This is a genomic window from Microbulbifer elongatus, from assembly GCF_020524885.1.
In the GTDB taxonomy this organism is placed as follows: domain Bacteria; phylum Pseudomonadota; class Gammaproteobacteria; order Pseudomonadales; family Cellvibrionaceae; genus Microbulbifer; species Microbulbifer elongatus_A.
Genome location: NZ_JAIVKJ010000002.1, coordinates 863,060 through 920,730, shown reverse-complemented (window position 1 = coordinate 920,730; position 57,671 = coordinate 863,060). Strand labels below are relative to the sequence as shown.

The window sequence follows — 57,671 nt, the reverse complement described above, 5'->3', positions numbered from 1 at the left end:
CCGCCGCCATGGTTGCACCCACACCAGTCAGTGCACTGCTGCATGCGGTGGCCGTGGTGAAAGCCGGCGTGTTTGTGGTACTGAAGGTGTGTCTGCTGATTTTCGGCATTGAAACCCTGCAGAGTATTCCCGCAACCGGTTGGCTGCTCTACCTGGCCGGCGCCTCCATTTTGCTCGCATCGATCATTGCCCTGCGCCAGCAAAACCTGAAAAAACGCCTGGCTTATTCCACCGTGAGCCAGCTGGGCTATATCACCCTGGGCGCGCTGCTCGCCACCAGCGCCGGCATGACCGGCAGCGCGCTGCATATCGTGATGCACGCTTTCGGCAAGATCACCCTGTTCTTCTGCGCAGGAGCCATTCTGGTGGCCGCGCACAAAACTGAAGTCAATGAACTGCGTGGCCTGGGTCGGCAGATGCCGGTGACCATGACCGCTTTCCTGGTGGCCAGCCTGTGTATTATCGGCATTCCCCCCACCGGCGGTACCTGGAGCAAGTGGTACCTGATGCTCGGTACTTTTGAGGCGGAGCAGTGGACTCTGATGGCACTGCTGATGGTCAGTTCGCTGCTGAGCATCGCCTATTTGCTACCTATTCCACTGCGCGCTTTCTTTTCCAGTAATGAGCCAGGGGGGTCGACTGCAGGCGACTCTGCATTAACCGAGACTGCCGTCATCAAGGAGGCGCCCCTGCCTTCCCTGATCGCGCTCGGTGTTACCGCCGCGGCCTGCGTGTATTTATTGCTGTTCCCCGATGCGTTTTATCAGCTTATAAAAGCCGGAATCTGATATGAGTGGTGAAAAACAGGATTTCTTCGACAAGCCCGACAATATCCGCAAAATGCTGCGCGTGTTCTACGGCATCTGCATTTTACTGTTCGCACTGGATTTTGTGATTCACCGTCACACCGAATTCCGCTGGGAGGGCCTGCCGGGCTTTTATCCCGTCTACGGCTTTGTGGGCTGCGTGATTCTGGTGTTTGCGGCCAAGTGGATGCGCACCTTCCTGATGCGCCCGGAAGACTATTATGACAAGCGGGAACTGACGGACTTCAATGCCGACAGCGGCGATTCCCTATCCGCGCAAGCGCCCTCTTCTGCCCAGGTAAAACCCCAGCTGAGTGGAGGGCACGATCATGTTTGAGGTTGCCCCATTTATTCCGTTCTTCGTCGCCGCCGTGCTGGGACTCCTGCTACGCGGTTGGCTACGGGCCGCAGTATTTATTGCGGTGCCGGTACTCGGCCTCGCCAACTTGTGGCTGCTGGGCACTAGCAGCGCGAGTATCGAATTCGGCCACTACTCGATTCTCGATTTCAACCTGCTGCTATTCAAGGCGGACAAGCTGAGCCTGCTGTTTGGCTATCTGTTCCATATCGCCGCGCTGATCTCGGTGATCTACGCGCTGCATGTGCGCGACACCCTGCAGCAGGTGGCGAGCATGCTGTATGCGGGCAGCGCCCTGGGTGCGGTGTTTGCCGGTGACCTGCTGACCCTGTTTATCTTCTGGGAACTGCTGGCACTCACCTCGGTGTTTCTGGTGTGGGCGCGCCGCAGCGGCCGCGCCTATGTGGCGGGGCTGCGCTATTTCACCCTGCACATTCTGTCCGGACTGCTGTTGCTCGGCGGCATTATCTTCTACGCACAGACCCACGGCTCGCTGGAGTTCGGCCCTATCGGGCTGGATGGTACCGCCTACGGCTGGATGATCTTCCTCGCCTTCGGTATCAAGTGTGCGTTTCCGTTTTTCCACAACTGGCTCACCGATGCCTACCCCGAATCCACCCCGACCGGTACCGTATTCCTCAGCGCTTTCACCACCAAGGTGGCGGTCTACGCGCTGGCGCGGTCTTATCCCGGCACCGAACTGCTGGTGTACATCGGCGCAACCATGGCCTGCTTCCCGATCTTTTACGCGGTGATCGAGAATGACCTGCGCCGCGTGCTGGCCTACAGCCTGATCAACCAGCTGGGCTTTATGGTGGTGGGGATCGGCATCGGCACCTCGCTGGCCATCAACGGCGCCGTGGCTCACGCCTTTAACGACGTGATCTTCAAGGGGCTGCTGTTTATGTCCATGGGCGCGGTGTTGCACGTGACCGGCAAGATCAACGGCTCGGAGCTGGGCGGACTGTACAAGAAAATGCCCAAAACCACGGTGCTCTGCATCATCGGCGCCGCGTCGATCTCCGCCTTCCCTCTGTTCAGCGGCTTCGTCAGCAAGTCCATGGTGATGAGCGCAGCAATCAAGAACGGCCACGACTGGGTATGGCTGATCCTGCTGTTCGCTTCCGCCGGTGTCTTCCACCACGCGGGCATCAAGATCCCGTACTTCGCTTTCTTTGCCCACGATGCCAAGCTCCCCGCCCGCGAGCCGCCGGTAAATATGCTGCTGGCGATGAGTATTGCCGCGGCCCTGTGCCTGACCATCGGTATTTATCCACAGGCGCTGTACAGCCTGCTGCCCTATGAGACGCCCTATACGCCCTACGACGTAACCCACGTGCTGACCCAGCTGCAACTGCTGTTCTTCTCTGCACTGGCCTTCGTATGGCTGAACCTGCGCCACCTGTATCCGCCGGAGCTGCCTTCGGTAAACCTGGATGTGGAGTGGATCTACCGCCGGCTGGTACCGGACGCCATGCGCGCACTGTTCAACCGCCTCTTCGCCCTCGACGATCGCCTGCGCAGTGCCGCCGTTGGCGGGGTTGAGCGCTTGGTAGAGGGGGTGGCCAGCCATCACCGCGCCGACGGTGTCATGGCCCGCAACTGGCTCACCGGCAGCATGGTGGCTGGCGTCGTCATGCTATTGGGGGTCTACTTGGTACTCGGATGGGTGTGACCGGGGCGCCAGCGCACCGATCAGGATGCAATCTCCCCTCTGTGGGCATACAATTCGCTTCTTATATCAGTTGCAATTGATACGTTTGGCCGCCGCCGGGAGTGCGGGGCCCAACTGCCCGAATCAGGACCCTTGATGTTCGACGAGATACCCCGCCAGCGCCCGTCAACGCCGCTACTCGACCAGATCGACGACCCGGCCCAACTGCGCGCCCTGCCGGAAAAACAGTTGCCCCAGCTGGCAACCGAGCTGCGTGAATACATGCTCTACTGCGTGGGCCAGACCGGAGGCCACTTCGGTGCCGGCCTGGGCGTGGTGGAGCTCACCATCGCCCTGCACTACATCTACAACACCCCGGAAGACCGCCTGGTGTGGGATGTGGGCCACCAGACCTACCCGCACAAGATTCTGACCGGTCGTCGCGAGCAGATGCTGAGCATGCGCCTGCAGGGCGGCCTGTCCGGTTTCCCCAAACGCTCCGAGAGCCCCTACGACACCTTCGGCGTCGGTCACTCCAGCACGTCCATCAGTGCGGCACTGGGCATGGCCCTGGGCTCCCCGGATGAGCGCAAAGTGGTCGCGGTGATCGGCGACGGCGCCATGACCGCGGGTATGGCCTTCGAGGCCCTCAACCACGCCGCGCACACCGGTAGGGACATGCTGGTTGTACTCAATGACAACCGTATGTCCATCTCCAAGAACGTGGGCGGCCTCGCTACCTACTTCGCACGGATTCTCGCCAGTAAGACCTACCTGAACATGCGCGAGGGCAGCCGCAAGATCCTGTCGGCGATCCCCAAGGCCTGGCAGCTGGCACGCCGCACCGAAGAACACGTAAAAGGCATGATCACCCCGGGCACCCTGTTCGAGGAACTGGGCTTCAATTACGTGGGCCCACTGGACGGCCACAATATGCAGGACTTGGTGCACACCCTGCGCAACCTGCGCAATCAGCGTGGCCCGCAGTTGCTGCACGTGGTCACCACCAAGGGCAAGGGCTTCGGCCCCGCGGAAGAGGACCCTGTGGGCTACCACGCGCTCAACAAGCTCGAGCCGGAACCCAAGGTCCAGGTGGCGGTGTCATCAGAAAAGACTGGCGAGCCGAAAAAGAAAGGTCCCAAGTACCAGGATATTTTCGGCCAGTGGCTGTGCGATACGGCAGAGCAGGACGAAAAGCTCATCGGCATCACCCCGGCCATGTGTGAAGGCTCCGGCATGGTGGAGTTCGCCGAGCGCTTCCCGGAGCGCTACCACGACGTCGCCATCGCTGAACAACACGCGGTTACCCTCGCCGCCGGCCTCGCCTGCGAAAACCAGAAGCCGGTGGTGGCGATCTACTCCACCTTCCTGCAGCGCGGTTACGACCAGATGGTGCACGACGTGGCCATCCAGAACCTGGACGTGACGTTTGCCATCGACCGCGCCGGCCTCGTCGGCGAAGACGGCCCCACCCATGCGGGCAGCTTCGACCTGACCTTTATGCGCTGCCTGCCGAACCTGGTGATCGCCGCACCGAGCGACGAAAACGAGTGCCGCCAGCTGCTCTACACCGCTTACCAGCACCAGGGCCCCTCCGCGGTACGTTACCCGCGCGGCACTGGTCCGGGTGTGGACATTGAAAAAGAGATGACCGAGTTACCGATCGGCAAGGGACGCATGATTCGCGAAGGCAAAGATATTGCCATCCTGAGTTTCGGCACCCTGCTGGCCCCGGCTCGCGAAGCGGCAGAAAAGCTGGACGCGACCCTGGTGGATATGCGCTGGGTGAAACCCCTGGACGAGGCATTGATCAATCAACTGGCCGACAGCCACGAGCTGCTGGTCACGCTGGAAGAAAACACCATTGCCGGCGGCGCGGGCAGTGCTGTATCCGAATACCTGAACCAGAGAATCGTTCCGGTACCGCTATTGCAACTTGGCCTGCCCGATAAAATCATCGAACACGGCAAGCACCCAAAATTGCTGTCAGAAATCGGGTTGGATGCCCAGGGTATCGAAGAACAAATCCGCGAACGCCAATCGCAAATGCACCAGTCCCAGTCAAAAGGACAGGCTGCAGCAATATAAAGCTAACCGCGCGCACAGTAACAATCTAAGGCCGGGTAGCGGGTGCCACTGCACCCTGAACAGAGCTCTGATTGAGGACTTCGAAAGCAAACGCAGTGGCGCCGGGCCCCTGGGTAGAGCTTTTCGGAACCGCTGCAAGTACATCCATGTACGCTGCGTCGGCGACGTCCCTGTCGCCGACGCTTCCGAAAAGCTCTACCCAGTGCCCCGTCTTAACTTCTGGCCATGTCACCTTGTAGACAGTTGGGCGAACACCATACATATAAAACAGAGACAGGAAGTACGATGTCCTTTACCAATTCCATCAAGCAAGTCCTGAGCGCCAGGCGCCTCGGATTATCCATTGCCATCATGGCAACCAGCCTGAACATTCAGGCCATGGACCACAAAGCCTTCGACAAGGCCATGGATGCACTGCCCAAAAAGGGCGCCAGTGAAAAACTTCAAGCGCTGCAGGATCTGCGCTACCGCTGGATCATGGAAAGCTATCCGGAAAATGCCACCTACCGTGGTTACCCCGGTGTAGAACAGGACTGGACCGATCAATCCATCAAGGGTATCGAGCGTCGCAAAGGCCAGACCCGCAAACTGCTCGCCGCCAGCCGCCACCTGGACGAAGACAAACTCAGCGAAAGCGAAAAACTCGACTACCAGCTGATGTACCAGGACCTGCTGCTACAAGTGCGCGGCTACCAGTTCCCCGAACACCTGCTGCCCGTGAATCACATGAGTGGTATCCAGCGCAGTGTGCCCGCAGTGCTGAACGCCATGCCCAAGCGCACCGCTGCCGACTACGAGGATATTCTCGCGCGCCTGGACAAACTTCCCGGCCTTATCGAGCAGACAATGATCCTGATGGAAAAGGGATTGGAACAGAAACTGACGCCACCCCAGATTACCCTGCGGGACCTGCCCGGCCAGGTTCGTGCACTGATTCCCGCAGATCCGAAACAGAGCCCGCTGCTCAAGGCGTTCTACGAAATGCCAGCGGGTATTTCCAGCGCTCACCAGAACCGCCTGCGCACTCGCGCACAAAATATTTATCAGAAGACCCTGGTTCCCAACTGGCAGCGCTTTGCCGAGTTTGTCGAGCGCGACTATATCCCCAACGCCACCACCGAAACCGCATTTACCAAAAATGAAGACGGTATCCGCTGGTACGCGTACAAGGTGCGCGAGGAAACCACTACCGACCTGAGTCCGGAAGAAATTCACCGTATCGGCCTCGAAGAGGTGCGCCGTATCCGCGGCGAAATGGATGCGATCATCAAGAAGACCGGCTTCGATGGCGACTTCAAGGCGTTTACCGACTTCCTGCGCAACGACCCGCAGTTCTATTACGAGACCCGCGAAGACCTGCTGAAAAATTACCGGGATATTTCCAAGCGGATTGACGGCGAACTGCCTGCGCTGTTCGGTACGCTGCCACGCCTGCCCTATGGCGTGAAACCGATTCCGAGCTATTCGGAAAAATCCCAGACTACGGCCTACTATCAGCCGGGTTCTATGGAAGCCGGCCGCGCGGGGGTGTTCTTTGCCAATACCTACGACCTGAAAAGCCGCCCCACCTGGGAGATGGAAGCACTGACCGTGCATGAGGCCATGCCCGGTCACCACCTGCAGATCGCGCTGGCTCAGGAACAGGGGGATATCCATCCGCTGCGTCGGAACAAGTTCTACACCGGTTTTGTGGAGGGCTGGGGGCTGTACTCCGAGAGCCTCGGTTACGATCTGGGCTTGTACAAAGACCCTTACAACGAGTTCGGTGCGCTGACTTACGATATGTGGCGCGCGGTGCGGCTGGTGGTGGATACCGGCATGCACCAGCTGGGCTGGAGCCGGGATGAGGCGATCCAGTATTTTATCGACAACAGCGCCAAGCCCGAACACGACGTGGTAGTGGAAATTGATCGCTATCTGGTGTGGCCGGGGCAGGCACTGGCTTACAAGGTCGGCCAGCTGAAAATCAAGGAAGTCCGCGCACGCGCCGAAGAGGCACTGGGCAGCAACTTTGATATCCGACAGTTCCACGATGCGCTGCTGGGTGCAGGCGCACTGCCGCTGAATATGCTGGAAAGCCGGATGAATTCCTGGATCGAATCCCAGGGTGGGGAAATCAGCCAGTCGGTGCCACCTGCTCCTGAATCTGCGGGTCAGGCGGCTCTGAACTAAAACGAGCTTAAGCTGTGAGGTGGCGGGTCACCGCCACCTCACTTCAGGCGCACAAATCTAGCGTCGAATTATTCCCCGCCACTTTTTCGCGAACGTGCATGACTCTGCACGGTGCGATACATCTGCCCCAGTGCCTTGTCGTCTGCTCGTGACTCCGCCAGAGTCCGGGTATTTCTGTGAATCTCCCTTTCCAGCTTGCGCCAGTTTCGCAGCCTGCGCTCATCCAGCGCACCGGACTCGATAGAAGCCTGCACCGCACAACCCGGCTCCGACTCGTGTGCGCAATCAGCGAAGCGGCACTTCGCAGCCAGCGCGCCAATATCGGCAAAGGTCGCCGCCAAGCCATCACCAACATCCGCCAGGCCCAGTTCACGCATTCCCGGGCTGTCCAGTAACAGACCACCATCGGGGATTTCGTAGAGCGCGCGATGGCGCGTGGTATGGCGACCCTTGCTGTCGTCTTCGCGGATGCCGCCAGTTGCAGCAAGCTCGCTACCGGCGAGGCTGTTCAACAGCGTGGACTTGCCCACGCCGGAGGAACCCAATAGCGCCAGGGTTTCACCGCTGCGACAGTACTCCCGCAGCGGCTCCACGTTCTTCGCATCCAGCGCATTCACCAGTACCAGGGGCAGGTCGCGATGGCCTTTGAGTGCTTCGCGATACTGCTCGTGATCGTCATTCAGGTCCGCCTTGGTCAACACCAGGCAGGCACGGCACCCGGCCTCTTTCACCAGAGCCAGGTAGCGCTCCACCCGCGACAGGTTGAAGTCGTGGTTGCAGGAGGAGACGATCAGCACGTTATCCACATTCGCCGCAATCAACTGCGCCTGCCTGGCGCCCGGCGCCATACGCTTAAACAGGCTACTGCGATCGAGCCTGCGCTGGGGCTTGCGGGTTTCTCGATCCAGCAACAGCCAGTCCCCCACCGTGGGCCGCTCAGCAGCGTCTTCAAATAGCGGGCCGTTCACCAGCACCGCTTCCTCGCCCGCATCGCCACGCACCTCGATCTGGCTGCGATGCACTGCCATGACCTTGACCGGTTCACAGTCGTTCAGCTCATCCAGGCTCAGCTGCTGCTGGAAAAACGGCTTCCAACCCAGTTTGCGCAAGGGAGATAGCTCGCTGGCGGGCTTCTCGTGACTATTAGCGTCCACAGCGGAAGAACCGCGCCGGATTACCGGGCGGCGTGAAATCAGGGATTTACTCAATGTCCTAAACCCTCAAACGTGTCCGCTATACATTCCGATGACTTGCGGGCACAGATCATTCAAACCACAGACCAGAGTCTGGGCACGATTGGGTGGGGTTTCCAATGCGGCACCGCTGAAAAACGTAGCGAGCGGTTGTCTGGTGGTGGCCGCCGGAGCACAGGAAGCGGAGTGTACTTTAGTACATGAGCATTCCGAGCACCGCCGGGAACCGCCAGGCGATCGCGCAGTAGTTTTTCAGGGGTTCCGAGGGAACCCGACAATAGGTTACTTGCCGGGCAGATGGCTGACTTGCTTAGGTCAGTCGCGGCTGGCCCGGCGGGGGTTGGATACACTCATCAACAATCCTCCGCTGGTGGAATTTCGGGCAATTTAACAGGGCCGCCGCCACTACGCAATAGAATGCACTCGTTACGAAGCCCCGCGGTCTCTGGCCGGCGCGAGCAATCGAAAACCCAGCAGAGCCACGGCTCTGCGCCAGCGTTTTCGATTGCGTCGGAGTGATAAATGACATGGATGTCATTTATCTCGACGGCACATAAACAGAAAAACAAAAGCCGGCATATAGCCGGCCTTTATATCTTGACGCTGAGGGTACATCACCTTTCTCGACCACCAACGATCAGATAACTATGAGTATAGACACCGTTGACGATCCCGCACTCCTTGAGTCACTAGATTGCCCTTCCTGGGCTTTTTGCGGGATCAGCATCTTGCTCACGTATAGATTGGCGATTCAGCGTTTAGGTTCCATGACGCTTTTATGAAAGGTTTGTGACATTGAAAACTGCTCGCAGTCACCTATTTCCTCTTCACTCTTTCTCTGACCCGTCCTCGTCGTCAAACAGGTGGCCGAGTTTTCCTTTCTTGGTAGAAAGATAATTCAAATTGTGAGGGTTGCGGCCGGACTGATGCGGCAGGCGCTCGGTGACTTCCACACCCAGATCCTGCAGCGCTTTTACCTTGCGCGGGTTGTTGGTCATCAGGCGGATCGACTTGATCCCCAGGTGGTCAATCATCGGCTTCAGGATCGAGTAATCCCGCATATCCGCGCCAAAGCCCAGTTGCTCATTCGCCTCGACCGTATCAGCGCCCGCATCCTGCAGGTGGTAAGCGCGGATCTTGTTCAACAGGCCAATGCCACGGCCCTCCTGGCGCAGGTAAAACACCGCACCGCGGCCCTCGGTGGCAATTCGGTGCAGCGCATGTTGCAGCTGCGCGCCACAGTCACAGCGCAGGGAAAACAGTGCATCGCCGGTCAGGCACTCAGAATGAATACGGGCCAGCACCGGCGTATCCGTATCCAGATCGCCCATGCTCAACACGACATGCTCTTTGCCGGTTTCTACCTCCTCGAAACCGTGCATCTCAAACATGCCCCAGGATGTGGGCAGCTTTGAGGATTCCACATAACGAATGGTCAAACTGTTACCTCGCGATCCATCAAAATCGTCATCAATTGCGCGCCCGCAGCAATAACAGGCCATCCTGTTGCTGCATGTCGACGCGACTCAAAAAACTGTTACCCAGCAGGGTCACCTGTGGAAAATCGCTACCCAGCACCGTTGCGTCCACGTTATGCACGGTAATGCCACCAATGGTGACGCTGGCCAACTGCAAACTGTAGGCGCGCTCGACCCCACTGGCGGTCGAAACCGTCATCGGGCGTGCGCGGGCGAGATCGAGGCCCAGGCTCTTTGCGGTCGGGTAATTGAACGCGATACTGGTTGCACCGGTATCCACCATCACATTGACCCGGCGCCCGTTGATCCAGGCGGTGGTGCTGTAGTGGCCGCGGCTGTCCGGATTCAGCCGCACCTCCGCCCGCTCGGCTTTTGCGTAATTGGCGGCGACCGGGGCTGCCAGGGAGAGCTTCTGCTCGCGTCCGTCAATGGCCACCAGCGCGTATTCACTGGTCACCGAAACCAGCTTTACCCCCTCTGGTGAAGTTTTACCGGACTTCAGCAGCCGCTGCTTGCCGTTGATCTCGAACATGGCGCTGGAGCCAAAAATGGCCTGCAGACGCACATCCGTTGCGCTCACTGGCAGAGCCAGCAGCAGTGAAAGCGAAGCGATCAGATAAAAATGTATGCGCCGCACCATGGGCATCCAGCCTCACAAGCTATGAATCAGATAGGCCGTGCCCTGCAACACCAGCGCGGCGTAAATACCCGCCAGTATATCGTCGAGCATGATCCCCAGACCACCGTGTACCCGTCGATCTGCCCAGCCAATGGGCTGCGGCTTGGCAATATCGAAAATCCGGAACAGCACAAAGCCATAAAGGGCCCACAGCCAGCCAGCAGGCGCCATAAACATGGTGAGCCAGTAGCCCACAAATTCGTCCCACACGATGCCGCCGTGGTCGTGCACCCCGAGCTTGTTCGAGGCGGCGCCGCACAGGTAGCAGCCCAGAATAAAGGTCACCACGATGACCGCCATATAGGTCAGTGGGGACAGGAACTGCAGGCCGTACCACAAAGGAATCGCGGCCACCGTGCCGAAGGTACCCGGTGCTTTCCGGGCCAGACCAGAGCCGAAGCCAAAAGCGAGAAACAGCACCGGGCTTCGCAGCAGTTCGGAAAATGTCGGTGTCGGTGTTGGTGTGTGCGCTGTGCTCATAATTATTCTTTTCTATCGCTCAGAAGTGCTGGTAACCGCGGCCGTGAGGCAGCCAGGATTTGCCATTCAGCTGGCAGCGAATACCCGGCTCCTTACACATACGGCCGATGGCGGTGATGGGCAGTTGTAATTTATCGATGGCGTCCAGATGTCTTTCCGGCACGGTGAAACACAGCTGGTAGTCGTCACCGCCGGTCAGAGCGGTCTCCAGTGCATTCTCTGCATTCATTGACCGCGCCAGTTCCGCCACCGGGAAGTTGTCCAGGCGCAGTTCAGCGCCGAGGCCACTCGCCTCACAGATATGCCCCAGGTCAGCGAGCAATCCGTCGGAGATATCCAGGGCAGCGCTGGCATAAGGCCCAATGGCACGGGCGAGCTGCAGTTGCGGCTCGGGAAAATAGTAAGCGGTATCCGCCTGTTGCCGCTGGGTCTCACTCGGGCTGTATTCGCCGAGTACGATCGGCAGGGCGGCAGCCGCCGCACCGAGTTGATTGGACACGAAAACAATGTCGCCCGCGCCGGCACCGTCGCGCCGTAGGGGTGTTTGGCAACTGCCGGTAACCTGCACGGTGATCGACAAGGGCCCCTTGGTCGTATCGCCGCCTACCAGGGTGATGCCGTACGACAGCGCAGTCTCAGCAAGCCCGCGGGCAAAAGGTTCCAGCCAATCGGCGTTGCTCTCGGGCAGGGTAAGCGCGAGGGTAAACCACAGGGGTTCGGCATTCATGCCGGCGAGATCGGAAAGATTGACCCGCAGTGCGCGGCCGGCGATGCGGTAAGGATCTGCGGTTGCGGGAAAGTGTACGTCCGCCACCAGGGTGTCTACGCTGGTGGCCAGCAGCTTGCCGGCGGGTGGACTGAGCAGTGCGCAGTCGTCGCCGATACCCAGCACGACACTACTGTCGACACCGCCTGGGCGGGCTCCGGTCTGAAAACGGGAGGAGAAGTACTCCCGTATCAGTTCAAATTCACCGGGCCCGGCCATGTCGGGCGATCAGCCTTTGTCGGCCTTTACTTCGACACTGCGCTCTTTGGCCGCAACTTTGTCGAGGATGCCGTTGATGAACTTGAAGGCGTCAGTCGGGCCGAATTTTTTCGCCAGGGCCACGGCTTCGTTGATGACGACTTTGTAAGGTACGTCGACGCGGTTTTTCATTTCAAAGGTGGCCATGCGCAGCAGGGCGCGGGATACCGGATCCAGTTCTTCCACGTCGCGATCGAGGTACTGGCTGTAAGTACCTTCAATTTCGTCGAGATTTTTGGTGACGCCGTGGAGCAGTTCGCGAAAGTAGGCGACATCAGTTTTGCTCATGTCGTTGTCGGCATGAAACTCGGCTTCGATGGCGTTCAGGTTGGCGCCAGTCATTTGCCACTGATACAAGGCCTGCATGGCGTAGTGGCGAGCCTTGCGGCGGGCGGATGCGGTTACGGTCATTTCAGTCGTTTCTCAATCAGATTTTGCTGATCAGGGAGACCATTTCGAGGGCGGTCTCTGCAGCTTCGCAGCCTTTGTTGCCGGCTTTGGTGCCGGAGCGTTCGATAGCCTGCTCAATGGAGTCTACGGTGAGGACACCGAAGGTCACAGGAATACCGGTGTTCATAGAGACCTGGGCGAGGCCTTTGGTGCATTCGCCGGCGACGTATTCGAAATGCGGGGTGCCGCCGCGGATGACGGCGCCGAGCGCGATGACGGCGTCAAAGTTTTTGGTTTCGGCAATTTTCTGCGCGGCGAGCGGGAATTCGAAGGCGCCCGGAGCGTAGTAGATGGTGATATCTTCTTCTTTGATGCCTTTGCGACGGAGGGTATCCAGCGCGCCGTCCTTGAGACTTTCCACTACGAAGCTGTTCCAGCGGCTTACCAGCAGCGCGTATTTGCCAGTGCTGCCTACGAAATCCCCTTCGATAACTTTGATATTGCTCATGGTCTTTTTTCCGTTTTCTGTTTTCCGCTTGGGGCTGTTGGTGCTTCGGCCCTGGTGCGGTGGCGGCGGAGTACCGGGGGGAAGTTTTCAGGACCGCTGTGAACCCATCCCTGGGCGCTGCGGCGCAAACTTCCTGTTTGCGACGCTCCTGAAAACTTCCCCCCGGCACTCCGCCTTCGATTTGAACTCTTGAGTTTTACCTTACCGATTAAATCTCTTCGGCGTTCAGGTATTCCTCCACCTCCAGGTCGAAACCGGAGATAGCACTGAACTTGAACGGTGCACTCATCAAACGCATTTTGCGCACCTTCAGGTCGCGCAAAATCTGCGAGCCGGTACCCACCTGTTTGTACACCAGATCCTGGCTCGGGCGCTGTTGTTTGCCGCTGATGAGCCAGTCGATGCTTTCTTCGATTTCATCGGTGGTTTCGTTGTGGCAGATCACTACCACTACACCCTTGCCCTCTTCCGCGACTTTTTTCAGTGCGTTTCGAAAGGTCCAGGGTTCATATTTTTCATCGCCACGGCGCAGTGAGAAAACGTCGCGCAGGGTGCTGGCGACGTGGACGCGCACGAGGGTGGGCTCTTCCGGCTCGAAGTCGCCGAGGCTGAAGGCGAAGTGGCGTTCGCGGCGCGCTTTGTCGAGGTAGGTGCGCAGCTTGAACTCACCGAATTCGGTGTGCACGCTGCGCTGGTTGACGCACTCGACGGTTTTTTCGTTTAGCGCACGGTAGTTGATCAGGTCGGCGATGGTGCCGATCTTGAGGTTGTGCTGCTGGGCGAATTTTTCCAGGTCCGGGCGGCGGGCCATGGTGCCGTCTTCATTCATGATTTCGACGATGGCGGCAGCCGGCTCGAAGCCAGCGAGGCGCGCCAGGTCGCAGCCCGCTTCGGTGTGGCCAGCGCGGCTCAATACGCCACCAGGCTGGGCCTTGATCGGGAAGATGTGGCCGGGCTGTACGATGTCGGACGGTTTGGCGTTGCGAGCAACGGCGGCGCGAATGGTGCGCGCGCGGTCGGCGGCAGAGATACCAGTAGTGACGCCTTCGGCGGCTTCGATGGAGACGGTGAAGTTGGTGCTGAACTGGGCGCCGTTGTCGCGGGACATGAGCGGCAGGTCGAGCTGCTCGCAGCGGTCGCCAGTCAGTGTCAGGCAGATCAAACCGCGGGCGTGGGTGGCCATGAAGTTGATGTCTTCCGGGCGCACCTGTTCGGCGGCGATAACGAGGTCGCCTTCGTTCTCGCGATCCTCGTCGTCCATCAGGATTACCATTTTGCCCTGACGGATATCGTCGATCAGTTCTTCAACGCTATTCAGTTCCATAACTCTCTCAATACTGTTGTAGGAGCCTTCAGGCCCTCTCATTTAGGCCTTGTAGAAGCCGTGCTGGGCCAGAAATTCCATGGTCAGCCCTTCGCTCTTGGGCTCGGCGGCGGCATCTCCCAAGAGTAGCCGCTCCAGGTAGCGCGCTATCAGGTCAACCTCAAGGTTCACTTTGGTGCCGGCCTGGTAGCCGCCGATCACGGTTTCGGCGATGGTGTGAGGCACGATGGTCAGCTCGAATTCGGCGCCGTCTACCGCATTCACCGTGAGGCTGGTGCCGTCGACGGTAATAGAGCCCTTGTGGGCGATGTATTTGGCCAGCTCGTCCGGGGCGCGCAGGCGGAACTGCTCGGCGCGGGCGGTCGGTTTGCGCCACACCACTTCGGCGACACCGTCCACATGGCCGCTCACCATATGCCCGCCGAGGCGGGTTTGTGGGGTCAGGGCCTTTTCCAGATTGACCTTGTCGCCGAGTTTCCAGTCTTTCAGGGTGGCGACCGTCAGGGTCTCCGCAGAGACATCTGCCCAGTAGCCGTCGCCCGGCAGGTCCACCACGGTGAGGCAGACGCCGTTGGTGGCAATGCTGTCGCCCAATTTTACGTCGGAAAGATCCAGCTTGCCGGTCTTCACACGCAGGCGCAGGTCGCCATCTTTTGGCTGCAGCGCGGTGATTTCACCGACGGCTTCAACAATTCCGGTAAACATGTGGATACCTTTAACGCTCGATATCGGTCGTGGCTGTAATGCGCCAGTCGTGGCCGACCGCACGCATATCGGTAATGGTGATGGGCAGCATGGACCCCATGCGCTCAATCGGCAGCTCGAACAGCGGTCTGGCGCTGGAGCCGAGAATCTTGGGCGCCACGTAGACGATGATCTCGTCCACATGGCCCTGGTACATAAAGGCGCCGGATAGGGTGGCGCCGCTCTCGACCAGCACCTCGTTGCACTCGCGACGGGCGAGCTCTTTCAACAGTTCGCCCAGATTCACACGCCCTTCTTTATCCGCTGGCAGCACCAGCACTTCGGCGCCGGTCTTTTCCAGCCGCGCGCGACGCTCGCTGTCCGCCGCATCGGTAGTGACCACCAATGTGGGGGCGTCACCCTGCAAAATAAAGGCCTTGGCCGGGGTGCGCAGCTTGCTGTCGACGATCACCCGCAGGGGCTGTTTCTCTGCCGCCGCCGCCGCTTCCTCAGCCGGCAGCGCCATTTCTTCCGGGCGCACGTTCATGTTCGGGTTGTCGTGGCGTACCGAGTCTACGCCGGTGACGATGGCGCAGCTGCGCGCACGCAGGTTCTGTACATCGGCACGGGCAGCGGGGCCGGTAACCCATTTGGACTCGCCACTGGCCATGGCGGTGCGGCCGTCGATACTCATGGCCGACTTGGTGCGCACCAGGGGCAGGCCCAAGGTCATGCGCTTGATAAAGCCCGGGTTCAGCGCCCGGCAGAATTCTTCCAGCAACGGGCCCTCTACTTCAATACCCGCATCGCGCAGTTTCTGTAACCCATTCCCGCCGACACTGGGGTTCGGGTCTTCCATACCGAATACGACCTTGGCCACGCCGGCGGCGATCAGGGCATCGGCACAGGGGCCGGTTTTGCCGCTGTGACTACAGGGTTCCAGGGTGACGTAGGCGATATTGCTTTTAACTTTCTCTCCTGCGTCTTTCAGGGCTTCCACTTCCGCGTGCCCTTCCCCGGCGCGCTTGTGCCAGCCCTCGCCGATGATATTGCCCTCGGCATCGGCGATCACGCAGCCAACCCGCGGGTTGGGCATGGTGGTATAGACGCCGCGCTCGGCCAGCTGGATGGCGCGTGCCATCAGTTCTCGCGGGGAAAAAGCCATTAGCTCTCCTCTCCCTGCTTGCTCCCCTTGGGCGTGTTCAGGCGCTCGATCTCGTCGCTGAAGTCGCTGACGTCCTCAAAGCGGCGGTAGACGGAGGCAAAGCGCACGAAGGCAACCTGGTCCAGCTCGCGCAGCTGCTCCATTACCAGCTCGCCGATATGCATGGCAGGCAGCTCACGCTCGCCAGTGGCCTGCAAGGCGTGCTTGATCTGGGCGACAGCGGCTTCCACCCGCTCGGTGCTGACCGGGCGTTTCTCCACCGCGCGCTGGATGCCCGCTCGCAGCTTGTCTTCATTGAAGGGTTCGCGCTGGCCGTTCTGTTTGACGACCCGCGGCAGCACCAGCTCGGCGGTCTCGAAGGTGGTAAAGCGCTCGTGGCACTGCAGGCACTCACGACGGCGCCGCACCTGGTCGCCATCGGCTACCAGGCGGGAATCTACGACTTTGGTTTCATCAGCGCTGCAGAAAGGACAGTGCATGGGGAGAGGGCCCTCGAAAAAGTGGGCGGCAGTTTACCACAAGGCGGAAATTTAGGCTGCCGGAGGGTTCGCTTGAGGGCCCTGATATTGCCTAATTAAATATCTTCCCGCTCAATAATCCGCTGCCACAGCCTGTGACGCAGGGCCAGTACGCGGGATTTGGTGGCGGCGGGGATCCAGGTGCGCTCGAGTTCCTGCGGACGCGGGTAGACCGCGGGGTTGCTCAGCAACTCGGGATCCACCAGCGCCTGGGCAGCCATATTGGCGTTGGCGTACTGGGTTTCGTTACTGATATTGGCGATGACGCTGGGCTGCATCAGGTAGTTAAGGAACTGATAAGCGGCGTCGATATTCTGGGCGTTGCTCGGCACGGAAACGACATCGATCCACAGCGGAAAGCCCTCTTTCGGCATCACGTAGCGGATATCAAAGTCCTTGCCAGCCTCTTTGGCCATTTGCTGGGCCACCAAAACATCACCGCTCCAGGCGTGGGCGATACAGCGCTTGCCGCTGGCCAGGTCTTCCACATATTCACCGGAGTCGAAGTCAGTAACATGCAGGCGCACCCTTGAGAGCAGGTTGGCCACCATGTACTGATGGGCGATGCTCATGGAGTTGGGGTCTTTGCCAAGGTACTTGAGCGCAACGTCGAAGATCTCTTCCGGCGAGCGCATCAGGGTGGCATTGCAGTGATCCAGCTTGCCCAGGAAGGCGGGATCAAACAGCAGGTCCCAGCTGTCTTCCGGCAGGTAGCCACCAAAGGCTTTTTCCACCGCCTGCACGTTGTAGCCAATGCCCACGGTGCCCCACAGATAGGGAATAGCGTAGTCATTGCCTGGGTCAAACAGGGCAAGGCGCTGCATGAATTTGGGGTCGTTCTCGGACCAGTTGTCGATACGGTCGCGGTCGAGCTTGTGCAGCTGGCCGGCCGCAATGTACTTGGGGATATTGTCCGAGCCGGGCACGATTACATCAAACTGTCGCCCCTGCTTCAGCCAGACCTCTTCCAGCTCTTCAATATCGTCAAATTCGAAGTAGTGCACCTTGATCCCGGTGGTTGCTTCAAAGTTGGCGATGGTGTCTTCGGCGATGGATTCAGACCAGTTGGCGAAGTGCAACTCTCTGGCCTGAGCATGGAGGCTTAGTCCTAAGACAACGGTCAGAATGACCAACACATTGGATATTGGGCGCATTTTCTACTCTCGATCTACAGCATGGCTGCACGGTGTTTCTGCGCTTTCCCGGGGCAATCCCGCCCGCGCTGAAAGCATCGATTCCTGAAACCGCTTGGACTCGAAAGTGCCGGCTCGCCTCTGCAAGCCATCGATGAGCAACGCATCCCTGTCGCTAAAAAACCGTTTGCAAGTTTCAGGCCCGATTAAAAATATTGCAGACCCGAAGCTACGTTCGGTTTTGGTGGGCGCGTATTAAAGCAGAATCCGGGCGCAGTTTCACAACCCGTGGTTGTTACGGTAAAGCCCGACGGAGAAATATCGGCAAACCGGCGAAGCCGGGTCCTTGAGGAACCGGCTCCGCCGAACAGGATTAGCCCTGGCGAATTTGTCTCGCCGCTTCCTCCGCGGTACTAATGGCACCGTCGATGTAACCAAACATTTCCAGTGCAGTGTGCTCACCACAGAAGTGGATATTGCCTTCCTGCAGGCCAGCCGCACCCCACCATTCGGTGTAATCGCCGAATGTCTGGGTGGAGTAAGAACCTTTAGACCAGGGGTTGGCGGCCCACTTGGACATCATTGCGGTACCAGTGAAGGCATCCCCGGTACCCGGGAATACGTTGTCCACAATGCCGAAGAATTGATTCAGATCTTGCTGCGAAGGCGCGGCAAACGGCTGGTCGTTACCGACCTGCTTGCCGTAATTACCACCGAAGAAGTTCACCAGGATACCGTCGGTACTGCCAGTGATTGAGGTGGAATCCCAGGTATCAAACAGCTCTGGGCGGCCGACATAGGTCACACCGTTCGGGGTAAACATTTCACCGTTCACTACCTGCGGCTGGGTCCATGGGCGCGAGGAACAGTGCACGGCCATTTTGCCGTTGGAACCGAACGCCATACGCTCAATGGCCATACGCTTCTCTGCGCGGAAACCGTTGTAAATGCGGGGGTCGATGTCCACATCTTTCAGGGTAGAGAAAGGAATCGCCAGCACGAGGCGATCACAGGCGTGCTCGTAACCGTCCTCAAACACCAGGTTGTACGGGCCGTTTAGACTGCCCTGGATGGCAACCAGTTTGCGCGCAGTCTCAATGGTGCCTTCCGGCAGCTCTTCCACCATGCGGGTTACCAGCTGGTCGTTACCGCCAGCGATGCGGAAGCGCTCGTCGGTACCCGCCAGTGGCAACGCGGTATTGATCGGGTTCCAGGCCAGCAGGTAAATCAGGTTCAGCGCCGTCGTATCCTCCGGCTGGATGCCGTATTCCGCTACGATGTCCGCCTGGAATACCTGACCCATGCTTGAATTTGCACCAATACCCACGTGATCCAGCCAGGTATTCACATCGATTTGATCCAGTGCGCGATGCATCTCGTTGTGGCTGTCGTAGGTTGGCACCCAGGGCGCATCCTGCTGTGCCCGCTTGAAGATCTCGTAAACATCGCGCCACTCGGCGTTCAGCTGGTGCTCGGTGTAGCTTTGGCCATTAACCCAGTAAAGCTCGTTACCACCGGGAACCGCATTGCCATTTACGTCTTCGACATCCAGGCCCAGGTTGTTCGCCAGGTTACGCGCATAGGAGTGCTCGGTAGAGATCAGCTCACCACCGCGCTCTACCGGGCGACCGAAGATACTGCGGTTGGTGTTTACACGGCCACCCAGCCGGGTATTACCTTCAAATACCTTGCTCGCAATGCCGTATTGCTGCAGACGGTGCGCACAACGTATACCGGCGATACCGCCACCGATGACCGCCACACGTCCGCTAGCCGAAGTAGGATCCGCCTTCACAGGGCCAGAAAAAGTACTGGTGGCGCCAGCGGTGCCCAGCGCAGCGGCGCCCAAACCCAACTGCTTCAGAAACTGGCGGCGTCCTTCTTCAGACGCACCTGCGCCCACGTGGCGGGTCCCTTCCTTGATGATGTCGAGACTCTCGTCGGAAGAAATTCCGGTCTTATCGGACAGCTCCTGAGCGGCGCCCAGGCGTCGCATCAGGCTCGCCAGTGGTGATTGGGATTTACGGCTACGCATATTGTTCTCCTACAGCCAGGTGGTGTTCCGACCCAAAAACCGCAGGGCCGTGGAATGGTTTTCTTGTTGTCCACGGTTCGCTCTTTGAAGTGCGGCTATGCAAGAACCTGCACACTCGCAACTCGAAATAAATGGCAACCGACTTATTCACATTTGCTATATGAGCGCGTAATTCTACATACCAGCCCACAAAAAATCGAATAAAAATTCAATTACCGGGGTAAAACGAGAACTTTGACCTAGTGACCCTGAAGGCAAGGGGAAAGTTACTTGAGGTGATAGAGCGCGATGAGATGCGAGATAAGAAGCACTGTGGAAAAAATCCACAGAAGAAGAGGTCACTGACGCGAATTACGGGCAAAAAAAAGCGGCTCTGAAGAGCCGCTTTCGGGTTGCGCACGCTTCTGGCTTACTCTCAGCCTTTGTAGACCGGGAATTTCGCGCAGATTTCCAGCACCTTGGCTTTTACCTCGGCGATGGTCGCGTCGGCATTGCCCTTCTCGAGCGCGTCCAGCACGTCGCAGATCCAGTTGGTGAGCTGCTTGGTCTCTTCCACACCGAAGCCGCGGGTGGTGATGGCCGGGGTGCCCACACGCAGGCCGCTGGTGATGAACGGGGAACGCGGGTCGTTGGGGACGGCGTTCTTGTTCACAGTGATATTGGCGTTGCCCAGGGCTTCGTCCGCATCTTTACCGGTGTACTCTTTGCCGATCAGGTCAACCAGCATCAGGTGATCGTCAGTGCCACCGGAGACAATATTGATACCGCGGTCGAGGAAGGTCTCGGCCATGGCGCGGGCATTCTCTACCACTTTCTTCTGGTAAGCCTTGTACTCGGGGCTCATGGCTTCCTTGAAGGAAACGGCTTTGGCCGCGATCACGTGCATCAGCGGGCCGCCCTGTCCGCCCGGGAATACCGCGCTGTTCAGCTTTTTCTCAATCTCTTCATTGGCTTTGGCAATGATGATACCGCCGCGAGGGCCACGCAGAGTCTTGTGGGTAGTGGAGGTCACCACGTCCGCGTGGGGAACCGGAGACGGGTATTCCCCAGCAGCAACCAGACCGGCAACGTGGGCCATATCGACCATCAGGTAAGCGCCAACCTTGTCGGCGATGGTGCGGAACTTGGCCCAGTCCATGATGCGACTATAGGCGGAGAAGCCGGCCACGATCATTTTCGGCTTGTGCTCCAGCGCCAGGCGCTCCACTTCTTCGTAGTCCACTTCGCCGGTTTCAGGGTTCAGGCCGTACTGCACGGCGTTGTAGATCTTGCCGGAGAAGTTGACCTTGGCACCGTGGGTAAGGTGACCGCCGTGAGCCAGGCTCATACCCAGAACGGTGTCGCCGGGGGCGCACAGCGCCTGGTAAACCGCGGCGTTGGCCTGAGAACCGGAGTGCGGCTGAACGTTGGCATAGTCGGCGCCGAACAGCTCCTTGGCGCGCTCGATGGCGAGGGCTTCTACCTTGTCGACGTACTCACAGCCGCCATAGTAGCGCTTGCCCGGGTAACCTTCGGCGTACTTGTTGGTGAGGCTGGTGCCCTGGGCTTCCATCACCTGCGGGCTGGTGTAGTTTTCCGAGGCGATCAGCTCGATGTGCTCTTCCTGGCGACGATCTTCGTCCTGAATGGCGGACCACACATCGGGATCGTAGGAAGCTAGGGTGACGGATTTATCAAACATGGTATTCCCTCGGATGATAAGGCGCGAATCGCGCAAGCATAATCTCGACAAGGGCAAATCCCGACCCAAATATGACCGGCCCGCCCCCAGAAAGCGGCGCATTGTACACCAAGGGAGGTGCTGGGGCGCAAAGGGTGCACTTGAAACAATTTCAATTCAGCGCCCCACTCTGTTCAAGTTGGGGGGATCGGCAGAATCGACTGGCACGATCGTACCGATTGTCGCAAAAATCAACAGATCGAGATGCGTTATCTGAAAGACAAAACGCGGTCCAAGGACCGCGTTTCGGGGGGCACCTCGGATCGGGAAGCCCCAACCCGATCATGCCGTAGCCGGCTAATCCGCCTTAAAAGCGGAACACCAATGTGCCAGACCAGAAGTCCACATCTTCTTCTACCAGGGTGTACTCCGCTTCGAAGTTAACCGCTTCGGAGAATGAGAAACCCATGCCCAGTCCTGCAGACAGGCCGGAGTCACTGCCATCGGCACCATCACCGAAGTCGACACTTTCGTTCAGGTAGCCGAGACGACCCTTGAAGTAGAGGTCTCCCTGGCTGCGATAGGTGGCATAGGCGCCCAGAGTGGAAATGCTGTAGTCGGCTTCAACGTCCACCCAGGAATTGCTGAAGCGAAATTCGCCATCCACGATCGAAGTGGTGTACTCGGCTTCCACGCCAAAGCCATTGGCCCAGCTGTAGCCGGCACGCGCGCCGGCATTGAACGGGTTGTCGCCTTCGATATCGGTAGCCATCACACCCGCAACGGCACCAAAGTAGCCGCCTTCCGCAGCCTGGGCGCCCATAGTGCAGCCCAGCAGCACAGCCGCCGCCAGTGTTTTCTGCATAACTCTCTTCATCAATTTTTCTCCAAATTTGTTCGCTGTTGTTTTTTGGAGGCGGCATTCTATTTCAACTATTTTGGCGCCACTAGGGGATTTCAATTACACGCCATTACAGCAGCGCGGAGTGACCGCTCACATTCACCAGCTGTCCGCGGTAGCCGTAGACCTGCTCTACCAGATCCGGCTGCAGCAACGCGGCGGGGGCCCCGTCCGCCTGCACCCGCCCCTGCCCGAGCATCACCATACGATCGGCATAGCGGGCAGCAAGGTTGAGATCGTGCAGCACTGCGATAACCGCCGTATTTTCACCGGCAACCTCACAAACCAGTGCGAGCACCTGGTGCTGGTGCTTGAGGTCGAGCGCGGAGGTAGGTTCATCCAGCAGCAGGATTTTTTCCTCACCGGGTTCCGCAAGGCTGAGCTGGGAAAGTACCCGCGCCAGCTGTACTCGCTGCTTTTCCCCGCCAGACAAACTGGGGAAAAGGCGGTCGCGCAGATGCCACACATCCGCGCGCTGCATAAAGTGCTCGACACGTTCGCCCTGCTCCACCCGCGAAAGGCTGCCGGGGCCGAGCCCCAGCTGTACTACTTCGCGGCTGGTAAAGGCAAAATTTAGGTTGGAGTGTTGAGCCAACAGTCCGTAGCGACGCGCCAGGGCGCGGTGATCCTGCTGGGTGCGATACCAGTCAGCCTGGGTGCGACCAAACAGATGGATATGACCGGCGTAATCCAGCTCGCCGCTGATAGCGCGCAGCAGCGACGTCTTGCCACAGCCATTGGGCCCCAGCAACGCGGTAACCTCACCGCAGGCAAAGCTCAGGGAAATATTCTCCAGCAGCGGCGAGATCGCGCGGGGATACTGAATCGAGAGATCGGAAATTTCCAACAACATTTATGACTCCCTCCCTTAAAAAATTTGCCGGCGCTGTTGCCACAGCAAAAATAAAAAGAAAGGCGCACCCAGCAGAGCAGTGAGAATGCCTACCGGCATTTCTGCCGGCGCAAACACGCTGCGCGCAATCGTGTCCGCCACCGTCAGCAGTAAACCGCCCAGCAGCCCGCTGTAGGGAATCAGGTAGCGGTGATCAGGACCGCGCAGCAGCCGCACGATATGCGGCACCACCAGCCCAATAAAACCGATTATCCCCGACACGGAAACGGCCGCACCCACAGCAACACCGTTCAGCACAATGATCTGCCGTTTCAGGCCGTTCACGTCCACACCCAGGTGACGCGCTTCCGACTCTCCCAATAACAGCGCATTGAGATCATTCGCGCGAGACCATAGAAAGCCGGCACTTGTGGCAAATATCAACCCGGCCACGAGCACGCTGGTCCAGGTGGCGCCAGACAGGGACCCCAGCTGCCACATGGTCATATCCCGCAGCGCGGTGTCGGTGGCCACGTAGGCAAACATTCCGAGCGCAGCGCCCGCCAGCGCAGAAATCGCAACCCCCGCCAGCAACATCATCACCACCGACCGGCCACGGTCGCCAAGAACATACACAAGCCAAGTGGCAAAAATCGCTCCGGTGCTGGCAAACGCGGGCAACAAAAGCCATTGCAACTTTTCAGAGTGCGTGCCCAGCCAGGCGCCCAGCACAGCGCCAAAAACGAGCACTATCCCGGCACCCACGGCGGCACCGGAGGAGACACCGATAATGCCCGGTTCGGCCAGAGGGTTGCGAAACATGCCCTGCATTACTGCACCACAAACACCAAGGATGCCCCCAACAATCAAGCCAAGTAACAGGCGCGGCAGACGGATTTCTCCGAGCACCAGCGCGTATTGTTCTGGCACGTCCTGATCCAGGATACTGGGCCAGCTCCAGTGCATCAGTCCGGCAAGAACATCCCCCCAGCCAATGGTCATGGCGCCAACCGCAAGAGAAAGGCAACTCCCCAACAGTAACAGCGCGATTAGCGCTGGCAGCAGGCTTTTATCACTCAGGCGAAATTCCACGGGAGGGGTACCTCGAAATGAAAGGAATTGGGGCAAAGTTGCACCCGGTAGCGTCACCGCCAATTTTCGGAGTCAGTTCCGAGCAAACTTCTCGTTCAGCTTCCTGGCTTCATTCAGGCTGGCTAGCCCCATGCCGCCAAGCAGCGCAAAACCGTCTACGGAAAAGAAAGCACCGTTTTTACCAGCCGGGGTCAGCTTCAGCAGCGGCTGCCATTCCAGCAGTGCTGTGCCGCCTTTCAGCTGTGCCTCCTGGTCACTGGAAAAGAGAATCCAGTCCGGGCGCAGCTCAATCAACGCTTCGTCCGACAATTGTTTGTAACCGGAAAACGCCACCGCATTCACACCGCCCGCCATACGAATCAGGCTGTCCGGGCTGGTGTCGGTGCCGGCGGCTTTGAGGCCGCGACCTTCCTGCGCGCGCACAAACAGAATGCGCGGAGCCACTAACAGAGAAGCGCGAGCGCTGTTCAGGGACTGCAGCTGATGCTCCACGTATTTCGTTACCGAATCCGCAGGCCTTTCCAGAACTTCAGAGAGGCGAGCGATATTCGCAATCAACTGCTTGCCATCTTGTGCTTCCGGTAGCCTCACAATTTTCACACCGGAATTTTGCAGCAGTGTCAGGGTATTCGGCGGGCCCATATGCTCGCCGCCGATCAGCACTTGTGGGTTCTGTGCCAGCAGTCCCTCAACCGGTAACTGGCGGTAATAACCCACTACCGGCACTTTTTTGAAGTCAGCCGGCAGCCGCGTGGAAGAGTCGACAGCAATCAGGCTGTCGCCGGCGCCCAGGGCCAGCACCAGCTCAGTGACGGAATGGCCGGTGGTAATCACCCGTTCTGGAGCGGCAACGGCAATATTGCCGATACACAACAGAGCGACGGCAGACAAAAAATCACTTAAAAAGCGCTTCCGCGCGCGAGCCTTTGAAAAAGTCATAGTTCGAGTCCAGTCGATAAAAACCAGTTTGTCCCAATCGGGAATTAATTTTTGTCAGGGAGCGCTGGCGGTATGGGGCTGCATCGCAATTTCCGCGACCGCCACCCCCTGCTTCTGCAACAGCGCAAATAGATCCAGCATTCTTTGCACCGGCACATTGCGGTCGCTGGCGAGAGCCACCGCGCGCTCCGGCTCTGCCAACAGGGCCACTAACAGCGCCTGTTCAAACTCCGCCTGGTTGCTGAAACCGCGATCCCCAATTCCCCAAAGGTGCGGACCGCGGTTGGACAGAGAAATCGTGATCGGCTCCGAAGGCATGATTGCCGCAATGTGCTCACTGGCCGGCAAGTCCATGGGCAAGGAGGCCAACCGCATATTCGCGGTCAGTAACAGGAACACGAGTACGATAAAAATGATATCCAGTAGCGGAGTCAGGTCCGGGGCCAGATTGGCAAGGGAAAACTCCCGCTTGTTTGGCGGATTGATATTGATCACTGAGCCGGCACCGCGATATTTGCCGCCCCGCGCGCACAGGCGTCCGGCGTCTTGCAGCAAGGGTCCAGCCCTTCAAGCCACAGGTTGCCGCGGTTGAACAGGTGCTCCAGGTCAGCCACTACGCGATCGCTCCAGATCGCCAGCAGGTGCGCACCGGCGATGGCTGGAAGCGCAACAACCAGACCTGCGGCTGTCGTGCTAAGCGCCATCCCCAGCCCGTCCGCCAGCAGTGCCGGGGTTACGGGATCACTGCTGGCGGAGAGGCCGGCGAACATACCAATCAGCCCCAGTACCGTACCGAGCAGCCCCATCAGCGGGCTGATGACGCCAATCACCATCAAAAGGCGGAGACCACTGTGCAACTGGCGGCGCTGGTCCTGCAGCCATACCGCGGCAATTTCTTCGCGCTGCGGCTTGTTCACATTGCGATGTTGCAGCAGCAGTGCAGTGGCGTGACTCGCAAGAGCTCGCTCCTGCTCGCAGACTTTTGCCAACTGATCCAGCTCGGCTTCACCGGTGCAGTGCAGACGCTTGAAGGACCCGCTGATACCGCGGTGGCCAGTAGTTAGCAGAAGCCACAGGCGCTCCCCCAACAATGCCATTGCGATGGCAGACACCACCAGTAGTGGCCAGCCCATGGGGCCGAGCTGGGCGAAAAATTCAGGCCAGGTTTGATGCTCGAACATAATGCTCTCGTTCTTTTACTTCCTGCTGGGCAACTCGTTACAAAGAAAATCGAATGGGCAATCGCACACGGGAAAGCCGCGCGCGACCATTTTCCCGATAGGGCAAAAATTTCCAGGCTTCCACGGCTTTCAGCGCCGCCTCATCCAGACTTTCTACACCGGAAGATTGCAACAGGCGACGCACAACTTGTGCGCCGGTGCGGTCCAACTGCACTTCCACCACCACCGTGCCCTGCTGGCGCCGCTGTCGCGCCAACGCCGGATAGACTGGCGCACCTGGCGGACTGGCAAAGGCCGGGCGCTCCACCAGCACCGGTTCCTCGCCAACACTTTGCTGCTTAGCGGAAGCAGGTGCGCTGGATTGCTGGGTTGACTCGGAATCCGCAACGGTGTCCTGGATCGGTTCAGACATCGGTGCGGATATTGGTGAGGCAGCCGTTTGTTGCGGTGCTGACTTTTGCTCTCCGTGTTTCTTTTCGGCCAGCAACTTCTTTGCGCGCTTTTTCTCGAGCGGTTCGAGCGAAACTGACTTCACCGGTTTAACGGATGCTTCAACAGGATTCGTTTTTTCCACCGCATTCTTTTTCGCCTTCGCTTGCTCAACGGACTTCTGTAGCGGGGCCGCAGTGGCGAGCTTTACCTGGCCCAGCTTCAGCGCCACGACACCCGATGGCGCCGGCACTTCCCGCGCCGGCGTCGCCCACAGCAACCACCCGTGCAGTGCAAAGGACAGAATCGCCATGATGGCTATGCGCCATTTCACGACGAGCCCTCGTTTTTGCCTTCCATTTTGTGCTCCACGGCACTTGTTTGTTTTCCACGCCATTTGGCCTTTCAACCCCACCCCAATGGGCGGCCCGACTGGCCATCTGACTCAGCGAAGATTAGCAACCCCATGAATTTATATCAAACGATAATTGTTTGCATTTACATTAACAATAAGTGCAGCTATGCTTCAGCGCAACCGTGCCAACCGGCAACAAAAATGATCGGTGTTACGGCAATCCACTTGGGAACACATCTCGGGACGTATAGAAAGGGGGCACCGCCATGGGCCAGTTCAAGACTCCAAAAATCCATCCTCTCGCAGCGGCCGTGCTGGCAATGAGTGCCAGTGACGCAATGTCGCAGGTAACCGATGCTGAGAACGATAGTCAGCCGGTAATTCAATTCGGTGAAGTAGTGGTCGCCGCGGATCGCGACCCGGGCGCGAAAGAAAGAGATAAAAGCACCGTACTGGTGGAACGCGCACAGCTAGAAGAACAACAGCCTGAATCCATTGCCCAGGCCCTCAAATACGAGCCCAACATTGAAGTAGTGGGCGGCCCCCGATATTCAAACCAGGCCCCCAACATCCGTGGCCTGTCTGGCGTCCGTGTACTGCAGACCATCGACGGTGCCCGCCAGAACTGCAACTCCGGCCACCGTGGCACCTACCAGCTGGATACGGAACTACTGAAGCAGGTAGAAGTGAAAAAAGGCCCCGCCTCCAGTTTATGGGGCTCTGGCGCCGTCGGCGGTGTGGTGGCCATGTCCACCAAGAGCGCCTCAGACCTGCTGAAGAACGGCGACGCTGTCGGCGGCTACATGAAACAGGAACTGGGCACCAACGGTGACTCCACGGAAACTACCGCCGCTGTTTACGGCGTGGCCGGCGATTTCGATTACCTGCTTAACAGCTCCTTGTCCGAGCACGACAACGTGGAAATCGGTGGCGGGGAAGAACTGGAAAACAGTGCCAGTGAAAACACCGCCCTGCTTGCCCGCGGCAGCATAAAAATCAGCGACAACCAGCGCGTTGACCTCTCCTTCCGTCACAACAACCGCGAAGAAGGCGTACCGTCCAACCCCAATGCCAACGTCGGTACCAGCTCCCCGCTGGTAGAGCGCGATGTCACCGATCAGAACGTTACCGCCAACTACTGGATCCAGGCAGGAAAAAGCAAGCACACCGAGGGTGCCGCCAGCCACACAACGAAAGTGTCTATTTACCGCAACGACACCCAGTTCGACGAATTCCGCCCCACCCAGGGAGACGCGTCCCTCGGTACCCTGGGTCAAAACGACAACACCGAAGTCACCACCTCCGGTATCGCCCTGACTAACGCCACCGAAGGTCTCGGCGCCCAGTGGGTCTACGGCATCGACTGGTATCAGGACGACGTCACCACCGTGCGCGATGGCGACAACCGCCCGGAAAACCTGAATGCCGAGACGGACGTACTCGGTCTTTACGCACAGGCCGCCTTTACCTTCGGCGACCTGTTCACCCTGACGCCGGGTGCACGCTACGACCGTTATAAAGCCGAGAGCCAGCAACTGAGCGATTCCGCCCGTGAAGACACCGCGGTATCCCCGTCCATCGCCGCCTCCGTCAAAGCCGCCGAGTGGCTAAACCTGAGCGCCACTTACGCCAGAGCCTTTCGTGCACCGGGCGTGGAAGAGATGTACACCCAGGGCACGCACTATGCCTACGGCGACTTCAGTTTTATGGGGCTCGGTTTTCTTGCCAACACGTTTATCCCCAACCCGGATCTTGAAGCAGAAAAGGCGGCCAACACCGAGTTTCGCGCTGACTTTGCTTTCCGTGGTCTCGCCGATGCGAACGACCAGTTGACTGCCAGTGCGTCGATTTTCCGCAACAAAGTGGACAACTTTATCGAGCAGGTCGTGATCAACCCGCACCCCATGTTCGGCTTCCCCATGAACACCACCTACCTGAACGTGGACGAAGCGGAACTGAAAGGTTTCGAGCTGGGCGCCAACTACCTGGTGAACGACCTGGAAGTGTCTGCAAGCTACGGCCAGACCGAGGGTAAAGACCTCACCGACAATAGCTACCTGAGCAGTATCCCTGCGGACAAGTTCGTACTCGACCTGGGTTACTACTTCCTGCAACGCGACCTCAAGGCAGGACTGCGCACCTCCGCGCTCTCCGCCCAGAAGCAATTGCCCGAAGAAGTCACCGAGGAGTACAGCAGCTACACCCTGACAGACGCTTACGTGACCTGGGAGCCAGCAGCGGGAAGCCTGAACGGCGTAAAGCTGGGGCTTGCGCTGGATAACCTGACGGACGAAGAGTACCGCGTGGCCTTCCAGCAGCTGTATATGCCCGGCCGCAACATTAAACTGTCTGCAAGCTACCACTTCTGACATTCGCAACCATTACATCATTGGAATATTCGAAATGCAGCGACAGGTACAGGAATTACTCGCCAGTGAAGCCGGCTACACGCTGGAACAAATGGCGAAAAAACTCGATACCAGTGTGCGTGAAATTATTGCCAACCTGCCCTTGCACATGGCATCGCTCGCCGAGCGTGATGCCGTTTGGCAACTCATTGAAGAGCTATCCAACTGGGGCAAAGTTACCACCATCGTGCAAAACGAGGGCTCCGTGTTTGAATTCAAAGGCGAGTTTCCGAAAGGAAGCATTGCCCACGGCTACTACAACTTCATGCACCACAAAAACCCCTTCCACGGTCACCTTCTGGTGGATGGCATTACGGAAGTCGCCTTTGTGAGCAAGCCCCACCGCGGTTCTGAAAGCCACTCCATGGTCTTTCTCGCCCCCAGTGGCAACTGTGTCTTCAAAGTGTTTCTGGGCCGGGATAGCGAGCGTAAATTGATCCCGGAACAGGTAGAGCGGTTCAGGCAATTAAAACAGCAGCTGGCAGGTGCCGGCGCTGCACAATTTTGAGGGGAGAGTCAGAGATGACCGAAAAAAACGAACAACAAACTGTCCAGACAACAAACGATGGCGCCGACCTGGTAGCCGAGGTTCGGGACTTTATCGCCACCCGCAAACTGCTGAACCTCGCCACTCTCACAGAAGACGGCCTGCCTCACGCCAGTACCGCCCCCTTCCTCGCTGCCGATGGGAAATTCTATCTGTATATTTCCGAGCTGTCGGAGCACTGTGCCAACCTCAAGACAAACAGCAGAGCATCAGTGATTTTCAATGCGGATGAAGCAGACACCAAGCAGGCCTTTGCCCGCCTGCGTGTCACCTTCAACGTTGAAGCGTACAGCATCGAACGCGGCCTACCCCAGTGGCAAAAGCGTATCGATCAACTGCGTGAAAAATTCGGGCCGGTCATGGACCACCTGAAAGGGCTGGAAGACTTTCACCTGTTCGAACTCAAGCCCAGTGGCGGGCGCTACGTCAAAGGCTTTGGCCAAGCCTACGCCCTGGAGGGCATGGAAAAACAAGTGGCATTGCACCTGAAAGACGGCCACAGAGAGAAGAGCGACGCAGCCTAACGGCGCAATAAAACTGCAACGCTACTGCAATCGTCGTTTGTTACTTTGGTAATAAATAACCAAAGAGTAATAAACATGACTTCTCGACTAAGCCTGTTACTGCCCATCGCCCTGTTCTCTGCCTGTGCCGCCAACCCGGCCCAGCAGGACATCACAGCCACCGGCACCGTGATTGAAGTAAATGGCAAATACTTTTTGCAGGCGGAGGAAGACCGCTACCACCTGAACCGCATGCCACAGCTGAATTACGGCAGCTACCTCGGCCAGGAGCTGGTGATCGACGGAGAGATTCCCCGCTACTGCCACCAGGCCCAGCGGGACTCCCAGGTGAAGGTTCACGGTGGGGAAGAAATGTCCGACACGAATACCATTGGCTGGTCTGACTGCCTGACGGCGGACAAGGTGCGCCTGGTGACTGCAGATGGTGCCGAGCTAATCTACGATTGGCAGGAAATCGAACTTCGGGACTATTATTTCTAGTCTCATTTCTAGTCTCATATCTAGTCTCATTTCTAATCTTCCCTGCAGGGCAGATCGGCCTGAGAACCCCTATCCCGCCGTTGCCGGCAGCGCATATTTTTCGCTGCCGGCATCTGCCTCCACCCGATATGAATCCAGCTTGATGCAGATCAAGCCTGCCCCCTGACGAAAGACAACAATGGGACTATCGATTGTCCCTACCGTCAAGGAGGCGCCTAATGAATGGTATCTACCGGCAACTGTGCGATGACCACAAGCACATGCAGAACCTGCTGGATGTATTTGAGCTTTTGCTGCACGAGCTCGGTCAACAGGAGCGAGATCCCGCAACCCTCAGTATGATTCTGGACGCGCTGGATTATTTTTCTGTCTATCCGGATCAATGGCACCACCCGGTAGAGGACCTGGCATTCGAAAAATTACTAGGCAAGCCCGTGGATATCCGCGATGTGGTGGTAACAATCACAGCGGAGCACAAAGCGATTGCCGAAGCGACGCGTAAAATGAACCAACTTTTCTATGCGGTCGCCAATGACGCGGCAGTGGAAAGGCAACACTTGTTCAGTAGCGCGCAGGAGTATATTTCCCTGCAACGTGCGCATATGAAAAAAGAAAATGAAATCTTGCTGCCGCTGGTAAATCAGCACCTGACGGACAGCGACTGGAATGAGATCACCGACACCCTGGCTAAAAATAAAAGCAGTCATTTCCACCATGGCGTGAAACAGCTTTACCAGGCTATTTACCGGGATCTTGCTGAAGAGGAACTGGCGGCCGCCTGCTGAAGGAATCCCCGGCAGGCGCCTGAATCTGAGCGTTAACCGTTTTCGTAACTGCAGTGGGTACCGGCCAGTTCGCTCAGAGCAATAAGATCGAGAATGGTGACGACCCGCCCCTCGGCGCGGATAAGCGCCTGCTTTTGAAAACGGGACATCAGACGGCTGACGGTTTCCGCGGTCAGCCCCAGATAGTTGGCAATATCGATACGCTGCATGGAGAGCTTGAACTCACTGGCGGAGTATCCGCGTTGCGCATAGCGGCTGGAAATATTAATTAACAGTGCGGCCAGGCGGCTTTCTGCAGAGCGCTTCCCCAGCAGCAACAGCACGTCGTTATCCTGTTTCAGCTCTTCAGAAAAAATGTTGTACATCTGCTTCTGTAAAGCCGGCACCTGTTGCGCCAGGTTTTCCAGCTGGGTGAATGGCAGCACACACACGCTGCTTTCTTCCAGCGCCTCAGCATAACCCGGGTGCGAGCCACTGCTATAGGCATCAAGGCCGAGCAGCTCTCCTGGCAAGGCAAAGTGCGTTATCTGGGTATCGCCATCTGCTCCGATCACTGCCGACTTGAAGCTGCCGGAGCGAATCGCATAAAGGTTGGAAAAGGGGTCGCCCGCCCGGAACAGGGAATCGCCCGCTTTCAGGATTTTCTTCTTGCGTGTTACCTGCTCCAGACGCTGGATATCTTCCTCACTCAGCCCCACGGGCAGGCACAGTCTTTTGACTGAGCAATTTCCACAGTTTACGGCTGCTGAGGACTTGGACATTGTATTTTCCACTGCCAGGCTAAAAGTTCAGATGTGATAGTTCGAAGGCCGATCGTTCAGAGACCGGTTTACTCACGGACTTCCGTTGCGAGGCTATCGTGTTACCCGCATTTCCCGAAATTGTATCCCTATCGCCCGCTTAAAGCACACGGGAGTACTGGGCCGCGGACGCACCGAGGTGCAGGTGACGGTCAAACGCCGCCGCAATATTGCGTAGAAACCAGCGCCCACGATCCGTGACCACCAGGTTTTCCGGGGTCTCCAGCAATAGTCCATCAGCCTTCAACGGCTCCAGACGCAACAGATCCTCTGCGAAATACTTCGCAAAGGGGGCGCCCAAACGGCGCTCTGCCTCGCGCTTGTCTAGCCGGAGGTGACACATCAACTCCATGATCAGCCACTGTCGCTCGCGATCGTCACTGTCCATTTGCCAGCCACGCCAGATCGCCTCCCCGCGCTCAGCGATGGCGGTAGCGTACTCCTTCTGGCCGTGGTGGTTCTGCCAGTAGCCGTCGCGACTGTAACTGATGGCCGACGCCCCGAGCCCGACCAGCGCGTCTGCAGGCATCAGCGTATAGCCCTGGAAATTGCGCGCGAGATTGCCGCTTTCGGCCGCGCGAGACAAGGGATCCTCCGGGCGGGCGAAGTGATCCATGCCGAGAAAGCGATAGCCAGCCTCTGTCAGCCGCTTTGTCGCGGCGAGCTGCATATCGATCTTGGCCTGCGGCGGAGGAATCAGGTCCGAGCTGATCAGGCGCTGAGCCTTGAACCGGTGCGGCAGGTGCGCATAGTGATACAGTGCGATGCGGTCCGGCGCGAGCCCGACCACCGTGTCGATGGTGCGCTCAAGGCTCGCCACGTCCTGCCCGGGCAGCCCGTAAATAAGGTCGTAAGAAATGGAACCAAAGCCGCGCTCACGCGCCGCCTCGGTGAGCGCGCGCACCTGCTTCGGAGAACAAATCCGGTTGATCGCCCGCTGCACCTCCGGATTGAAGTCCTGAATGCCCATGCTCAGTCGATTGAAACCGAGCTCGCGCAGCGTATCCAGCGTTTCCAGTTCGAGAACCCGCGGATCCGCTTCCACGCTGTACTCCACATCATCGCCGGAACTCAACGCGAAGATTTCGCCGAGCCCCTTTACCAGCCGCGTCAGGTCGCCGTCATTCAGGTAGGTGGGCGTGCCGCCACCCAGGTGTAACTGGGTCACCGGTGCGCGGGCGGTTTTCTGCCGATACCACTGCGCCTCGCTGAGCACCCGATCCAGGTAACTTGACGCCAGCCCGTACTGCTGGGTAATGACCTTGTTGCAGGCGCAGAAATAGCAGAGCGAGCGACAGAACGGAATATGCACGTAGAGCGAGAGATTCTGGATATCTTGCAACGCATCCCACGGCTTGGGCTCTGAGCCTGCATCGCTGCCAGCCCGCGCAGCACCCAGGTCTTTGAAGCGATCTGCGGTCGGGTAGGAGGTATAACGCGGGCAGGGACCCGCATAGCGGGCGAGCAACTCCGGAGACAGCTCGCCGCCTGCGCTTGGGGGCAGTACGTTATTACTGGAGGAAGCATCGCGAGATGCGCTATTGCCGATGCTGATTGCAGCCATTGGGGAGAAACCTTGATCCAGAGAGGTCCAGCGGGAACGTTCGATCCCGCCAAGTTACTCGTTCTCAAGGCCCGCTCACCTGATCTGGATCAAGTGACGATCGGGTCAACGCCTGATTAGTCGCCTACCGGACGGCGGAACAGGTTTTGAATGGAGGAGAAATCCAGGACTTTGTTGATTGGGTCTCCACCGTGCAGCTGGTACAGGTTTTTCGCCAGCGCACCCAGCGGGGTGGAAGAAGCACTGCCGGCGGCCGTATCCATGGCAAGCCCGAGATCTTTCAGCATCAGTGCCACAGAAAAGCCGCCCTGATATTCCCGCGATGCAGGGACATTCTCCATAACGCCCGGGTACGGGTTGTACTTTTCCAGCGACCAGTTGCCGCCGGAGCTGGCGCGCATAATCTCTGACAACACACTGGGATCGAGCCCGTTGTCCACCCCCAACTGCAGGGCCTCGGCGGTGCCGATCATATGAATGGCGAGCAACATGTTGTTGCAGATTTTCGCCACCTGGCCGGAGCCCGCCGGGCCCGCGTGAAAAATATTCGCCCCCATGGCTTCCAGCACCGGCCGCGCCCGCTCCACAGCGCCATCTGATCCACCACACATAAAGGAAAGGGTGCCCGCTGCGGCGGCCGCGGTGCCTCCGGAAACCGGCGCATCCAGCGCCTCGATATCGCGCTCACTGGCGGCGGCGATAACCTGGCGGGCATCGTTGGCGGCGATGGTGGAGCAATCAATCAGCAGTGTCCCCGGTGTCATCGCCTGCAACAGGCCATGTACACCAAGGTACAGGGAACGCACTGCCTCGCCGCTGGGCAGCATGGATACCACCGCATCCGCGCCATCGATTGCAGCGTGTGCACTTTCCGCCTTGTGGCAGCCGCTGGCGACCGCGCTTTCCAGCATCGGTGCAGAAAGGTCGAAAGCGGTAACAGCGAAGCCTTTCTTTACCAGGTTGGCGGCCATGGGCCCGCCCATATTGCCGAGCCCAATAAATGCAATGTTCTTCATCAGAGCGTCCTTTTCGTGTGTGATTTATCGTTATTGTGTGTTCCCTGTGAGCGTCGTCACAAAATCGCCCCAGATAAACCCGTTACCTGCATGGGCTAACCGCCATGTTACTCAATTTACGCGCACAGGCCGACAACGCAATCGGGCGGATTCCACACTGACCCCGGTCGGGAATTTGTCACAGTTTTCCGCTACGCCCCTCTCGGGGAGGATGTGTGCTGTTCCCGCGCCGCCCTAGTCTGAAGCCTGTGGTGACAGCCCGTCGAATCCACAGCAGTATCTTGACGATCGACTAATAAATCCAATAAATATAACGGTACATAGCGATGAAGAATCCTCCCTGCGGCGGCCGCCTCCGGCTGTCCGTTATTCCCTGCCTCATGCTTGCCTCTTTTTCCTCGACCGCCGCGACGGAGTGGTATTTCCGCGGCACCGCTAATGGCTGGAGCGCGGAAGCCATGACGCAGGTCAGCGCCAACACTTTCCGATCCTGCCAGAACTTCGCCAGTGGCGACGGCGGCGGTGGTCCGCGCTTCAAAATCGACCGCTATGGCGACTGGAGCGAAAGCTATCCCAACGCCGACTACAGCGTGAACGACAACCGAAATTACGAAATCACTTTTTCCAGCGACAGCCACAGCATTGCCATTAGCGAGGTTTCCAGCTGCGACGGCGAGGTCGGCTTCACAGCCAATTTCCCATCGCTCTATTTCCGCGGCACGCCCAACACCTGGAGCGCGACGGCCATGCAACTGGTGGCAGACAACACCTGGGAGCTGGCGATTGATTTCGACGGCGAGGCCGACCAGCGCTTCAAGCTTGACCTCTACGGCGACTGGAGCCAGAACTATGGTGACAACGGTGGTGACGGACTGCTCGACGCCGGTGGCGGCGATATCTATACCAGCGTCTCCGGTAGTCACCTGTTGCGGGTGAATGACAACGACTTTACCTATGTCCTGGTTAGCGACGGTGGCAGCAGTAGCGGCGGAAGCAGTAGTAGCAGTAGCGGAAGTAGCAGTGGGACCAGTAGTAGCGGAGGTAGCGGCGGCGACAGTTGGTATTTCCGCGGTACCGCCAACGGTTGGGCCGCAACTGAAATGGCCAGCAGTGATGGCAACAACTTCTGTACCGAACAGAGCTTTGGTAGTGGCGACGCCGGCGGCGGGCCGCGTTTCAAGATCGATCACTTCGCAGACTGGACAGAGAGCTACCCCGGTGCCGATTACACCGTAAATGCCAATACCGATTACGCAATCTGTTTTGATGCTGCCACACAGGCAATCACCGCCACCGCTCTCGGCGGTTCCTCCAGTAGCTCTTCCAGTAGTTCCTCCAGCAGCTCGTCTGGTGGCTCATCGTCGGGGAGCGGCAGCGATTTCCGTGCGGAGACTATTTACTTCGTACTGACGGCGCGCTTCTACGATGGTGACGCCAGCAACAATTACTACAACCGCGACCGCATCATGCCCGGCGACCCGCAGTGGCGAGGCGACTTCAAGGGCCTGATCCAGCAACTGGATTACATCAAGGACCTGGGCTTTACCGCCATCTGGGTAACCCCACCCGTGGAGAACCGCAGCGGTCTCGACTATCACGGCTACCACGCTTACGACTGGACCAGAGTCGACCCTCGCCTTGAATCGCCGGATGCGACGTATCAGGACTTTATCGACGCGGCGCACGCAAAAGGCATCAAGGTCATTCAGGACGTGGTGGTGAATCACTCCAGCCAGTACGGCATTCGCAACCAGGTATGGATCGACCACCTGCCCATCAAGTACTACGTCCCCCAGGGCAGTAGCCAGGGCATGATCAGCAACGATCCTTATTTCGGCCATCTGGGTGATTACCAAAGTGCGTTCCGCGACGACAACGACAATCCGGTAGCGCCGCAGTGGTTCCGCGACCGCCACAACTCTGATCCCGATGGTATCGAGCCACTCGTCGACCCCAAAACCGGTGTCACCGTACCGCTGGCCGGCTATGACCCCAACCGCTTCTTCGGAATCGACGCGCAGAATCTGGACCCGGCGTGGTATCACCTGGATGGCTTTATGTCCGGCGGCGACTGGGAAAACCCCACCGCACTGCAGCGTAAACACATGGCTGGTGACACCATCGATCTCGCCACCGGTAACCAGAACGTGAAGGATTACCTGAACAGCGCCATCAAGCAGTATCTGGATATGGGCGTTGACGGAATCCGCGTAGACACCGTCAAACACGTGGAGCGCGACGAACTACTGAGTTACGTGCATGAGTGGCAGGCGCACAAGCCGGGGCTATTCGTGTTCGGTGAGGCGCTGGTGAAGGGGCTCGGTTTCGGCTCGGAACTCGGCAATGATAACGCCTCTGCGGTGATCCGCCCCTGGTGGTACACCCGCACCGGCTCCGACCCGTCCAACCCGCAGGGGGATTCCGATTTCGCAATGATCGACTTCCCACTGTTTTCCACCTTCCGCGACAACGTCACCCGCGGCAGCTTCGGCGGCATCAAGGGTGCGCTGGATATGGACTGGACTTACGCCGATCCCACAGAGCTGGTGACCTTCTTCCAGAACCATGACGTGGGCCCGGATAACGACTTCAAGTACCGCTTCGGCGGCGCTGAGTCGGACGCGGCTATGACCTACAACCTGCTGTGGACCATTCGCGGTATTCCCACCCTCTACTACGGTGAGGAAATCATGTTCCAAGCCGGGCTACCGCAAGATATCCAATCGGCCAACGACACCGTCGACCAGACCGGGCGCGCCTACTACGGGCCGCACCTGGACAACCTCGCCGCCACCCAGAACCACAATCTGTACAAGCATATCCAGCGCCTGAACCAGATCCGTCACGCCATTCCCGCATTGCAGAAAGGCCAGATGGAAAAGGTCAATGAGTGGGGCGCAGGCATGAGCTTTGTGCGCAACCACAGCGCCGGCAATTCCTATGCGGTCGTTGGGCTTGCAGCCGGTGGTGACCAGGGCATCAGTGTGTCCGGCATTCCCAACGGCACCTATACCGATGCGGTCACTGGTGCACAAATTCAGGTAAATAGCGGCAATATCAACTTTACCGTTAAAGCCTATTCCGCCGGCATTTATGTATTAAACGGTGCCGGCAAGATCGGCAACGATGGGGCCTATTTACGTTAACGAATTGCGTTAACGACTTACGTTAGCAATACGTTAACAAGCAGGGCGCAGACCCGACCGCGCCCTTCCATCACATAAAAATAAAGAGAATAGAGCGATGAAAAAATTGATCGTTACCGCGCTGCTGCTATCCAGCGCGCACGCCAGTGCCGACTGGTATTTCCGCGGCACACCCAATAGCTGGTCCGCAGAGACGATGACGTCAGTCAGCAGCTCGCACTACAAAACCTGCCAACAATTTTCTGCAGGCGACGCCAGCGGCGGCCCCCGCTTCAAGATCGACCGCTTTGCCAATTGGCAGGAGGCATACCCGACTTCTGATTACACTGTCGGCGCAAACACAAATTACGAAATTCATTTTTACAGTGACAGTAAAACCATTCAGGTAAACGAGGTCGCAAGCTGTGATGGTGGCAACTCTGGCAACCCCACCAGCAACTTCCCCGGCCTGTCATTCCGCGGCACGCCCAACGGCTGGGGCGCGAGCGCAATGGCATTGGTGGCCGACAACACCTGGCAACTGCAGATCAACTTCGACGGCCAGGGCAACCAACGCTTCAAGGTGGATGTGTACGGCGACTGGAGCCAGAACTACGGCGACAACGATCCCTCCAGCAACAGCGGCGGCACCCTGGAACAGAGCGGTGGCGACATCTACACCAGTGTCACCGGGGACTATCTACTCACCGTGAACGACGCCAGCCTCAGCTACTCGCTGGAGCCCGTGGCGTGCGCGGAAAATTGTGGGGGCAGTGGTGGCAACGCGGAGACACTGGGGGCCATCTATGCACCGGCGGAAACCACCTTCTCCCTGTGGTCCCCGGATCACACCAATGTGCAACTGGTGCTGGATGGCCAAAGCTATCCAATGGGCAAAGTTGCCGATAGTAATGGACTCACCGACGTCTACTCGATCACCGTTAGCGGCGACTGGAAGTTAAAACCCTACTACTTTGTGGTGAACGGCATTGCCGTGCGCGACCCCTACGGCAAAATGGTGGAGCCGAATACCAACAATAATATTGTGATGGATCTCAGCAGTACCGATCTCACTGGCGGCTGGTCACCGCGCCCGCAATTAACCGCGCGCGAAGACGCGGTGATTTACGAGGTGCACGTCCGCGACTTTACCATCGCGCCTGAGTCGGGGATAAGCAGCGCCAAGCGCGGCAAGTTCCTCGGCATGGTGGAGAGCGGCTCCACCTTCAATGGTGTATCAACCGGTATCGACCATCTCAAGGAACTGGGCGTTACCCACGTACAACTCCTGCCCGTGTACGACTTTGGTTCCTGCCCGGACCCTGCCGACAACACCTGCTACAACTGGGGCTACGACCCACGCAACTACAGCATCCCCGAAGAGCGCTATTCGCAATCGCCCTACGATTACGAGAACCGCGTGCGCGAGTTCAAGCAGATGGTGGACGAATTCCACAAGGCGGGGCTGCGCGTGGTGATGGATGTGGTCTATAACCACACCTATTCCAAAGAGATGTTTGAGGCAATCACTACCAGTTATTACACCCCCACCGACCTGTCTGGCACCGGCAACAGTATCGATGCGAATGTACCGATGGTGAGTCGCATGATCCGCGACTCCCTGGAGTACTGGGTAGAGGAATACAACATCGACGGCTTCCGCTTCGACCTGATCGGGATTTTCGATTATGACGAAGTGGGAGAATGGGGCAGCTATCTGAACCAGCGATTCCCGGACAGAAACCTGCTGCTGTACGGAGAGCCCTGGAACGGGTATGCGTCGGATCCCCGGGAGCTCGAGCGGGTGCGCCTCGGCACCATCGGTCGAATTCATGAAGCGCGCGTGGGGGTATTCAATCCGAAATTCCGCGAGGCGATCAAGGGGCAGAACGACAATGGCGGATGCAACCCCGGTGACTGCTTTGCGTTTAATAACAACCCGGACACCTGGCGCATTGAAGTGGGCAGTCGCGGAGCCCTTCGCTACAGCAAAAATGCAGACACTCCCATCGACTCCTGGGATCCCATGTTCGCCATGGACCCGGAACAGAGCATCAATTACGTATCCGCCCACGACAACCTGACCCTGCGCGACAAGGTCCTGCAGTGGGCCGACCTGAACGGGGTAAGTCGGGATAGCGGCTACCTGCGACGTATCCAGATGTTTGCCAACGGTATTGTGCTAACCAGCCAGGGAATTCCGTTCCTGCACGGAGGTGTGGAGCTGATGCGCGACAAGCAGGAAGACCACAACAGCTACCAGTCGCCGGACTCGATCAACCAGTATTACTGGCAATGGAAAATCGACAACGCAGATGTGAACGACTACTACAAAGACGTAATCGCACTGCGGCGTGCGCACCCGGCTTTCCGTCTGACCAGCTGGGACGACATCAACCAGCACGTGACCAGTGATCGGCCACGCTACGGGGTGATCGTAAACCGTATCAATGGCGCCGCGGTGGGCGACAGCTGGAGCGACGTCATCGTGATTTACAACAGCGCAGACAACTTCAATTACACCCTTCCCAGTGGAGAGTGGAAAGTGGCGATGGAGAAATCCGACCCGGCTGCGGGTAACGGGCGTGTGGTCAGCGGCTCCGTAGTCGCTGAAGGCACCGCAGTCACGGTGCTCTATCGCGATTAACCAATTTGTGTGAGCCTTGGGGCGGTATTCTCGCGAAGGTACCGCCCGGCATCACCCATGAAGGTACCGCCCATTTTTCTGGCAGGCAGTTAAAGGTCGGCCAGAGGGCTCTGTGCCCAGGGCGGATTGAAACAGGCTTCCACCTGCTCCCCGGTAACCTCCCCTAGTGTTGCCGGCTGCCACTGCGGGTTGCGATCCTTATCGATCAGCAATGCGCGCACGCCCTCTTTTACCTGTCCGCTACGGCACATGTTGACTGCCAGCGCCAGCTCCATACGCAGCACATCTGCCAGTGACATATGTCGCGCACGGCGCAACTGCTCCCACACAATCCAGGCAGTCAGCGGGCAACCCGCGGTCATGGTGGCGGAGGCACGCTGCAGCCATTTGTCGTCACCACGGTAGGCGGCAATGGTCTGATACACCTCTGGCAAGGTAGCGCCGTCGGTCAGTTCCTGAATGACATCGTAGTGGGTACGCAGGTTGGGCGCAGGCTGGGACTCCGCATCCATTTCCAGGGACTGGATCTGCTTGCTGACCAGCACATGGTTTCGATCCGGGTTATCGGAAAACTCGAGTGCAGCCAGGCCGCTCAGCAGCGCGTCTTTGCACTCGCTCGGCAGCAGGCGGTCCGCCATGCCACAGTAAAGCGCATCGGTACCATTGAACTGGGCCCCGGTGAGCCCAAGAAACAGGCCGGTGCGGCCGGGCATACGGTTCAGGAACCAGCTGCCACCCACATCCGGAAACAGGCCGATGGTGATTTCAGGCATGGCCATGCGGGTGGTTTCGGTAACAATGCGGTGGCTGGCACCACTCATAATGCCGATGCCGCCGCCCATAACGATACCGCTGCCCCAGACAACGATGGGCTTGGGATAGGTGTGGATGCGGTAGTCGAGGCGGTATTCACGGGTAAAGAAGTCCTGCACAAACTGGCCGGCCCCCTGCTCGCCGTAGCTGCCACTTTCCCGATGCAGCGCCACCACATCACCACCGGCACACAAAGCCTTTTCCCCAGCCCCCTCGATCCAGATACAGGCGACCTCATCATCGGATTCCCACGCATCCAGTTGCGCGGCCATCCGGTCGATCATCTCAAGATTGAGCGCGTTAAGCGCCTTGGGGAGATTGAGCGTCAACATGCCGAGCGCGCCCTCACGCTCAACGATTACGGGTGATTCCTGGGTCATACTGGTTCCCGGTTGTCTTATTTGGGGCAAAGTTAAACATAGATGGGGGGCTGAGGCATTATCTCTGCCTTCACAAATGCCCAATACGAAGGCGCCCATACCGGGAAACCCCATGCGAGACCTTCTAAAACAGGGATGTTTTAGAAGAGCCCCATGGATGGGTTCACGGCGTGTCTCGCATGGGGTTTCCCGGTAGCGGCGCCGCCACAGAACCTGGCCAAAAAACACTAAAGAATTAGCTCCAAACCACAGGTTGAAGTTTCCTACCAACCTGATAACTTGCGCGCAAATTCTGACCGACTGGATTAGAGCTCTAATGGCTGAATACGTATACACAATGAACCGCGTGGGCAAGGTTGTTCCGCCCAAGCGTGAGATTCTGAAAGATATTTCCCTGTCCTTCTTCCCTGGCGCCAAAATCGGTGTTCTCGGCCTGAACGGTGCCGGTAAATCCACCCTGCTGCGCATCATGGCCGGGGTCGATCAGGACTATAACGGTGAAGCTCGCGCCATGCCCGGCATCAAGGTTGGCTACCTGCCCCAGGAGCCCCAGCTGGACCCGGCCAAGAATGTACGCGGCAACGTCGAAGACGGCATGCGCGAAGCGATCGACGCCCTCGCCGGCCTTGAGCAGGTTTACGCCGACTACGCTGAGCCCGATGCAGACTTCGACGCCCTGGCGAAAAAGCAGCAGCAGTTCGAAGACGTGATCCAGGCGTGGGATGCCCACAACCTTGAGCACCGCCTCGAAGTGGCCGCAGACGCCCTGCGCCTGCCGCCCTGGGACGCCGATGTAAACAACCTGTCTGGTGGTGAAAAGCGCCGCGTGGCCCTGTGCCGCCTGCTGTTGTCCCGTCCTGACATGCTGCTGCTGGACGAACCGACCAACCACCTGGATGCGGAGTCGGTCTACTGGCTGGAGCGCTTCCTGCACGACTTCGACGGTACCGTAGTGGCCATCACCCACGACCGCTACTTCCTCGACAACGTGGCCGGCTGGATTCTGGAACTGGACCGCGGCCACGGCATTCCCTGGGAAGGCAACTACACCACCTGGCTGGAACAAAAAGAGAAGCGCCTGGAGCAGGAGCAGAAAGGCGAACAGGCCCGCGCCAAGGCCATGCAGAAAGAACTGGAGTGGGCGCGTCAGAACCCGAAGGGCCGCCAGTCCAAGAACAAGGCTCGTCTGTCCCGCCTGGAAGAGATGCAGTCCCAGGAATTCCAGTCCCGCAATGAAACCAACGAGATTTACATTCCGCCGGGTGAGCGCCTCGGCGACAACGTGATCGAGCTGAACCATGTAAGCAAAGCGTTCGGCGATCGCGTGCTGATTGACGACCTGTCGTTCCGCGTGCCCAAGGGTGCCATCGTCGGCATCGTCGGCGGTAACGGCGCCGGTAAATCCACCCTGTTCCGCATGATCAATGGCAAGGAACAGCCGGATTCCGGTGAGATCAAGATCGGTGAAACCGTGAAGATCGCCAGCGTCGACCAGAGCCGCGAAAACCTGGACGACAACAAGACCGTGTGGGAATGCATTTCCGACGGCCACGACATGCTCAAGATCAACAACTACGAAGTGGGCTCGCGCAACTACATCGGCCGATTCAACTTCAAGGGAAGCGACCAGCAGAAGCGTGTCGGCGAGCTCTCCGGTGGTGAACGCGGCCGCTTGCACCTGGCCTATACCCTGAAGCAAGGCGCCAACGTACTGCTGCTGGACGAACCGTCCAACGACCTGGATATCGAAACCCTGCGCGCCCTGGAAGAAGCCCTGCTGAGCTTCCCCGGCTGTGCCATGGTGATCTCGCACGACCGCTGGTTCCTCGACCGCGTAGCGACCCATATCCTGGCCTACGAGGGCGACAGCAACGTGGTGTTCTTTGAGGGTAACTACACCGAGTATCACGAAGACTTCGTCAAGCGAAATGGCGAGAATGCCACGCCGCACCGGATGCAGTACAAGAAGATCAAGACCTGATACAGGTTTTTGAGAAACGAAAAAGCCCGCAACGCCCATTCGGAATTGCGGGCTTTTTTTATAGTTGCGGTGGGTTATATGCGTGGGTTACCAGGCCCGACGTGTCCGTTCCCACTGCCTGGCAATATTGCCCTGTTCCTCCCGTTTGAGTAGGGTATCGGGACTACGACCGTAAAGCAGACCGCGAAATGCCCCTATCTCCCGGCACGCAGCTTCCACTCAAACGCTACTACCTGCCGGGAGGCCTGGTGGTACTCACACTGATGGGGATCTGCGAGTGGATGCTCGCCATGTGGATGCCCCAGGATAGGCCACAGCTCGGCTCAATCACCAGAATGGTGCTGGCCACCGCACTGGTAGGAATCTGCAGCTACCTCCTCTATCGCAAACACCGGCAGCTAACGGACAGGCTTTCGTCCATGCTGGCCCACCAGGAAAAACTCAATACCCAGTACCAGCGGGAACTGCTGGAACGGGAAGCGTCCGAGGTGGCGCTGTCTGACCAGCTGCAGTTTCTCCAGATTCTGGTGGATTCCATACCCGCTCCCATTTTTTACAAAAATGCCAAAGGTATTTACACCGGCTGTAACCGGGCTTTTGAAGAGTTCCTGGGTAAGCGCCGAGAAGAAATTGTCGGCCACTCGGTATACGGGGTCTCACCGGGGCCACAGGCAAAGGTCTACCATGAAAAAGATATCGAGCTGATGCAGCAGCGAGGACAGCAGGTTTACGAGTCCCAGGTCGTCTACGCAGATGGCACCCTGCACGACGTCATTTTCAATAAAGCCGCCTATGAACTGGAAGATGGCCGGCTCGGTGGCCTGATTGGGGTCATTCTGGATATCACCGATCGTAAAACCTTGGAGCGCGACCTGCTGGAAGCCAAGGAAAAAGCCGAGTTTTACAGCCGCTCAAAAACCGAATTCCTGACCAATATGAGCCATGAAATCCGCACGCCACTCAACGGGATTGTGGGTTTCAGTCAGGTACTGCTAAACCGCAGTAACGATTGCGACCTGCCCCCGGATTTTCGCGATTTCTTGGAAAAAATTGCCATCAGCGGTCAAGGACTGGCAGGCTTGGTCAATGATGTACTCGATATATCGCGAATTGAAGCCGGAAAGATCGAGGTACTTGAAGAGGATTTTCATCTCCGTGGCCTTATCAAATGTATCCTCGTTTCCTGCGAATCCCAGGCGACCCAGAAGGGGCTTGAGTTACACTGTCACGTCGCCCCAAAGCTTCCGGAATACATCCGGAGTGATCGGGGCAAGCTTTCGCAGATATTGATCAACTTGATTGGTAACGCGATAAAATTTTCCCCACCCAACAGCTCCATTGAAATCAAAGTTCAGCCCGCCGCAAAAGAACACCGCCGCGAGCACCTAGCGATCGAGGTCATCGATAGCGGCATTGGTATCTCTCCAGAAAAGCAGGCGGTGATTTTTGAGCCGTTTGAGCAGGTGGATAAATCCGCGGACGGACAGGCCTTGGGAACCGGCTTGGGACTGCCAATTACCCGCAGCCTGGTAGAGTTGCTTGGCGGCGAGATTACCTTGCAAAGTGAGTACAGCGCGGGAACCTGCTTCCAAGTGCTACTGCCACTGCGCAAAGGGAGTGCGGTAGTGCAAACACCGCCAAGTTACAGCAATGCCCCCGACAGGCTGAAAAACATAACCGCACTTGTTATTGAGGATAACCTTCTCAATCAGACCCTGATGCAAGCATTTTGCGATGACCTGGGCGTACACGCTACGTTTGTCGCCAATGGTCGAGAGGGCGTGGCCAGAGCCCGGGAAATGCGCCCAAATCTTATCTTCATGGACGTTCAGCTACCCGGGCTTAGCGGCATTGAAGCAACTCAGGAAATCCGACAGATTTCGGAAATCAGTAACATCCCGATTATCGGCCTCTCTGCTGCTGCTTTCAGCGAGCAGAAAACCGCAGCCCTCAACGCGGGTATGGATGACTACCTGACGAAACCCATTGCTTTTCCCCAGTTAATTTCTGTGATTCATAAGCATCTCGAAGCAAGGCATATGGAATGCGATTAATCGCACCAAAGTAAAAGGGGCAGCCAACAGGCTGCCCCTTTCGGCTTGTCGCAACTTCCTTGCGACGCAGTTCCACCCTGTGAAAGATCGGATTACTTCAGGTCAAAGCGGTCCAGGGTCATCACCTTGGTCCAGGCATCAACAAAGTCATTTACGAACTTCTCGCCGTTGTCATTGGTCGCGTACAGCTCGGACAAAGCGCGCAGTTCGGAGTTGGAGCCGAAGATCAGGTCCACCGGAGTGGCCGTCCATTTCTTTTCTCCGGTCTTGCGATCGAAGCCTTCGTACAGTCCATCTTCCTTGAAAGACTTGGACCACTTGGTGTCCATATCCATCAGGTTCACGAAGAAGTCGTTGCTCAGGGTACCCGGCTTGTCGGTGAACACGCCGTGTCTGGAGTCGTCGTAGTTCGCTCCCAGGGTACGCATGCCACCTACCAGCACCGTCATTTCCGGCACGCTCAGATCCAGCAGGTTGGCGCTGTCGATCAGCATATCCACCGGCATCATGTGCGCGTCGCTGCTGTAGTAGTTGCGGAAGCCATCGGCCTTGCGCTCCAGATAACCGAATGACTGAACGTCAGTCATTTCCTGGGTGGCATCGTTGCGGCCAGGCTTGAACGGAACGGTAACGTCGTAACCGGCTTGCTTGGCAGCCTGCTCAATCGCAGCGGCACCGCCGAGAACGATCATGTCCGCCATGGACACTTTCTTGTTACCCCAGGTTTGGCCGTTGAATTCCTTCTGGATTTTTTCCAGTTCAGCCAGAACCTTGTCCAGTTCCTGTGGATTGTTCACAGCCCAGTCTTTCTGCGGGGCCAGACGGATGCGCGCACCGTTGGCACCGCCGCGCATATCAGTACCTCGATAGGAAGAAGCAGACGCCCATGCGGTGCGCACCAGCTCAGGTACGGTCAGACCGCTGTCCAGTACCTTGGCTTTCAGGTTTTTCACGTCGCGATCATTGATCAGCTTGAAGTCCACTTCGGGGATCGGGTCCTGCCAGCTCAGTACTTCGGCCGGTACTTCGTCACCCAGGTAACGCGCGCGCGGCCCCAGATCGCGGTGAGTCAGTTTGAACCAGGCCTTGGCAAAAGCCTGCTGGAATTCTTCCGGGTTTTTGTGGAAGCGCTCGGCGATTTCCTTGTACTTGGGATCAAAGCGCATGGAAAGGTCGGTGGTGAACATCATCGGCGCGTGGCGCTTGCCTTCAACGTGTGCGTCAGGTACGAACTTCGCCTGTTCGGCGTTCTCCGGTTCCCACTGGGTGTGGCCAGCCGGGCTCTTGGTTTTCACCCACTCGAAGCCGAACAGGTTATCCAGGAACTGGGAGCTCCACGCAATCGGGTTGGCGGACCAGGCGCCTTCCAGACCGGAAGTGATGGTATCTTCGGAGTGGCCTTTGCCACACTTGTTTTCCCAGCCAAAGCCCTGTTGCTCGATCGGAGCACCACCCGGCGCCGCGCCGACACAGTCTTGCGGTTTGTGCGCGCCATGGGCTTTACCGAAGGTGTGACCACCGGCGATCAGCGCCACGGTCTCTTCGTCGCTCATGGCCATGCGGCCGAAGGTGTCGCGAATGCGGTGACCGGCAGCGATCGGATCCGGGTTGCCATTGGGACCTTCCGGATTCACATAAATCAGGCCCATATGGTCAGCAGCCAGCGGCTTTTCTAGAACGTCGCCTTTGAAGCGTTTGTCATTGCCAACCCACTCGCGCTCGGAACCCCAGTAGACAATGTCTGCTTCCCAATCGTCTTCACGACCACCGGCGAAACCGAAGGTTTTGAAGCCCATGGACTCCAGCGATACGTTACCTGCGAGTACCATCAGGTCTGCCCAGGAGATCGCATTGCCGTACTTCTGCTTTACCGGCCACACCAGGCGGCGTGCCTTGTCCAGGCTCACGTTGTCCGGCCAGCTGTTCTGCGGTTCGAAACGCTGCTGGCCACCACCGGCACCACCGCGACCGTCGTACACACGGTAGGTACCGGCACTGTGCCAGGCCATACGGATAAAGAATGGACCATAATGACCGTAGTCAGCCGGCCACCAGTCCTGGGAAGTGGTGAGGACTTCCTTGAGATCTTTCTTGACTGCATCAAGGTCGAGTTTGCTGAAGGCTTCGGCGTAATCAAAGTCTTCGCCCATGGGATTGGATTTTTCTGCGTTCATTCGCAGAGGTTGCAGGTCGATGCGGTTGGGCCACCAGTCCTGGTTAGACATTACCTCGTTATTGGAAACGGGCTCGCTGGGCGACGCGGCATTGGCGGTGACGGATATGACGGTAGCCATCGCTACCACCAGGGAAAGGGATTTCTTGAGCATTGGGTTGCTTTCCTTATAGCCTCTTCTATCGGACAAGGAGATCCTATAGGGTCAAGCAATTACCTAGAAATTAGACGTTATTATCGGCCTTATTAACAACTACAATCTAAGCGAAGCATGTAATAGCTGCTCCGTATCAGCTTAATAGACCGCTTTAATCCATCGATCAAAAAAAGTGCTAAATGCCCGAGATATCCCCGCCCCAACGCAATGCCCCCACCAAACAAAAAGTCGCCATCTTTGTCGATGTTCAGAATGTGTATTACACCGCGCGGCAGGCATTCCAGCGAAATTTTGATTACAACGCGTTCTGGGCGAAAGTAACCGAAGGGCGGCAGGTCACAAAAGCCATCGCCTATGCCATCGACCGCGGCGATAAAAAGCAGCGCGAGTTCCAGAACATTCTCAGGGCGATTGGGTTCGAGGTGAAACTTAAGCCCTATATCCAGCGGGCCGATGGCTCAGCCAAGGGTGATTGGGACGTGGGAATTACCATTGATGCGTTGGAGCACAGTGACACGGCCGACATTGTCGTGCTCGTCTCGGGTGATGGGGACTTCGATCTGCTGGTGGAGAGGCTACGGGTGAATCGCGGCAAGACGGTCGAGGTATACGGCGTTGCGCCACAGACAGCGACATCACTCATCAGCGCAGCCAGCAAGTTCGTACCGATTGAGGATGAATTGCTGTTGCGCTGATTGCGATGGGTAAACGACTAAAACGGGTTCAATGTGTAGCCTTGCTGCTGCAGCAGTGCGTTTGCAGTCATGGCTGACAGCGCCATGTTTACGCCGGGCAGCAAGTGACTATTATCGATTCCATAATACGCTGCAGATTGCCCACATAAATACACCTGCACACCATGCTTTTGCAGCTCTGCCAGCAATGGAGTATTGGGGTTGTCGCCCGCAAACTTTTCAGAGTACTGCGCGTTGGTGAGCAGATCGAAACCCGCTTTTCCGTGCACCACCAGCGCCAGCTCAACTTGCTCTGGCGGCACCCCGGCGCGAGCCTGCATGTTCAGAAAGCGGGCCAGACTTTCAAAGCGACGGTTTGTTTTGCCCTTATCGCCCTGATCCGACACATCAAACACCACTTTGAACTGCTCTTTCCCGGACAGCGGGCTTGTCTGCTTGACCTCGGCGACCCCACCATAATTTTTGATTACCGGTCCTGTGGAAAAGTCTGCAGATGATACCACCGGAGATATCAGACTTAGAGTGAAGAGTGCGCTTGCTGCTTTCATCATGTTGCATTTACCTCTGGGGTATTCGGGATACTGCCGTCTTTCGCGCCGTTACTGCGCAGAGGCGACAAAAGATAAATCTTTGATACTGGGTTCTGTATCCGAAGGCGCCAGCTCGACCCGGTTGCGGCCTGACTGCTTTGCCCTGTATAGCGCAGCATCGGCGGCCTCAAACAACTGGATTGCGGATACGTAATTTTCGCTTTCACGGGCGGCAACACCGACGCTCACGGTCAGTGCCATGCCGTTCAGATCAAGCTCTTCCACCAAGCGGACCAGACGCTCGGCAACTGCCCTCGCCTGCTCCCGGTTTGTGCGGGGCAAAAGAATAGCGAACTCTTCACCGCCATAACGGCAAGCCAGTACGGGTTTGCGCACCTGTTTCCTAATCAACTCTCCCAGAGCACACAGCGCGGCATCACCGCGGGCATGCCCAAACCGATCGTTGATTGCCTTGAAGTGATCGAGGTCCAAAATCAGCAGCGCGAGGGGGGTACCACTGCGGGCAGCGAAGGCGAACTCCCGCGGCAACTGCTCATCAAAATGACGGCGATTGAACAGGCCTGTCAGCTGGTCCGTATAACCATGTCTCTGTATCTCCCCAACCCTTGCCCCCAGCGCCAGCGACAGTAATACCATCTCCACCAGTGCTCCTACCTGGAACGCATTGTGGGTAAAGCTGTTGTGAGGCACCAGGCCAAACGTTTTCAGCATGTAGATCACCACACTCACCAGCAGCGCAGTCCAGCCCACGAGGAAGTAGCGCGCGGGAACCGAGCCGCGCAGCAGGCTGATTATTCCCATCACCATAAACAGAATGGACAGCACCAGTGTGAAAATCGAAAGGGTCAGTACCATCGGGCCGTAACTGGCAAAAGGCGCAATCGCGGTCAAGGGCAGCAGCACATACAAGAAGCAACGGGCAACCCGATCTGTACGCGGAGCCAGGCGGGGGCCCGAGCAGATGGTGCGCACAAACTGAATGCCGAAGATCAGTGTGAAGCCGAGCAGAACCAACAGACTCTGGTTCGCCAGCCAGGGGTTTCCCGGCCACAGATATTGGAACGAAACCCCATTGTGCACCCCGAAGTAGAGACCATAGCTGATGGCGTATCCCATGTAGTAGGCATACGCCCGGTCACGCACCGCCAGAAACAGGAACAGGTTATAAATCACCAGCACCAGGAATCCGCCGTAATAGACTCCCAGTAATATCTGCTCTTTACCCAATTGCGGCAGGAATGCGGTTTCGCTGCTGACACTGAGACCAATATTCATTGAGCCCGCTGTCTGGTATCGCAGATAGTAAGTCTGGATAGAATTGGCTGGCAGGGTGATGGGAAATACAAAGTCGCGCAGATTCAGTGGGCGGGAGTCGAACTGGCGACGATCACCAGTTGCCACCCGAACCCAACCGTCACCCGCTGCCGGGCGCCAGAAATCGAGCTGATCAATAAGTGGATAATCCTGGCGTAAAACCAGCCCTATCGGCGATGCGGTGGGGTTTTGTAGCGTGATAGCCACCCAGTATGCGGCGGGACTAAAGCCAAAGTTGGCACCATCACTGTCATTGCTCTGCCAACGCTTTTGGGAGTCAGCCCCGAGGACGTCCTGGAAACCAAGGCTACCGGGCTCATCCACCAGGATCTTGAGGTAGGGCGCGAGGCTCTGGGGGGGCAGCCCTTCTTCCACCACAAATGGTTTCGCCCAGGTACTCACTGAAGAACAGATCAGTACCAGCCCCCAAATCCACTTCGCGAATTGCATCGCTGCCACGTCTCCACGCTTTTTCTTCTAATAATTGACGAACGATGTTACCACAACAAAATGTGCGCCATTTAGCAGCACCAAAATCACAGAGTGTGGCTCTGATACCAAGGCTTTTTTCGAGTATGACCTGTTTACGGTTCATGCCGTCACTGGCTCCGACGGTTTCTGCACTGCGTCGCACTGGTTTAGCAGCTGAGTGGTGCTGAAGCGGAAACCGATCACACCCTTAAATGGGGTTTTGAACACCAACAGGCTGCCCGCCAGCCTCTCGCGATCCAAAGTCCATTCGTGGAGGGACTCACGGGCCGATGTAACAAACATCAGATCCATATTGGCTCCGCCAAAGGTCACACAGGTAGGTTGGCTCACCGGCACCGGAATCGCGCCGGCCAATTTCCCCTCGGGCGAATAGCGCTGAATACGAGCACCTCGCCATTGGGCAGACCACAGGTAACCCTCGGAATCCACCGTAGCGCCATCCGGATAAATGCCAAGTGCAGTGCGCGCAAACAGCTCGCGCTCGCCCAGATCGCCACGGCGTGGATCAAACTTGTAGCGGTAGATACTGCGCCGTGGGGAATCGGCAAAATAGAAGTGGCTGGAACTGACGTCCCAGCAACAGCCATTGGAAATATGAATATTTTGCGCGTGCTGACTGACTACGCCGTTGGAATCGAGACAATACAGAATGCCGGCCGCCTCTTCGCGCCCGTCTTCCGCCATGGTGCCTGCCCAGAAGCGGCCCTGACGATCGATCTTGCCGTCATTGAAACGGATGCCGCCGCCCTTTTGCAGTACCGACTTCTTCCATAGAACTTTTTCTTGCCGGTAGTCATACAGGGCAAAGCCCGTTTCAAAAGCAGCAACAATACAGTTGTCCAAATCGGTGAATGCGAAGGCACACAAACGCTCAGGCGTGTCAAAAACTTCCAGCTCGCGTTCAGGCCATGTGAGCCGGTAGAGTTTTTTCTCATGAATATCGGTCCACCAGACACTACTCTCCCTGGAGTTCCACAACACGCCCTCGCCCAGCGTGTTATTCACCTGTATTGCATCTATGCGCTCGACATCCAGCATCACCGCCCTCGTGGATTATTATGGTTTTCGGAACTAGAGGAGTCACTCCCGTCACTATATTCGTGCAGCAACCGATGAAAAAGGAAGGTACCCGCAAGTATTGCCTGACAGGTTAACATTGATCGCCTACCGGGCAACGGTTTTGCTCGCTCCCGGCGGAGTGAGTGCTGGACAGAGGGGCAATCTGAGCAAAAAACACTCACACCATTCAGAATCGCCACTCCGGTAGGCTTTCTTATTCTGCCCTCTGTCATTACGCTTGTGCGTGTTCCACGATATTCACGGGCAACCCATTCTAAAAAGGAGTAGACGTTGGAAATCTCCGCGCTCTATCACTTCCCGGTCAAATCCCTTCAGGGGCACAAATGCAAGTCGCTGCCCATGGACCAGTTCGGCGCGGTCAACGATCGCCGCTGGATGCTGGTGGATCATGACAACCAGTTCGTTACCCAACGAAAATTGCGCGCCATGGCACAGCTGAAAGCCACCGCCATTGGCGACGGTGTGCGGCTGGAAAATGCCGAAGGTGAGCGGCTGGAAATTCGCCAGCCCGGCAGTGAGGCAGAGTTAAAATCCGTACGAGTCTGGAGTGACGACGTTAGCGCGCGCGATGCCGGCGACGACGCCGCCCACTGGCTGAGCGAGCAGTTACAATCCCCGGTGCGCCTCGTCGCCATGGGCGATGAATTCCGCCGCCCGCTGGAAGCGCCGCGCGCCGACCGCGAGGTAAGCTTTGCGGATGCAGCTCCACTACTGGTAATCAGCCAGCCTTCCCTCGATGACCTTAACAGCCGCCTGCCAGAGCCGGTATCCATGCTGCGCTTTCGCCCCAACCTTGTGGTCAGCGGCTGCGAGCCCTTTGCCGAAGACCACTGGAAAACGCTCACAATCCACACCCACGACGGGCCACTGGTGTTCGATTGCACCCACCCCTGCGCCCGCTGCGCCATTCCCGGTCTGCATCCGTTTACCGGTCGCGCGCAAAAAGAGCCGTTACGTACCCTCGCCAGCTATCGGCGCTGGGAAGATGGTCAAATCTACTTCGGAATGAATCTGGCGCCCGCCACCGCAGGCCAGGCTGGAGACCAGAATCCGGTCACCATACACTTGGGGGATCGAGTGGAAGTCAGCTGAAGGGGGAGAGAGCACCATGAGTATCACCCGCGACTGCGCGCAACTGCTGGAAGCCGGCAGCCGCTACCATGTGCACTACGGCGACCGTCTTGCCAACCACCTTCCCATGGTGCTCATCGCACTCGATAAAATGACGGCCACCCCGGAACAACTGCGCCACGCCTTCGACCGCAGCACCCCGCACCTGCAGCCACGCCCCGGTAGCCCTGTGAAAGAAGTCTCGGAGGTTGCCGACTGCCGCAACCGCGATGACCGCTTTGCCAGCGCCCTGCACTACTACGAACAGCAACTCAAATGCCTCGGCATCGCCAAATGCCTCCAGCAGGAACTGCCGCCACTTCTTCCTTCCATCGCTACCGCAGCCTTCCACGGCCTGATCCGCACCGCCTACGGCATCGATGCCCGCCACCTTGAAGAAATCGCCATGGGGCTGGCCTACTGGAACCTCGACTACCACGAATTGGCCAGTAGCAAAGAGCAGGTTCCCCAAACTGCCGCAGAGTGCATTACCCAGGTCGCCGAACAGTTCCCGGACGTTCCCCTTGCTCCGGGCAATATTGCCGACCACATGCAGTCCGTCACCGGTCAACCGGGGTGGATGGAAACCCCGATTCAACCAAAATTACTCGGCCTGGAAGATATCGCCGAGGTCGCCATCACCGCCTATCTGGGAACCAAAGACTTTACCCTGCTCCACGGCGTTACCGGCTGCCACGCACTGCGACTAATACTCCCTTACTGCACCGATCAGGAGATGGCTCTGCGCTATTTCTGGCAGGGACTGGTAGTTGCGTACTTGAGTACCGGGCCGAAAGCGATTCAGCCGGTTGCGTCAGATGAGATACAAGATATTCGGCCGCAACAGGCGGAAATCAGGGAGACAGCGCTGCGCAGTGATGACGATCATGTCATTAAACTCGCGTACAGCGCACTGGAAGAATTTCATTACTATGGCGATGCTCGATACCTGAAAATTTTTCACTAATACGCTCCAAAAACCAATCACCTCTGATATCTATTACTAATAATTAAGGACCCAGGCAATGGCCCTCACCCCCTCCACCATGATCCCCCTTGGCACCCCCATGCCAGAATTCGCCCTGCCCGACCCCACCGGCACCCTCGTCAGTAGCGACGACTACGCCGGCAAACCGTTACTGGTCATGTTTATCTGCAACCACTGCCCCTTCGTAAAACACATCGCCGCCGCCCTGTCGGAATTTGCCGAGCAATACCTCCCCGCCGGCCTCGGCATCGTCGCCATCAACAGCAACGACTTTGCCAGCTACCCGGAAGACAGCCCGACGAAAATGCAGGAGGAGGTCGCCGCGCGGGGATACCGCTTCGCGTATCTGGTGGACGAGGATCAATCCGTGGCAAAAGCGTTTGATGCGGCCTGCACACCGGACTTTTTTCTGTTTGATGGAGAGGGGAAACTCGCCTACCGCGGTCAGTTCGACGACAGCCGGCCGGGAAATGATGAGCCAGTGAACGGGAAGGATTTACGCGCGGCTGTGGATAAGGTTCTGGCGGGAGAGAAACCGGCGGAAGATCAGGTGCCTTCTATCGGTTGCAATATCAAGTGGAAATAAACTTTTTCAACGAAGTAGGACAGGTTGGCTGAAGCCAAAGCGCTGGGTGTAAGTTTTTGAAAGCGTCGGCGACAGGGACGTCGCCGACGCAGCGTACATGGATGTATTCACAGCGGTTTCAAAAACTTACACCCAGTGCTTTGGCGCCTCAAATTAAATACAGTGCTCTCCTACCTACGAAGCACTCTTCAAAAAAGCCAGCATCCACCGCGCCATTGCACTGGTGTGAATATCGTTGGTAAGAGAGTCCTTGCCCTTCTCTACCATATCCTCACCAAATACCTCTTTGCGCAGCTCCATCAAACCTTTTGAGTAGGGCTTGGTAAATTCCGGATGCGCCTGCATCGTCAGCATATGCTCACCCACCTGCAGCAACGCATAGGGACAAAAATCACTGGACGCTATCACCTTGGTGCCCGGCGCAGGCGTTACCACCTGATCCTGATGACTCACCAGCAGGCTGAAATTCTCCTGCGGCTCCACCATCCAGCTTGGAGTCTCCTGCACCTCGTAGCTATGCACACCCACACCCCAGCCCTTTTCCGACTTGCGCGTCTCACCACCCAAGGCATGGGCAATCAACTGATGCCCAAAACAGATCCCTAGTGTCGGCTTCTCCCGCTTGTGCAGCTCGCGCACAAACTCCATTAGCGGCGCAATCCACGGCTGATCGTCGTAGACCCCCGTCTTGCTGCCGGTAATCAGATAGGCATCCACCTCATCGATATCATCCGGGTAGTGCCCGTGCTGTACCTCGTAGGTCACAAACTCCAGGTTCGGATCCTCGCGCTTCAGCAGATCCGCAAACATCTCCGGGTATTCACCAAACTCCCCCACCAACTGGGGGCGCACATCATCGGTCTTAAGAACACCAATCTTCATAACCGCTCCACTCTCCATTTCTGCGCAGCCATAACCACACAGTAGATAACCGCACAGGCGCGATCTTACCGCCAAATATTTGTGATCACATTATTACCCCTGGCCCAAGTATGGACAACCAGCAACAGGCTGACGCCAGAGTAAACGCAAAAATATTGCGCAATAAAACTCCCGGCTAGACTAAAAGTGTTTCGTCTACCCCCCTAGAGAGAAGTACAAGGAGCGAATCCATGAAAGCAGCCAGGAAGGCCGTCACCGTTACCGCCATTGCACTCATGGCGAGCCTTGGCGCCAGCCAGAGCCTCGCCGACTACGAACAGGGCGACGTGATTGTCCGCATTGGCTGGGGGCTCGTAGACCCGGATGACGACTCCGACCTGCTGCGGATCGACAATACAGTCTATTTGGAAGATACCCGCGTATATGTCGACGATGGCGATAGCGCCACCTTTACCGGCACCTGGTTGTTTGCCGACCACTTCGGCCTCGGCCTGCTGGTGGCACTGCCGTTTGAGCACGACCTGGACGTCGTGGGGCTGCCGACCGCCGATGGCGACCTGCTCGGCAAAGTGGACCTGGGCAGCATCGAGCACCTGCCACCCACCCTTACCGTGCAGTGGTTCCCGGTGTGCAAGGAGTCCTGGGTACAACCCTATGTGGGGCTCGGGGTGAACTTCACCACCTTTATGGATGAAAAGATCAGCACGGTAGCCAATGAATACTTCGAGGATGAGCTTGGCGCTTTGACCCGGGCGGACCTGCGACTGGACGACTCCTGGGGCCTCGCCGGCGAACTTGGGGTCGACATCATGTTTGGTCGCGACACTAACTGGCTGTTCAATGCGGCGGTCTGGTATCTGGATATCGACACCAAGGCGAAGATCGACTTCCGCAGCCGTGGCGACACCTTCACCCGGATCTCCACCGACGTGGATATCGATCCCTGGGTGTATTCCATCGGCCTGGGTTACAAGTTCTGATTCCTGCCACTACTCGGTGCGGGCCCTGTGCCCGCACACACCCCGCCAACCCTACACTTCTACAACCCTACACCTCTCCAACCCAGCGCCTTGAGCCCACCGCACAGCTGACAGGTCCTACTTTCTGCGCCAGCAAACTGGCAACATGTCCTTTTATAAGCTGATAATTGGGCGGAACATTGCCCAAAAGTTGCATATCCGGAGAATAAAGAACGGTTTCGCCGCCCCCAAAGGCATCGCTGTCATTTTTCATGTATGATTGCGCGCCAATTGATCAATATTTAGCCGGCAGGCCAGACACAGGAGAAATAATGACGACATCCACCTCCCCCAGTGACATCCAGCCCGCCGGCTCTGGCAAGAAGACCGCCTTTACCCGCTTCCTCGATACCGTCGAGTGGCTGGGTAACCTGCTTCCCCACCCCATCACTCTGTTCGCGATGTTTGCGGTCGGCGTGGTG

The 57,671-nt window shown here is 57.8% G+C and carries 51 protein-coding genes and 1 other RNA gene (2 of these 52 running past the window's edge); 20 read left to right on the top strand and 32 right to left on the bottom strand.

Features of this window, described 5'->3' with window-relative positions; all coding sequences use genetic code 11:
* The 5 genes from LC059_RS11360 to LC059_RS11340 form a co-directional block, all read left to right on the top strand.
* Positions 1 to 788: the 3' portion of a proton-conducting transporter membrane subunit gene (locus LC059_RS11360; protein WP_226703968.1), read on the top strand. It extends 712 nt beyond the left edge of the window; the window shows 788 of its 1,500 coding nt (coding positions 713-1,500); the start codon falls outside the window, past its left edge; the stop codon is at positions 786 to 788.
* 1 nt (position 789) lies between these two features.
* Positions 790 to 1,143 (top strand): hypothetical protein, encoded by a 354-nt coding sequence (locus tag LC059_RS11355; protein WP_226703967.1) that lies wholly within the window; start codon positions 790 to 792, stop codon positions 1,141 to 1,143.
* On the top strand, positions 1,136 to 2,839 hold the full coding sequence (locus LC059_RS11350) for a Na(+)/H(+) antiporter subunit D (RefSeq protein WP_226703966.1): 1,704 nt from the start codon (positions 1,136 to 1,138) through the stop codon (positions 2,837 to 2,839). Before LC059_RS11355 ends, LC059_RS11350 begins: the two co-directional genes overlap by 8 nt.
* 135 nt (positions 2,840 to 2,974) lie before the next feature.
* On the top strand, positions 2,975 to 4,906 hold the full coding sequence (gene dxs, locus LC059_RS11345) for a 1-deoxy-D-xylulose-5-phosphate synthase (protein WP_226703965.1): 1,932 nt from the start codon (positions 2,975 to 2,977) through the stop codon (positions 4,904 to 4,906).
* Positions 4,907 to 5,191: 285 nt separating this feature from the next.
* A complete protein-coding gene (locus LC059_RS11340; RefSeq protein ID WP_226703964.1) occupies positions 5,192 to 7,078 on the top strand; it encodes a DUF885 domain-containing protein in 1,887 nt (628 codons plus the stop codon).
* A gap of 68 nt (positions 7,079 to 7,146) precedes the next feature.
* On the opposite strand, the gene rsgA is transcribed toward LC059_RS11340, so the two are convergent.
* From rsgA to LC059_RS18060, 22 genes are all read right to left on the bottom strand, one after another.
* Positions 7,147 to 8,286, bottom strand: a complete 1,140-nt coding sequence (gene rsgA, locus LC059_RS11335; protein WP_226703963.1) for a ribosome small subunit-dependent GTPase A — start codon at positions 8,284 to 8,286, stop codon at positions 7,147 to 7,149.
* 113 nt (positions 8,287 to 8,399) lie between these two features.
* Positions 8,400 to 8,473: non-coding RNA, sX9 sRNA (locus LC059_RS11330), on the bottom strand.
* Between the two features lie 625 nt (positions 8,474 to 9,098).
* Entirely contained in the window at positions 9,099 to 9,710 is a 612-nt protein-coding gene (ribA, locus tag LC059_RS11325) for a GTP cyclohydrolase II (RefSeq protein ID WP_226703962.1), read from the bottom strand.
* A 31-nt stretch (positions 9,711 to 9,741) separates the two neighbouring features.
* Positions 9,742 to 10,389: a TIGR02281 family clan AA aspartic protease gene (locus tag LC059_RS11320; protein WP_226703961.1), complete on the bottom strand. Its 648-nt coding sequence runs from the start codon at positions 10,387 to 10,389 to the stop codon at positions 9,742 to 9,744.
* 12 nt (positions 10,390 to 10,401) lie between these two features.
* Positions 10,402 to 10,908 (bottom strand): phosphatidylglycerophosphatase A, encoded by a 507-nt coding sequence (locus tag LC059_RS11315; protein ID WP_226703960.1) that lies wholly within the window; start codon positions 10,906 to 10,908, stop codon positions 10,402 to 10,404.
* Between the two features lie 19 nt (positions 10,909 to 10,927).
* Positions 10,928 to 11,893 (bottom strand): thiamine-phosphate kinase, encoded by a 966-nt coding sequence (thiL, locus tag LC059_RS11310; protein ID WP_226703959.1) that lies wholly within the window; start codon positions 11,891 to 11,893, stop codon positions 10,928 to 10,930.
* A 9-nt stretch (positions 11,894 to 11,902) separates the two neighbouring features.
* Positions 11,903 to 12,343: a transcription antitermination factor NusB gene (gene nusB, locus LC059_RS11305; RefSeq protein ID WP_226703958.1), complete on the bottom strand. Its 441-nt coding sequence runs from the start codon at positions 12,341 to 12,343 to the stop codon at positions 11,903 to 11,905.
* Between the two features lie 16 nt (positions 12,344 to 12,359).
* Positions 12,360 to 12,830, bottom strand: a complete 471-nt coding sequence (gene ribE, locus LC059_RS11300; protein ID WP_226703957.1) for a 6,7-dimethyl-8-ribityllumazine synthase — start codon at positions 12,828 to 12,830, stop codon at positions 12,360 to 12,362.
* 208 nt (positions 12,831 to 13,038) lie between these two features.
* Positions 13,039 to 14,154 carry a bifunctional 3,4-dihydroxy-2-butanone-4-phosphate synthase/GTP cyclohydrolase II gene (ribBA, locus tag LC059_RS11295; RefSeq protein WP_226703956.1) on the bottom strand — a complete coding sequence of 372 codons (1,116 nt, stop codon included), beginning with the start codon at positions 14,152 to 14,154 and terminating at the stop codon, positions 13,039 to 13,041.
* 42 nt (positions 14,155 to 14,196) lie between these two features.
* Entirely contained in the window at positions 14,197 to 14,859 is a 663-nt protein-coding gene (locus LC059_RS11290; RefSeq protein WP_226703955.1) for a riboflavin synthase, read from the bottom strand.
* Positions 14,860 to 14,869: 10 nt separating this feature from the next.
* Positions 14,870 to 16,003 carry a bifunctional diaminohydroxyphosphoribosylaminopyrimidine deaminase/5-amino-6-(5-phosphoribosylamino)uracil reductase RibD gene (gene ribD, locus LC059_RS11285; RefSeq protein WP_226703954.1) on the bottom strand — a complete coding sequence of 378 codons (1,134 nt, stop codon included), beginning with the start codon at positions 16,001 to 16,003 and terminating at the stop codon, positions 14,870 to 14,872.
* Positions 16,003 to 16,482: a transcriptional regulator NrdR gene (nrdR, locus tag LC059_RS11280; RefSeq protein ID WP_226703953.1), complete on the bottom strand. Its 480-nt coding sequence runs from the start codon at positions 16,480 to 16,482 to the stop codon at positions 16,003 to 16,005. Before nrdR ends, ribD begins: the two co-directional genes overlap by 1 nt.
* A 95-nt stretch (positions 16,483 to 16,577) precedes the next feature.
* Positions 16,578 to 17,675, bottom strand: a complete 1,098-nt coding sequence (locus tag LC059_RS11275) for an extracellular solute-binding protein (protein WP_226703952.1) — start codon at positions 17,673 to 17,675, stop codon at positions 16,578 to 16,580.
* Between the two features lie 352 nt (positions 17,676 to 18,027).
* The gene (locus LC059_RS11270) at positions 18,028 to 19,689 is read right to left on the bottom strand and encodes a flavin monoamine oxidase family protein (protein ID WP_226703951.1); all 1,662 of its coding nucleotides are present in this window, start codon (positions 19,687 to 19,689) and stop codon (positions 18,028 to 18,030) included.
* A gap of 415 nt (positions 19,690 to 20,104) precedes the next feature.
* Entirely contained in the window at positions 20,105 to 21,370 is a 1,266-nt protein-coding gene (glyA, locus tag LC059_RS11265) for a serine hydroxymethyltransferase (RefSeq protein WP_226703950.1), read from the bottom strand.
* Positions 21,371 to 21,716: 346 nt separating this feature from the next.
* Entirely contained in the window at positions 21,717 to 22,226 is a 510-nt protein-coding gene (locus LC059_RS11260) for an outer membrane beta-barrel protein (RefSeq protein WP_226703949.1), read from the bottom strand.
* Positions 22,227 to 22,320: 94 nt separating this feature from the next.
* A complete protein-coding gene (locus LC059_RS11255) occupies positions 22,321 to 23,103 on the bottom strand; it encodes a heme ABC transporter ATP-binding protein (protein ID WP_226703948.1) in 783 nt (260 codons plus the stop codon).
* 15 nt (positions 23,104 to 23,118) lie between these two features.
* Complete coding sequence (locus LC059_RS11250) at positions 23,119 to 24,174, bottom strand: FecCD family ABC transporter permease (protein WP_226703947.1); 1,056 nt, start codon at positions 24,172 to 24,174, stop codon at positions 23,119 to 23,121.
* Positions 24,175 to 24,246: 72 nt separating this feature from the next.
* Positions 24,247 to 25,065 (bottom strand): heme/hemin ABC transporter substrate-binding protein, encoded by an 819-nt coding sequence (locus LC059_RS11245; protein WP_226703946.1) that lies wholly within the window; start codon positions 25,063 to 25,065, stop codon positions 24,247 to 24,249.
* A 102-nt stretch (positions 25,066 to 25,167) separates the two neighbouring features.
* On the bottom strand, positions 25,168 to 25,608 hold the full coding sequence (locus tag LC059_RS11240; RefSeq protein WP_226703945.1) for an ExbD/TolR family protein: 441 nt from the start codon (positions 25,606 to 25,608) through the stop codon (positions 25,168 to 25,170).
* On the bottom strand, positions 25,605 to 26,294 hold the full coding sequence (locus LC059_RS11235) for a MotA/TolQ/ExbB proton channel family protein (RefSeq protein WP_226703944.1): 690 nt from the start codon (positions 26,292 to 26,294) through the stop codon (positions 25,605 to 25,607). The genes LC059_RS11240 and LC059_RS11235 overlap by 4 nt, the downstream gene beginning before the upstream one ends.
* A gap of 37 nt (positions 26,295 to 26,331) precedes the next feature.
* Entirely contained in the window at positions 26,332 to 27,057 is a 726-nt protein-coding gene (locus LC059_RS18060) for an energy transducer TonB (protein ID WP_226703943.1), read from the bottom strand.
* Positions 27,058 to 27,344: 287 nt separating this feature from the next.
* Here LC059_RS18060 and LC059_RS11225 point away from each other — a divergent pair, with 287 nt between their 5' ends.
* From LC059_RS11225 to LC059_RS11205, 5 genes are all read left to right on the top strand, one after another.
* Positions 27,345 to 29,447, top strand: a complete 2,103-nt coding sequence (locus tag LC059_RS11225) for a TonB-dependent hemoglobin/transferrin/lactoferrin family receptor (RefSeq protein ID WP_226703942.1) — start codon at positions 27,345 to 27,347, stop codon at positions 29,445 to 29,447.
* A gap of 34 nt (positions 29,448 to 29,481) precedes the next feature.
* A complete protein-coding gene (hutX, locus tag LC059_RS11220) occupies positions 29,482 to 29,994 on the top strand; it encodes a heme utilization cystosolic carrier protein HutX (protein WP_226703941.1) in 513 nt (170 codons plus the stop codon).
* A 14-nt stretch (positions 29,995 to 30,008) separates the two neighbouring features.
* Positions 30,009 to 30,557: a HugZ family protein gene (locus LC059_RS11215; RefSeq protein WP_226703940.1), complete on the top strand. Its 549-nt coding sequence runs from the start codon at positions 30,009 to 30,011 to the stop codon at positions 30,555 to 30,557.
* Between the two features lie 75 nt (positions 30,558 to 30,632).
* Positions 30,633 to 31,037 (top strand): hypothetical protein, encoded by a 405-nt coding sequence (locus LC059_RS11210; RefSeq protein ID WP_226703939.1) that lies wholly within the window; start codon positions 30,633 to 30,635, stop codon positions 31,035 to 31,037.
* A 218-nt stretch (positions 31,038 to 31,255) separates the two neighbouring features.
* On the top strand, positions 31,256 to 31,822 hold the full coding sequence (locus tag LC059_RS11205) for a hemerythrin domain-containing protein (protein ID WP_226703938.1): 567 nt from the start codon (positions 31,256 to 31,258) through the stop codon (positions 31,820 to 31,822).
* 32 nt (positions 31,823 to 31,854) lie between these two features.
* On the opposite strand, the gene fnr is transcribed toward LC059_RS11205, so the two are convergent.
* The 3 genes from fnr to mmsB all read right to left on the bottom strand — a co-directional run bounded on the left by fnr (position 31,855) and on the right by mmsB (position 35,202).
* Positions 31,855 to 32,583 (bottom strand): fumarate/nitrate reduction transcriptional regulator Fnr, encoded by a 729-nt coding sequence (fnr, locus tag LC059_RS11200; protein ID WP_226703937.1) that lies wholly within the window; start codon positions 32,581 to 32,583, stop codon positions 31,855 to 31,857.
* A 139-nt stretch (positions 32,584 to 32,722) separates the two neighbouring features.
* Positions 32,723 to 34,186: an oxygen-independent coproporphyrinogen III oxidase gene (hemN, locus tag LC059_RS11195; protein WP_226703936.1), complete on the bottom strand. Its 1,464-nt coding sequence runs from the start codon at positions 34,184 to 34,186 to the stop codon at positions 32,723 to 32,725.
* Between the two features lie 116 nt (positions 34,187 to 34,302).
* Positions 34,303 to 35,202 carry a 3-hydroxyisobutyrate dehydrogenase gene (gene mmsB, locus LC059_RS11190; RefSeq protein ID WP_226703935.1) on the bottom strand — a complete coding sequence of 300 codons (900 nt, stop codon included), beginning with the start codon at positions 35,200 to 35,202 and terminating at the stop codon, positions 34,303 to 34,305.
* Positions 35,203 to 35,528: 326 nt separating this feature from the next.
* Between mmsB and LC059_RS11185 the strand changes: the two genes are divergently transcribed.
* Together LC059_RS11185 and pulA are read left to right on the top strand one after the other, a co-directional pair.
* Positions 35,529 to 38,348 (top strand): alpha-amylase family glycosyl hydrolase, encoded by a 2,820-nt coding sequence (locus tag LC059_RS11185; protein ID WP_226703934.1) that lies wholly within the window; start codon positions 35,529 to 35,531, stop codon positions 38,346 to 38,348.
* Positions 38,349 to 38,445: 97 nt separating this feature from the next.
* Complete coding sequence (gene pulA, locus LC059_RS11180) at positions 38,446 to 40,974, top strand: type I pullulanase (RefSeq protein ID WP_226703933.1); 2,529 nt, start codon at positions 38,446 to 38,448, stop codon at positions 40,972 to 40,974.
* A gap of 89 nt (positions 40,975 to 41,063) precedes the next feature.
* Here pulA and LC059_RS11175 read toward each other — a convergent pair whose 3' ends face one another.
* Positions 41,064 to 42,167 (bottom strand): enoyl-CoA hydratase/isomerase family protein, encoded by a 1,104-nt coding sequence (locus tag LC059_RS11175; protein WP_226703932.1) that lies wholly within the window; start codon positions 42,165 to 42,167, stop codon positions 41,064 to 41,066.
* Between the two features lie 316 nt (positions 42,168 to 42,483).
* Between LC059_RS11175 and ettA the strand changes: the two genes are divergently transcribed.
* A complete protein-coding gene (gene ettA / locus LC059_RS11170) occupies positions 42,484 to 44,148 on the top strand; it encodes an energy-dependent translational throttle protein EttA (protein ID WP_226703931.1) in 1,665 nt (554 codons plus the stop codon).
* A 188-nt stretch (positions 44,149 to 44,336) separates the two neighbouring features.
* On the top strand, positions 44,337 to 46,202 hold the full coding sequence (locus LC059_RS11165; protein ID WP_226703930.1) for an ATP-binding protein: 1,866 nt from the start codon (positions 44,337 to 44,339) through the stop codon (positions 46,200 to 46,202).
* Positions 46,203 to 46,294: 92 nt separating this feature from the next.
* Here LC059_RS11165 and katG read toward each other — a convergent pair whose 3' ends face one another.
* Complete coding sequence (gene katG, locus LC059_RS11160; protein WP_226703929.1) at positions 46,295 to 48,529, bottom strand: catalase/peroxidase HPI; 2,235 nt, start codon at positions 48,527 to 48,529, stop codon at positions 46,295 to 46,297.
* Between the two features lie 182 nt (positions 48,530 to 48,711).
* Between katG and LC059_RS11155 the strand changes: the two genes are divergently transcribed.
* On the top strand, positions 48,712 to 49,227 hold the full coding sequence (locus LC059_RS11155) for an NYN domain-containing protein (RefSeq protein ID WP_226703928.1): 516 nt from the start codon (positions 48,712 to 48,714) through the stop codon (positions 49,225 to 49,227).
* 17 nt (positions 49,228 to 49,244) lie between these two features.
* Here LC059_RS11155 and LC059_RS11150 read toward each other — a convergent pair whose 3' ends face one another.
* The 3 genes from LC059_RS11150 to LC059_RS11140 all read right to left on the bottom strand — a co-directional run bounded on the left by LC059_RS11150 (position 49,245) and on the right by LC059_RS11140 (position 52,622).
* Positions 49,245 to 49,778: a DsrE family protein gene (locus LC059_RS11150; protein ID WP_226703927.1), complete on the bottom strand. Its 534-nt coding sequence runs from the start codon at positions 49,776 to 49,778 to the stop codon at positions 49,245 to 49,247.
* Between the two features lie 48 nt (positions 49,779 to 49,826).
* The gene (locus LC059_RS11145; protein ID WP_226703926.1) at positions 49,827 to 51,542 is read right to left on the bottom strand and encodes a diguanylate cyclase; all 1,716 of its coding nucleotides are present in this window, start codon (positions 51,540 to 51,542) and stop codon (positions 49,827 to 49,829) included.
* Between the two features lie 141 nt (positions 51,543 to 51,683).
* A complete protein-coding gene (locus tag LC059_RS11140; RefSeq protein ID WP_226703925.1) occupies positions 51,684 to 52,622 on the bottom strand; it encodes an SMP-30/gluconolactonase/LRE family protein in 939 nt (312 codons plus the stop codon).
* A gap of 312 nt (positions 52,623 to 52,934) precedes the next feature.
* On the opposite strand from LC059_RS11140, the gene LC059_RS11135 reads away from it, so the two are divergent.
* Genes LC059_RS11135 through LC059_RS11125 form a run of 3 tightly spaced genes read left to right on the top strand, consistent with a single transcriptional unit; the run spans position 52,935 to position 55,348 of the window.
* Positions 52,935 to 53,756, top strand: a complete 822-nt coding sequence (locus tag LC059_RS11135; protein ID WP_226703924.1) for an MOSC domain-containing protein — start codon at positions 52,935 to 52,937, stop codon at positions 53,754 to 53,756.
* Between the two features lie 16 nt (positions 53,757 to 53,772).
* The gene (locus LC059_RS11130) at positions 53,773 to 54,741 is read left to right on the top strand and encodes a questin oxidase family protein (protein WP_226703923.1); all 969 of its coding nucleotides are present in this window, start codon (positions 53,773 to 53,775) and stop codon (positions 54,739 to 54,741) included.
* 58 nt (positions 54,742 to 54,799) lie between these two features.
* Entirely contained in the window at positions 54,800 to 55,348 is a 549-nt protein-coding gene (locus LC059_RS11125) for a thioredoxin family protein (protein ID WP_226703922.1), read from the top strand.
* A gap of 174 nt (positions 55,349 to 55,522) precedes the next feature.
* Here the strand turns inward: LC059_RS11125 and LC059_RS11120 are convergent, their stop codons facing one another.
* The gene (locus tag LC059_RS11120; protein ID WP_226703921.1) at positions 55,523 to 56,230 is read right to left on the bottom strand and encodes a glutamine amidotransferase-related protein; all 708 of its coding nucleotides are present in this window, start codon (positions 56,228 to 56,230) and stop codon (positions 55,523 to 55,525) included.
* Between the two features lie 230 nt (positions 56,231 to 56,460).
* Between LC059_RS11120 and LC059_RS11115 the strand changes: the two genes are divergently transcribed.
* Positions 56,461 to 57,210, top strand: a complete 750-nt coding sequence (locus tag LC059_RS11115; protein ID WP_226703920.1) for an OmpW/AlkL family protein — start codon at positions 56,461 to 56,463, stop codon at positions 57,208 to 57,210.
* Positions 57,211 to 57,277: 67 nt separating this feature from the next.
* Here LC059_RS11115 and LC059_RS11110 read toward each other — a convergent pair whose 3' ends face one another.
* Positions 57,278 to 57,463, bottom strand: coding sequence for a hypothetical protein (locus tag LC059_RS11110; RefSeq protein WP_226703919.1), 186 nt, complete (start codon positions 57,461 to 57,463; stop codon positions 57,278 to 57,280).
* A 58-nt stretch (positions 57,464 to 57,521) separates the two neighbouring features.
* On the opposite strand from LC059_RS11110, the gene LC059_RS11105 reads away from it, so the two are divergent.
* Positions 57,522 to 57,671, top strand: the 5' portion of a protein-coding gene (locus tag LC059_RS11105) for an AbgT family transporter (protein ID WP_226703918.1). 1,452 nt of this gene lie beyond the right edge of the window; 150 of the gene's 1,602 nt are visible here — the first part of the coding sequence; it begins with the start codon at positions 57,522 to 57,524; the stop codon falls past the right edge of the window.

Coding starts and splice junctions, on each gene's coding strand:
- LC059_RS11355 (WP_226703967.1), top strand. CDS start 790: ATGAGTGGTGAAAAACAGGATTTCTTCGACAAGCCCGACAATATCCGC.
- LC059_RS11350 (WP_226703966.1), top strand. CDS start 1,136: ATGTTTGAGGTTGCCCCATTTATTCCGTTCTTCGTCGCCGCCGTGCTG.
- dxs (WP_226703965.1), top strand. CDS start 2,975: ATGTTCGACGAGATACCCCGCCAGCGCCCGTCAACGCCGCTACTCGAC.
- LC059_RS11340 (WP_226703964.1), top strand. CDS start 5,192: ATGTCCTTTACCAATTCCATCAAGCAAGTCCTGAGCGCCAGGCGCCTC.
- LC059_RS11320 (WP_226703961.1), bottom strand. CDS start 10,389: ATGGTGCGGCGCATACATTTTTATCTGATCGCTTCGCTTTCACTGCTG.
- LC059_RS11315 (WP_226703960.1), bottom strand. CDS start 10,908: ATGAGCACAGCGCACACACCAACACCGACACCGACATTTTCCGAACTG.
- thiL (WP_226703959.1), bottom strand. CDS start 11,893: ATGGCCGGGCCCGGTGAATTTGAACTGATACGGGAGTACTTCTCCTCC.
- nusB (WP_226703958.1), bottom strand. CDS start 12,343: ATGACCGTAACCGCATCCGCCCGCCGCAAGGCTCGCCACTACGCCATG.
- ribE (WP_226703957.1), bottom strand. CDS start 12,830: ATGAGCAATATCAAAGTTATCGAAGGGGATTTCGTAGGCAGCACTGGC.
- ribBA (WP_226703956.1), bottom strand. CDS start 14,154: ATGGAACTGAATAGCGTTGAAGAACTGATCGACGATATCCGTCAGGGC.
- LC059_RS11290 (WP_226703955.1), bottom strand. CDS start 14,859: ATGTTTACCGGAATTGTTGAAGCCGTCGGTGAAATCACCGCGCTGCAG.
- ribD (WP_226703954.1), bottom strand. CDS start 16,003: ATGGCTTTTTCCCCGCGAGAACTGATGGCACGCGCCATCCAGCTGGCC.
- nrdR (WP_226703953.1), bottom strand. CDS start 16,482: ATGCACTGTCCTTTCTGCAGCGCTGATGAAACCAAAGTCGTAGATTCC.
- LC059_RS11275 (WP_226703952.1), bottom strand. CDS start 17,675: ATGCGCCCAATATCCAATGTGTTGGTCATTCTGACCGTTGTCTTAGGA.
- LC059_RS11270 (WP_226703951.1), bottom strand. CDS start 19,689: ATGCGTAGCCGTAAATCCCAATCACCACTGGCGAGCCTGATGCGACGC.
- glyA (WP_226703950.1), bottom strand. CDS start 21,370: ATGTTTGATAAATCCGTCACCCTAGCTTCCTACGATCCCGATGTGTGG.
- LC059_RS11260 (WP_226703949.1), bottom strand. CDS start 22,226: ATGAAGAGAGTTATGCAGAAAACACTGGCGGCGGCTGTGCTGCTGGGC.
- LC059_RS11255 (WP_226703948.1), bottom strand. CDS start 23,103: ATGTTGTTGGAAATTTCCGATCTCTCGATTCAGTATCCCCGCGCGATC.
- LC059_RS11235 (WP_226703944.1), bottom strand. CDS start 26,294: ATGTTCGAGCATCAAACCTGGCCTGAATTTTTCGCCCAGCTCGGCCCC.
- LC059_RS11225 (WP_226703942.1), top strand. CDS start 27,345: ATGGGCCAGTTCAAGACTCCAAAAATCCATCCTCTCGCAGCGGCCGTG.
- hutX (WP_226703941.1), top strand. CDS start 29,482: ATGCAGCGACAGGTACAGGAATTACTCGCCAGTGAAGCCGGCTACACG.
- LC059_RS11215 (WP_226703940.1), top strand. CDS start 30,009: ATGACCGAAAAAAACGAACAACAAACTGTCCAGACAACAAACGATGGC.
- LC059_RS11210 (WP_226703939.1), top strand. CDS start 30,633: ATGACTTCTCGACTAAGCCTGTTACTGCCCATCGCCCTGTTCTCTGCC.
- LC059_RS11205 (WP_226703938.1), top strand. CDS start 31,256: ATGAATGGTATCTACCGGCAACTGTGCGATGACCACAAGCACATGCAG.
- fnr (WP_226703937.1), bottom strand. CDS start 32,583: ATGTCCAAGTCCTCAGCAGCCGTAAACTGTGGAAATTGCTCAGTCAAA.
- hemN (WP_226703936.1), bottom strand. CDS start 34,186: ATGGCTGCAATCAGCATCGGCAATAGCGCATCTCGCGATGCTTCCTCC.
- mmsB (WP_226703935.1), bottom strand. CDS start 35,202: ATGAAGAACATTGCATTTATTGGGCTCGGCAATATGGGCGGGCCCATG.
- LC059_RS11185 (WP_226703934.1), top strand. CDS start 35,529: ATGAAGAATCCTCCCTGCGGCGGCCGCCTCCGGCTGTCCGTTATTCCC.
- pulA (WP_226703933.1), top strand. CDS start 38,446: ATGAAAAAATTGATCGTTACCGCGCTGCTGCTATCCAGCGCGCACGCC.
- LC059_RS11175 (WP_226703932.1), bottom strand. CDS start 42,167: ATGACCCAGGAATCACCCGTAATCGTTGAGCGTGAGGGCGCGCTCGGC.
- ettA (WP_226703931.1), top strand. CDS start 42,484: ATGGCTGAATACGTATACACAATGAACCGCGTGGGCAAGGTTGTTCCG.
- LC059_RS11165 (WP_226703930.1), top strand. CDS start 44,337: ATGCCCCTATCTCCCGGCACGCAGCTTCCACTCAAACGCTACTACCTG.
- katG (WP_226703929.1), bottom strand. CDS start 48,529: ATGCTCAAGAAATCCCTTTCCCTGGTGGTAGCGATGGCTACCGTCATA.
- LC059_RS11155 (WP_226703928.1), top strand. CDS start 48,712: ATGCCCGAGATATCCCCGCCCCAACGCAATGCCCCCACCAAACAAAAA.
- LC059_RS11150 (WP_226703927.1), bottom strand. CDS start 49,778: ATGATGAAAGCAGCAAGCGCACTCTTCACTCTAAGTCTGATATCTCCG.
- LC059_RS11145 (WP_226703926.1), bottom strand. CDS start 51,542: ATGCAATTCGCGAAGTGGATTTGGGGGCTGGTACTGATCTGTTCTTCA.
- LC059_RS11140 (WP_226703925.1), bottom strand. CDS start 52,622: ATGCTGGATGTCGAGCGCATAGATGCAATACAGGTGAATAACACGCTG.
- LC059_RS11130 (WP_226703923.1), top strand. CDS start 53,773: ATGAGTATCACCCGCGACTGCGCGCAACTGCTGGAAGCCGGCAGCCGC.
- LC059_RS11125 (WP_226703922.1), top strand. CDS start 54,800: ATGGCCCTCACCCCCTCCACCATGATCCCCCTTGGCACCCCCATGCCA.
- LC059_RS11120 (WP_226703921.1), bottom strand. CDS start 56,230: ATGAAGATTGGTGTTCTTAAGACCGATGATGTGCGCCCCCAGTTGGTG.
- LC059_RS11115 (WP_226703920.1), top strand. CDS start 56,461: ATGAAAGCAGCCAGGAAGGCCGTCACCGTTACCGCCATTGCACTCATG.
- LC059_RS11110 (WP_226703919.1), bottom strand. CDS start 57,463: ATGAAAAATGACAGCGATGCCTTTGGGGGCGGCGAAACCGTTCTTTAT.